Annotated in this window: 57 protein-coding genes (1 of these 57 only partly in view); 19 read left to right on the plus strand and 38 right to left on the minus strand. The window is 61.1% G+C overall.

The window, feature by feature from the left end:
* The 6 genes from NKI18_RS18630 to NKI18_RS18655 all read left to right on the plus strand — a co-directional run.
* On the plus strand, positions 1–367 hold the 3' portion of the coding sequence (locus NKI18_RS18630; RefSeq protein WP_352618614.1) for an ROK family transcriptional regulator. 863 nt of this gene lie to the left of the window's left edge; 367 of the gene's 1,230 nt are visible here — the last part of the coding sequence; its start codon lies off the left edge, out of view; it ends in the stop codon at positions 365–367.
* Positions 368–369: 2 nt separating this feature from the next.
* Positions 370–816, plus strand: a complete 447-nt coding sequence (locus NKI18_RS18635) for an RbsD/FucU family protein (RefSeq protein ID WP_352618617.1) — start codon at positions 370–372, stop codon at positions 814–816.
* Positions 813–1,736, plus strand: a complete 924-nt coding sequence (locus NKI18_RS18640) for a carbohydrate kinase family protein (protein WP_353020229.1) — start codon at positions 813–815, stop codon at positions 1,734–1,736. Before NKI18_RS18635 ends, NKI18_RS18640 begins: the two co-directional genes overlap by 4 nt.
* 253 nt (positions 1,737–1,989) lie before the next feature.
* Positions 1,990–3,132 (plus strand): DegT/DnrJ/EryC1/StrS family aminotransferase, encoded by a 1,143-nt coding sequence (locus NKI18_RS18645; RefSeq protein WP_352618623.1) that lies wholly within the window; start codon positions 1,990–1,992, stop codon positions 3,130–3,132.
* Between the two features lie 18 nt (positions 3,133–3,150).
* A complete protein-coding gene (locus NKI18_RS18650) occupies positions 3,151–3,357 on the plus strand; it encodes a hypothetical protein (RefSeq protein ID WP_352618626.1) in 207 nt (68 codons plus the stop codon).
* 161 nt (positions 3,358–3,518) lie between these two features.
* The gene (locus NKI18_RS18655) at positions 3,519–4,538 is read left to right on the plus strand and encodes an LLM class flavin-dependent oxidoreductase (protein WP_352618628.1); all 1,020 of its coding nucleotides are present in this window, start codon (positions 3,519–3,521) and stop codon (positions 4,536–4,538) included.
* Positions 4,539–4,589: 51 nt separating this feature from the next.
* Here the strand turns inward: NKI18_RS18655 and NKI18_RS18660 are convergent, their stop codons facing one another.
* The 3 genes from NKI18_RS18660 to NKI18_RS18670 all read right to left on the minus strand — a co-directional run bounded on the left by NKI18_RS18660 (position 4,590) and on the right by NKI18_RS18670 (position 6,199).
* Positions 4,590–5,072, minus strand: a complete 483-nt coding sequence (locus NKI18_RS18660; protein WP_352618631.1) for an RES family NAD+ phosphorylase — start codon at positions 5,070–5,072, stop codon at positions 4,590–4,592.
* Positions 5,069–5,503: an antitoxin Xre-like helix-turn-helix domain-containing protein gene (locus NKI18_RS18665; protein WP_352570002.1), complete on the minus strand. Its 435-nt coding sequence runs from the start codon at positions 5,501–5,503 to the stop codon at positions 5,069–5,071. Before NKI18_RS18665 ends, NKI18_RS18660 begins: the two co-directional genes overlap by 4 nt.
* A 69-nt stretch (positions 5,504–5,572) precedes the next feature.
* A complete protein-coding gene (locus NKI18_RS18670) occupies positions 5,573–6,199 on the minus strand; it encodes a CDP-alcohol phosphatidyltransferase family protein (RefSeq protein WP_352618634.1) in 627 nt (208 codons plus the stop codon).
* A 274-nt stretch (positions 6,200–6,473) separates the two neighbouring features.
* On the opposite strand from NKI18_RS18670, the gene NKI18_RS18675 reads away from it, so the two are divergent.
* Complete coding sequence (locus NKI18_RS18675; RefSeq protein ID WP_353020231.1) at positions 6,474–6,947, plus strand: phosphatidylglycerophosphatase A family protein; 474 nt, start codon at positions 6,474–6,476, stop codon at positions 6,945–6,947.
* Between the two features lie 202 nt (positions 6,948–7,149).
* Here NKI18_RS18675 and NKI18_RS18680 read toward each other — a convergent pair whose 3' ends face one another.
* The 14 genes from NKI18_RS18680 to NKI18_RS18745 form a co-directional block, all read right to left on the minus strand.
* Entirely contained in the window at positions 7,150–7,290 is a 141-nt protein-coding gene (locus tag NKI18_RS18680; protein ID WP_352618783.1) for an aromatic-ring hydroxylase C-terminal domain-containing protein, read from the minus strand.
* A complete protein-coding gene (locus NKI18_RS18685) occupies positions 7,223–7,798 on the minus strand; it encodes an FAD-dependent monooxygenase (RefSeq protein ID WP_352618786.1) in 576 nt (191 codons plus the stop codon). Before NKI18_RS18685 ends, NKI18_RS18680 begins: the two co-directional genes overlap by 68 nt.
* Positions 7,799–8,191: 393 nt before the next feature.
* Positions 8,192–9,481 (minus strand): ABC transporter substrate-binding protein, encoded by a 1,290-nt coding sequence (locus tag NKI18_RS18690; protein WP_352618640.1) that lies wholly within the window; start codon positions 9,479–9,481, stop codon positions 8,192–8,194.
* Positions 9,482–9,509: 28 nt separating this feature from the next.
* Complete coding sequence (locus NKI18_RS18695; protein WP_352618643.1) at positions 9,510–10,346, minus strand: carbohydrate ABC transporter permease; 837 nt, start codon at positions 10,344–10,346, stop codon at positions 9,510–9,512.
* Positions 10,336–11,283, minus strand: a complete 948-nt coding sequence (locus NKI18_RS18700; protein ID WP_084641568.1) for a carbohydrate ABC transporter permease — start codon at positions 11,281–11,283, stop codon at positions 10,336–10,338. Before NKI18_RS18700 ends, NKI18_RS18695 begins: the two co-directional genes overlap by 11 nt.
* Before the next feature lie 24 nt (positions 11,284–11,307).
* Positions 11,308–12,171 (minus strand): TauD/TfdA dioxygenase family protein, encoded by an 864-nt coding sequence (locus tag NKI18_RS18705; protein ID WP_352490782.1) that lies wholly within the window; start codon positions 12,169–12,171, stop codon positions 11,308–11,310.
* A 116-nt stretch (positions 12,172–12,287) separates the two neighbouring features.
* Positions 12,288–12,968, minus strand: a complete 681-nt coding sequence (locus NKI18_RS18710; RefSeq protein WP_353020232.1) for a TetR/AcrR family transcriptional regulator — start codon at positions 12,966–12,968, stop codon at positions 12,288–12,290.
* Positions 12,969–13,049: 81 nt separating this feature from the next.
* Complete coding sequence (locus NKI18_RS18715) at positions 13,050–13,385, minus strand: DUF982 domain-containing protein (RefSeq protein WP_352618649.1); 336 nt, start codon at positions 13,383–13,385, stop codon at positions 13,050–13,052.
* Between the two features lie 8 nt (positions 13,386–13,393).
* Positions 13,394–13,636: a DUF982 domain-containing protein gene (locus tag NKI18_RS18720; protein WP_352618652.1), complete on the minus strand. Its 243-nt coding sequence runs from the start codon at positions 13,634–13,636 to the stop codon at positions 13,394–13,396.
* A gap of 8 nt (positions 13,637–13,644) precedes the next feature.
* Complete coding sequence (locus NKI18_RS18725) at positions 13,645–13,857, minus strand: DUF982 domain-containing protein (protein WP_353020234.1); 213 nt, start codon at positions 13,855–13,857, stop codon at positions 13,645–13,647.
* Between the two features lie 259 nt (positions 13,858–14,116).
* Positions 14,117–14,362: a DUF982 domain-containing protein gene (locus tag NKI18_RS18730; RefSeq protein WP_352618658.1), complete on the minus strand. Its 246-nt coding sequence runs from the start codon at positions 14,360–14,362 to the stop codon at positions 14,117–14,119.
* Between the two features lie 4 nt (positions 14,363–14,366).
* Positions 14,367–14,543 carry a hypothetical protein gene (locus NKI18_RS18735; protein WP_023679277.1) on the minus strand — a complete coding sequence of 59 codons (177 nt, stop codon included), beginning with the start codon at positions 14,541–14,543 and terminating at the stop codon, positions 14,367–14,369.
* Between the two features lie 700 nt (positions 14,544–15,243).
* Positions 15,244–15,972, minus strand: a complete 729-nt coding sequence (locus NKI18_RS18740; RefSeq protein ID WP_352618661.1) for a hypothetical protein — start codon at positions 15,970–15,972, stop codon at positions 15,244–15,246.
* Between the two features lie 40 nt (positions 15,973–16,012).
* Positions 16,013–17,143: a coiled-coil domain-containing protein gene (locus tag NKI18_RS18745; protein WP_353020237.1), complete on the minus strand. Its 1,131-nt coding sequence runs from the start codon at positions 17,141–17,143 to the stop codon at positions 16,013–16,015.
* 346 nt (positions 17,144–17,489) lie between these two features.
* Between NKI18_RS18745 and NKI18_RS18750 the strand changes: the two genes are divergently transcribed.
* Complete coding sequence (locus NKI18_RS18750; RefSeq protein WP_352618667.1) at positions 17,490–17,780, plus strand: glutathione S-transferase N-terminal domain-containing protein; 291 nt, start codon at positions 17,490–17,492, stop codon at positions 17,778–17,780.
* A 425-nt stretch (positions 17,781–18,205) separates the two neighbouring features.
* Here NKI18_RS18750 and NKI18_RS18755 read toward each other — a convergent pair whose 3' ends face one another.
* From NKI18_RS18755 to NKI18_RS18815, 13 genes are all read right to left on the minus strand, one after another.
* Positions 18,206–19,063, minus strand: a complete 858-nt coding sequence (locus NKI18_RS18755) for a protein-L-isoaspartate O-methyltransferase family protein (protein ID WP_352618670.1) — start codon at positions 19,061–19,063, stop codon at positions 18,206–18,208.
* A 143-nt stretch (positions 19,064–19,206) separates the two neighbouring features.
* Positions 19,207–20,145, minus strand: coding sequence for a D-glutamate cyclase family protein (locus NKI18_RS18760; protein WP_352618673.1), 939 nt, complete (start codon positions 20,143–20,145; stop codon positions 19,207–19,209).
* A gap of 66 nt (positions 20,146–20,211) precedes the next feature.
* Complete coding sequence (sctT, locus tag NKI18_RS18765; protein WP_352618675.1) at positions 20,212–21,027, minus strand: type III secretion system export apparatus subunit SctT; 816 nt, start codon at positions 21,025–21,027, stop codon at positions 20,212–20,214.
* Positions 21,028–21,036: 9 nt separating this feature from the next.
* Positions 21,037–21,306, minus strand: a complete 270-nt coding sequence (locus NKI18_RS18770) for an EscS/YscS/HrcS family type III secretion system export apparatus protein (RefSeq protein WP_352454247.1) — start codon at positions 21,304–21,306, stop codon at positions 21,037–21,039.
* 17 nt (positions 21,307–21,323) lie between these two features.
* Positions 21,324–21,977: a type III secretion system export apparatus subunit SctR gene (sctR, locus tag NKI18_RS18775; protein WP_352618678.1), complete on the minus strand. Its 654-nt coding sequence runs from the start codon at positions 21,975–21,977 to the stop codon at positions 21,324–21,326.
* Positions 21,970–23,091: a type III secretion system cytoplasmic ring protein SctQ gene (gene sctQ / locus NKI18_RS18780; RefSeq protein ID WP_352618681.1), complete on the minus strand. Its 1,122-nt coding sequence runs from the start codon at positions 23,089–23,091 to the stop codon at positions 21,970–21,972. The genes sctR and sctQ overlap by 8 nt, the downstream gene beginning before the upstream one ends.
* A 20-nt stretch (positions 23,092–23,111) precedes the next feature.
* Positions 23,112–23,594 (minus strand): hypothetical protein, encoded by a 483-nt coding sequence (locus tag NKI18_RS18785; protein ID WP_352618684.1) that lies wholly within the window; start codon positions 23,592–23,594, stop codon positions 23,112–23,114.
* Positions 23,581–24,939 carry a FliI/YscN family ATPase gene (locus NKI18_RS18790; protein ID WP_352618686.1) on the minus strand — a complete coding sequence of 453 codons (1,359 nt, stop codon included), beginning with the start codon at positions 24,937–24,939 and terminating at the stop codon, positions 23,581–23,583. Before NKI18_RS18790 ends, NKI18_RS18785 begins: the two co-directional genes overlap by 14 nt.
* The gene (gene sctL / locus NKI18_RS18795; protein WP_352618689.1) at positions 24,936–25,550 is read right to left on the minus strand and encodes a type III secretion system stator protein SctL; all 615 of its coding nucleotides are present in this window, start codon (positions 25,548–25,550) and stop codon (positions 24,936–24,938) included. Before sctL ends, NKI18_RS18790 begins: the two co-directional genes overlap by 4 nt.
* A 5-nt stretch (positions 25,551–25,555) precedes the next feature.
* Positions 25,556–26,176, minus strand: coding sequence for a SctK family type III secretion system sorting platform protein (locus tag NKI18_RS18800; RefSeq protein WP_352618691.1), 621 nt, complete (start codon positions 26,174–26,176; stop codon positions 25,556–25,558).
* A complete protein-coding gene (gene sctJ / locus NKI18_RS18805; protein WP_353020254.1) occupies positions 26,173–27,000 on the minus strand; it encodes a type III secretion system inner membrane ring lipoprotein SctJ in 828 nt (275 codons plus the stop codon). The genes NKI18_RS18800 and sctJ overlap by 4 nt, the downstream gene beginning before the upstream one ends.
* Positions 27,001–27,022: 22 nt before the next feature.
* Positions 27,023–27,652, minus strand: a complete 630-nt coding sequence (locus NKI18_RS18810; protein ID WP_352618693.1) for a hypothetical protein — start codon at positions 27,650–27,652, stop codon at positions 27,023–27,025.
* An 18-nt stretch (positions 27,653–27,670) separates the two neighbouring features.
* The gene (locus tag NKI18_RS18815; RefSeq protein ID WP_352618695.1) at positions 27,671–28,366 is read right to left on the minus strand and encodes a type III secretion protein; all 696 of its coding nucleotides are present in this window, start codon (positions 28,364–28,366) and stop codon (positions 27,671–27,673) included.
* A gap of 184 nt (positions 28,367–28,550) precedes the next feature.
* Here NKI18_RS18815 and NKI18_RS18820 point away from each other — a divergent pair, with 184 nt between their 5' ends.
* Together NKI18_RS18820 and NKI18_RS18825 are read left to right on the plus strand one after the other, a co-directional pair.
* On the plus strand, positions 28,551–29,273 hold the full coding sequence (locus NKI18_RS18820; protein ID WP_352618698.1) for a L,D-transpeptidase: 723 nt from the start codon (positions 28,551–28,553) through the stop codon (positions 29,271–29,273).
* Positions 29,260–30,309, plus strand: a complete 1,050-nt coding sequence (locus NKI18_RS18825; protein ID WP_352618701.1) for a LysR family transcriptional regulator — start codon at positions 29,260–29,262, stop codon at positions 30,307–30,309. The genes NKI18_RS18820 and NKI18_RS18825 overlap by 14 nt, the downstream gene beginning before the upstream one ends.
* On the opposite strand, the gene NKI18_RS18830 is transcribed toward NKI18_RS18825, so the two are convergent.
* Together NKI18_RS18830 and NKI18_RS18835 are read right to left on the minus strand one after the other, a co-directional pair.
* On the minus strand, positions 30,282–40,121 hold the full coding sequence (locus NKI18_RS18830) for a LysM peptidoglycan-binding domain-containing protein (RefSeq protein ID WP_353020241.1): 9,840 nt from the start codon (positions 40,119–40,121) through the stop codon (positions 30,282–30,284). The two genes, NKI18_RS18825 and NKI18_RS18830, sit on opposite strands and share 28 nt — an antisense overlap.
* 75 nt (positions 40,122–40,196) lie before the next feature.
* On the minus strand, positions 40,197–41,072 hold the full coding sequence (locus NKI18_RS18835) for a MurR/RpiR family transcriptional regulator (protein WP_352618707.1): 876 nt from the start codon (positions 41,070–41,072) through the stop codon (positions 40,197–40,199).
* Positions 41,073–41,271: 199 nt separating this feature from the next.
* On the opposite strand from NKI18_RS18835, the gene NKI18_RS18840 reads away from it, so the two are divergent.
* Positions 41,272–41,454, plus strand: a complete 183-nt coding sequence (locus NKI18_RS18840; protein WP_126092905.1) for a hypothetical protein — start codon at positions 41,272–41,274, stop codon at positions 41,452–41,454.
* A gap of 121 nt (positions 41,455–41,575) precedes the next feature.
* A complete protein-coding gene (locus NKI18_RS18845) occupies positions 41,576–42,595 on the plus strand; it encodes a SctD/MshK family protein (RefSeq protein ID WP_352618710.1) in 1,020 nt (339 codons plus the stop codon).
* A gap of 152 nt (positions 42,596–42,747) precedes the next feature.
* Here the strand turns inward: NKI18_RS18845 and NKI18_RS18850 are convergent, their stop codons facing one another.
* Positions 42,748–42,990: a hypothetical protein gene (locus tag NKI18_RS18850; protein ID WP_353020244.1), complete on the minus strand. Its 243-nt coding sequence runs from the start codon at positions 42,988–42,990 to the stop codon at positions 42,748–42,750.
* On the opposite strand from NKI18_RS18850, the gene NKI18_RS18855 reads away from it, so the two are divergent.
* Genes NKI18_RS18855 through NKI18_RS18870 form a run of 4 tightly spaced genes read left to right on the plus strand, consistent with a single transcriptional unit; the run spans position 42,974 to position 47,390 of the window.
* Positions 42,974–43,360, plus strand: a complete 387-nt coding sequence (locus NKI18_RS18855) for a tetratricopeptide repeat protein (protein WP_352618715.1) — start codon at positions 42,974–42,976, stop codon at positions 43,358–43,360. The two genes, NKI18_RS18850 and NKI18_RS18855, sit on opposite strands and share 17 nt — an antisense overlap.
* Positions 43,357–45,525, plus strand: coding sequence for a type III secretion system export apparatus subunit SctV (gene sctV / locus NKI18_RS18860; RefSeq protein ID WP_352618718.1), 2,169 nt, complete (start codon positions 43,357–43,359; stop codon positions 45,523–45,525). Before NKI18_RS18855 ends, sctV begins: the two co-directional genes overlap by 4 nt.
* Positions 45,526–45,569: 44 nt before the next feature.
* Positions 45,570–46,928, plus strand: a complete 1,359-nt coding sequence (locus NKI18_RS18865) for a type II and III secretion system protein family protein (protein WP_352618721.1) — start codon at positions 45,570–45,572, stop codon at positions 46,926–46,928.
* A gap of 12 nt (positions 46,929–46,940) precedes the next feature.
* Positions 46,941–47,390 (plus strand): hypothetical protein, encoded by a 450-nt coding sequence (locus NKI18_RS18870; RefSeq protein ID WP_352618724.1) that lies wholly within the window; start codon positions 46,941–46,943, stop codon positions 47,388–47,390.
* 83 nt (positions 47,391–47,473) lie between these two features.
* On the opposite strand, the gene NKI18_RS18875 is transcribed toward NKI18_RS18870, so the two are convergent.
* Positions 47,474–48,271: a tetratricopeptide repeat protein gene (locus NKI18_RS18875; RefSeq protein WP_352449146.1), complete on the minus strand. Its 798-nt coding sequence runs from the start codon at positions 48,269–48,271 to the stop codon at positions 47,474–47,476.
* Positions 48,272–48,361: 90 nt separating this feature from the next.
* Here NKI18_RS18875 and NKI18_RS18880 point away from each other — a divergent pair, with 90 nt between their 5' ends.
* Entirely contained in the window at positions 48,362–49,402 is a 1,041-nt protein-coding gene (locus tag NKI18_RS18880; protein WP_352618727.1) for an EscU/YscU/HrcU family type III secretion system export apparatus switch protein, read from the plus strand.
* Between the two features lie 345 nt (positions 49,403–49,747).
* On the opposite strand, the gene NKI18_RS18885 is transcribed toward NKI18_RS18880, so the two are convergent.
* The 4 genes from NKI18_RS18885 to NKI18_RS18900 all read right to left on the minus strand — a co-directional run bounded on the left by NKI18_RS18885 (position 49,748) and on the right by NKI18_RS18900 (position 54,450).
* On the minus strand, positions 49,748–50,872 hold the full coding sequence (locus NKI18_RS18885; protein WP_352618730.1) for a LacI family DNA-binding transcriptional regulator: 1,125 nt from the start codon (positions 50,870–50,872) through the stop codon (positions 49,748–49,750).
* Positions 50,873–50,980: 108 nt separating this feature from the next.
* Positions 50,981–52,510, minus strand: coding sequence for an amino acid ABC transporter permease/ATP-binding protein (locus NKI18_RS18890; RefSeq protein WP_352618733.1), 1,530 nt, complete (start codon positions 52,508–52,510; stop codon positions 50,981–50,983).
* A 76-nt stretch (positions 52,511–52,586) separates the two neighbouring features.
* The gene (locus NKI18_RS18895; RefSeq protein WP_352618736.1) at positions 52,587–53,423 is read right to left on the minus strand and encodes an ABC transporter substrate-binding protein; all 837 of its coding nucleotides are present in this window, start codon (positions 53,421–53,423) and stop codon (positions 52,587–52,589) included.
* Between the two features lie 160 nt (positions 53,424–53,583).
* Positions 53,584–54,450 carry a PfkB family carbohydrate kinase gene (locus NKI18_RS18900; RefSeq protein WP_352618739.1) on the minus strand — a complete coding sequence of 289 codons (867 nt, stop codon included), beginning with the start codon at positions 54,448–54,450 and terminating at the stop codon, positions 53,584–53,586.
* A gap of 101 nt (positions 54,451–54,551) precedes the next feature.
* Between NKI18_RS18900 and NKI18_RS18905 the strand changes: the two genes are divergently transcribed.
* Both NKI18_RS18905 and NKI18_RS18910 read left to right on the plus strand, forming a co-directional pair.
* Complete coding sequence (locus NKI18_RS18905) at positions 54,552–55,553, plus strand: SIS domain-containing protein (protein WP_352618742.1); 1,002 nt, start codon at positions 54,552–54,554, stop codon at positions 55,551–55,553.
* Between the two features lie 64 nt (positions 55,554–55,617).
* Positions 55,618–56,745, plus strand: coding sequence for an NAD(P)/FAD-dependent oxidoreductase (locus NKI18_RS18910; RefSeq protein ID WP_352618745.1), 1,128 nt, complete (start codon positions 55,618–55,620; stop codon positions 56,743–56,745).
* Positions 56,746–56,828: the final 83 nt, after the last annotated feature.

Consider the following 56,828-nt stretch of genomic DNA (forward strand, 5'->3'; position numbering starts at 1 on the left):
GCTCAACGCGCGCGGCATCGAGGCCTCGCATCTGTGGACATCACCGGGGGACTGGGGCGAGATCGGCGCCGAGCTTGACGACTGGATCGCCAGCGCCTCGCAGGCGCTTGCCTATGCCATCGTTTCGGCCTCCTCCGTCATTGATTTCGAAGCCGCGGTGATCGACGGATGGATGCCGCTTGCCGTGCGCAGGCGGCTTGTCGATGCCGTTATCCAAGCCATCGGCCGGATCGACGGCGAAGGCCTGAGGCTGCCGGCCGTTCGCGAGGGAACCGTCGGCATCCATGCGCGGGCGCTGGGTGGCGCCAGCCTGCCGCTGTCGGAGCGCTTCCTCATCGGCTCGACCACGATTTCCCGGAGCTTCTGAGCATGCTGATCGGCATCCCGGCGCTGCTCGGCCCCGAGCTTCTGGCGATATTGCGCGCCATGGGCCATGGCGACGAGATCGCCTTGGTCGACGGCAACTACCCGGCCGAGCAGCAGGCACAGCGGCTGATCCGCGCCGACGGTCATCATCTCGTCCCCGTGCTCGATGCGGTATTGAGCGTATTGCCGGTCGACGATGCCGTGCCGCACGCGCTGTTTCGCGCCTCGGCCAAAGGCGATCCCCTGCTCGCCGATCCGGTTCACCATGAGATGGAAGCGATCTGCGCCAGGCGTGCGCCGGGCCGCAAGGTGGTTGCGCTTGCCGGTGCCGACTTCTATGCACGGGTCAAGGCCGCGCACGCGATCGTCGCGACGAGCGAGCCGCGGCTTTATGCCAACATCATCATTCGCAAGGGCGTGATCTATCCGCCGGAAAGCAAGACTTCATGATCCTCTGCTGTGGCGAAGCCCTGATCGACATGCTGCCGCGCACCACAACCGAGGGCGAGCCGGCCTTTGCCCCCTATGTCGGCGGTGCCGTCTTCAACACGGCAATTGCGCTCGGCCGGCTCGGCGCGCCGGCCGGCTTCTTCTCCGGCCTGTCGTCGGATCTGTTCGGCGGGCAGTTCAGGGAGGCGCTGGGGGCCAGCAAGGTCAGTTCCACCTATGCGCACACCTCGCCGCGGCCGACCACGCTCGCCTTCGTGCGGCTCACCAACGGCCAGGCGACCTATACATTCTATGACGAGAACACCGCCGGACGCATGCTGACCATCGAGGACCTGCCGGAACTCGGCAGCGAGATCGAGGCCATGCTGTTCGGCGCCATCAGCCTGATCTCGGAGCCGGCCGGATCGGCCTATGAGGAGTTCATGCGGCGCGAGCATGAGCGCCGCGTGATGATGCTCGACCCCAACATCCGGCCGAACTTCATTCCGGACAAGGCCAAGCACCTCAGGCGCATCCGCAACATGATGGCGATGGCCGACATCGTGAAACTGTCGGACGAGGATCTGAACTGGTTCGGCGAAGCCCGCTCGCATGAGGACGTAGTCCGGAACTGGCTGGACCGCGGTCCGAAGCTGATCGTCGTCACCCATGGTAGCGAGGGCGCGGTCGGTTACAGCAGCCAGCACCGGGTCACCGTCGTGCCGGACAAGGTCGAGGTGGTCGATACGGTCGGCGCCGGCGACACATTCAATGCCGGCATTCTTGCCTCCTTGCACGAACAGGGTCTGCTCTCGAAGACGGCAATCGCCAGTTTGCCGGAAGACGCCATCCAAAAGGCGCTGACGCTCGGCGCCAAGGCCGCGGCGGTGACGGTATCGCGGGCCGGCGCCAACCCGCCATGGCGGCATGAACTCGCTTGACCGGCTGGCAACAGCCTCGCGGACCGCTTGCCGGCGATCACTTTATGTTTCGCCCAGCCAGTGGGGCGGGATACAAAGGCCACATCAAGCATGCCGAAGCCCGGATTTCCTCGCGTTTAAGAGGGCAGATCGGAAACCAGAGGTAACAGGCTGCGACACTTGAGCAATTCAGGGTTTTGCCCTGCGGCTTTCTCGGCCGTGCCAAGTCTGCTACCAGCGGCCGGTTATCTGGCTAAAACCGTTTGAGGCCGACATGCAGTTCATCGATCTTGGCGCGCAGCGCGAACGCATCCGCGACAGGCTGAAAGCGGCAATCGACCGCGTCGTCGACGAAGGCCGCTATATTCTCGGACCTCAGGTCACCGAATTCGAAAACAAGCTCGCCGCCTATATCGGCACCAAGCATGTGGTCGCTTGCGCCAACGGCACCGATGCGCTGCTGCTGCCGCTGTTTGCCGCCGGCATCGGCCCGGGCGACGCGGTGTTCGTGCCGAGCTTCACCTTCGCCGCCACGGCCGAAGTGGTGGCGCTGACCAAGGCCGAACCGGTGTTCGTCGACGTCGATGCCGACAGCTACAATATCGACATCGCCAGCCTCGAGGCGGCGATCGCCATGATCAAGGCGGAGGGCCGGCTGAGGCCGAAGGCAATCATTCCCGTCGACCTGTTCGGCCTCGCCGCCGATTACGAGGCGATCATGGCCATCGCCGATCGCGAAGGCCTAATGGTCATCGAGGATGCGGCGCAGGCGACCGGCGGCTCGGCTGACGGCAAGATGTGCGGCTCGTTCGGCAGCGTCGGCTCAACCAGCTTCTATCCGGCAAAACCGCTCGGCTGCTACGGCGATGGCGGTGCGATGTTCACCAATGACGATGCGCTGGCCGAACAGCTGCGCTCGTTCGCCTTTCACGGAAAGGGCGAAACGCAATACGACAATGTCCGCGTCGGCATCAATTCACGGCTCGACACCCTTCAGGCGGCGATCCTGATAGAGAAGCTGGCCATCTTCGAGGACGAGATGGTGGCGCGGCAAGCGGTCGCCAATCGCTATGCCGAAGGTCTCGGCGATATCGTCAAGGCGGCGCGCAATCTGGGCGGCGGCCGCTCGGCCTGGGCGCAATACGCCATCGAAACGCCGAAACGCGACGGGCTCAAGGCACATCTCGGTGAAAAGGGCATTCCGTCGGTCATCTACTATGTGAAACCGCTGCACAGCCAGATTGCCTATCGCGATTATCCGCGCACGCCGACCGGCCTTGCCGTTTCGGAAGAGCTGCCGAAGCGCATCCTGTGCCTGCCGATGCATCCCTATCTGAGCGAGGCTGACCAGGACCGGATCATCGAAACGATCCGTAACTATATCGGCTCGAATTCGGCGCATGTAGCGGCGGCATAAATTCGAAAGTTTCGAAGCGTGGTCGCGGAATACATCGACGAGTTCATCATGTTCTGCGCCGGGTTGTGGATGGCTGGCGTCGGCTTCGGATTTCTCGCAGACCCGTTCCAAGCTCGCCCCGGCCAGCAGCAAGCATGGTGGACTAACTTTGGGGTTCACTTCAAATGGATGGGACCGCTGTTGATCATCATCGCGATAGTGCTCGCGTTCGCGGCACCTTCCTAGACTCGCGTCCGACGGCAGCTCGGCACGGTCGGCATCGTTGATCAACAACCGCCGATTCAAGCTTTGCGCGTCAAGGCAGGCGGTCATCGGCACCGATTTTGCGATGCTTTGCTGCGCGCCGCAGCATAGTCTGCACCTGGCTCCCCTTTAGGCTGGTTCTCATGAAGAAGATTGGTTTCCTCTCGTTCGGGCATTGGACGCCCTCGCTGCAATCGCAGACGCGGACGGCATCCGACGCGCTTTTGCAGTTCATCGAGCTGGCCGTCGCGGCCGAGGAGCTGGGTGCGGACGGCGCGTATTTCCGCGTGCATCACTTCGCGCGCCAGCTCGCCTCGCCCTTCCCGCTGCTGGCAGCGGTTGGGGCGAAGACCAGCCGAATCGAGATCGGCACGGCGGTGATCGACATGCGCTATGAGAACCCGCTCTACATGGCCGAGGACGCCGGCGCCGCCGACCTAATCGCCGGAGGGCGTCTGCAGCTGGGCATCAGCCGCGGCTCGCCGGAGCAGGTGATCGAGGGATGGCGCTACTTCGGCTACGCCCCGCAAGAGGGCGAGAGCGATGCCGACATGGCCCGCAGACACACCGGAGTGCTGCTCGAAGTGTTGCTGGGCAAAGGCTTTGCGCAGCCCAATCCGCGGCCGATGTTTCCCAACCCGCCCGGCCTGCTTCGCGTTGAACCACACTCGGAGGGCCTGCGCGACCGCATCTGGTGGGGCGCCGCCACCAACGCCACGGCGGAATGGGCGGCGAAGCTGGGGATGAACCTGCAAAGCTCCACGCTCAAATTCGATGAAGGCGGAAAGCCGTTTCACATCCAGCAGGCCGAACAGATCCGGGCTTTTCGTGAGGCCTGGAAGACGGCCGGACACACGCGCGAGCCGCGGGTGTCGGTCAGCCGGAGCATTTTTGCCTTGGTCGACGATCGCGACCGCGCCTATTTCGGCGGCAATGAGAGCGGAGATCAGTTCGGTTACATCGAGGCAGACAGGCGCGCCGTCTTCGGCCGCTCCTATGCCGCCGAGCCGGACATCCTCATCGAGCAGCTAAAGGGCGACGAAGCCATCGCGGAGGCCGATACGCTGCTGCTTACCGTCCCCAACCAGCTCGGGGTCGACTACAACGCCCATGTCATCGAGGCGATTCTGACCCATGTCGCCCCAGGCTTGGGCTGGCGCTGACGAGTTTGAACAATCGACGCCGCAGGCAGGAACCTGCCCCTCCTGACCTGCTCAGGAGCCGAACAGGCGACTGTCCCAATATACGGGTTGATGCAGGCTGGCTGTGATCAAGGCAAACTCCGGATGGGTCGGATTGATCAACACGTTGTTGTCGAGGCGAGCCACGACGCTTGGCACGATCAAGACCGCGCTGCGGCGCTCGACATACCACGTCTCGCCGAATTCCTTGCTCACCTTTGCCGGCATCATATCCCACCCCGGCAGCGACGGCTGCGAAAATATCTCGTAGCTTAGCCCGCGCGGAACCATGATCTGGACGTAGTGCTGGTTGGGCGGCAGTCTGCCGCTGCCGTGCACCAGCTTTTCCAGCAACGCTGTCGAATAGTGCTCGCTGGTGTAAATCACTGGGCTGCCAGGCGTGTTCCAGCGGCCGGGCGCGATCGTCGAGCCCGTCGCGTCAAAGATCGGATAGATGCCGGCAGGATCGCCGATCCTGAAGCACGGCAGCGTCCGATCGAGTATCTGCGCCGTCAAGCGGCAGTGCCGTATTTCAGGCCTGCAAGGATATCGATCACCAGCTCGGCGCCGATCTCGTTTCGGATGACCATTTCGATCGGGCGTCGGTCTTCCAGCATGGGATGAGGTCGAAATAGAAAGTCACGAGCCTCATCTTCGATCTTCCAGACGTCGAGGGCCAAGTCCCATGCACGAGCCACCCGTGCCACCCGCATGCCCTCCTCCGAAGACAGTCGAAGAGCGCCCCTCTTGCGACGTTCATAGGTTGCCTTTGGAACGAGGCGGTATTTGAATTGGGCATCGGCCGGTGCCAGCAATTGTGAGACGCGTTCGAGCGCGCCGATGGGCAATCCGCCTTCAATTCGAGCCATCAGCCCGAATGGCGACCGTGCAGCCGTTTCCTTGGGCGACAGCCCCAGCACGTCGGCTATATTTCCAAATGCTAACATCTCTGCTTCCCATTCATATGAAGCAGTATACAGCCTCACATGAGGCTGAATGCAAACGTTCTTGCGGTCTCACGGCTGGTTGCCGTCGGCTGGTTTAAGCATCGCAAATGCACGACTGATCCGTTGTAGCGCTGTGGCGTTGGCCAGCACTGCATACAGCGCGAACCCACCCGCCAGAATCCAGGGCGAAGCCGCGCCCATGGCGGTCGCGACTCCGTCCGCGGCGAGCAGCACGCAAATGAACACCAGACGTTCCATCCGCTCGAAGAAATCCGGCCAACCATGGTTTTCTACGGGAATTTCCAGCGCCGTCCGTGCCTTGGCGTAACTTGTGAGTATCCCGCCGGCGAACGCGAACATTGCGATCGCCCACAGATCGGCGACCCAGCCGATTGCCGCAAAGACGGCCAATTCCTGATAACGGTCGACGACGGCATCGAAATAGCCACCGGCCTTGGTGCTCATATTTGTCCGGCGGGCTACCGCACCGTCCAGCGCATCGAAGGTGAAGGCAAACGCCAGGCAAAGGCCAAAGGCAAGACTTGAATGGTGATAGACATAGGCGGCCGACGACAAAGCGACGAGCACGAGCCCGCTAGCCGTAACCTGGTTCGGCGTCATGCCGATCCCGATCAGCGGAGAGGCGGCCTGCTCCCATAGCGGGTCGATGCGACTTTTCATGAGACCGGCGATCATGGCGGCTCCTCTGATGATGTCGTTTCACCGAGCTTTACCAGCAATTTGCGGGTTTGTTCCACCGTCGCTACCGTTCCAATTGGTCAAAGCGGGCCGAGACCGGGCTCAGCAACATTCTCAACTCGCCGCAACAGCGATTTCTTTTTGGCGAATGCGGCCGGCGGAATAAGGCGCTCGCCAAGCTGACGGAGCAAATCGGCCGGCGGTCTGGCGGCCGCACCCGAACGATGTGACTATGATTGCTTGCCATCCGTCGGAAGCCGGCCGAAACTCGATGCATAAATTTTCACCCAAGTTTGCCTACCTGCTCGCGACCTCTCTTGGCGCGGGATTATCTCCAATATGGCCGGGCACGGTCGGCGCAATGGTTGGAGTGGCTGTTGCCGCAGCTCTGATACCTGCATCGCCTTGGCTGACCGTGCTTGCCTATGCGGCCCTGTTCGCCGTTGGCGTATGGGCGTCATCGCATGTTATCTCCCGTACCGGGACGGAGGATCCGCAGATCGTCGTCATCGATGAGACCTTCGGCGCCGCCGCGACACTTTCCATGCTGCCCCTCGATCCGCTCTGGTGGGCAGCAGGCTTCCTTGCTTTCCGGTTTTTCGACGTCGTCAAGCCTTGGCCCATCCGTATCGCACATGACAAGGTAAGGGGTGGGGCCGGCATCATGCTGGACGACGCGGCTGCGGCTGTGGCCGCCGGGGTGCTGCTGCTCCTGCTGAACGGTTTGATTGACCATTTGCCGTAATGGCGGCATTCGGCCCCACTGCCAAAGGCCAGCACGATGGTCCATGCGAGTTTAGCGCCACAAGGGGAGGACCGGAGCAATGCGAAGCTATAGGATCGCAGCCATTCCAGGCGATGGGATCGGCAAGGGAGTCGTAGCGGCCGGGCTTCGTGCGCTGGCCGTCTGCGCCCTTGGCATCGGAACGCAGGAGGCATCCGCGCGCTCACTGATGGTGTTCGTGTGCCTGCGTACGGAAACCAAACCCGTCAAGTGTTTCGATCAGCACCTGTACGGGATCAGGCACACCGTGCGGTGACCGCCACGCGATAAAGCCGTCCGGCCTGACCAAGACCGCCGCTTTCAACCCCGAGCGCGGAAGGCCACCGATGGTCCAAGTCAATCAGATCCCCATTGGCACCCAAGGCGTGGCAGGTCAGCGGCATACGGAGGCGTTGGCTTACGGCGTCAGCAGCCTGACACCATGCTTCGTCGGCGCAGAGGAGAAGAAGATCGCGATCGCACAAATCGAGACTCGAAATCCGCTGGCCGGCGCGCCCGACCGCGAAATGCGGTAAACGCGTGCCAGGGCGACCCGACAGCTTGGCGGATTTTTGGAACGGGTGATCGTCCGGTGTGGATTCCCGAGCCACGATGCCTGCAGTGTAGCGCTGGCCAAATACCACGTCGTAATCCTCGACGATCGCAACAGGAGGAGGCAACCGCTTCGATGGATCGTCGAACCATTTCTGTAGGCGGGCGAGCGCTTGCGCCAACGTAGCCTCGATGACCGGCCTGCGCTCCATGTCATAGCTATCCAGCAACGATGGATCGGCATGCCCGCGTGCTACCATCGCAAGCTTCCAGGCAAACAGGCTGGCAAGTCCGAGGGTTGATTACGTCCCCCCGGAGGGGCGGCGCCCGTGCACTACATCGAGTAACAGCGATAAGCGTCCCGGCGCCGCTCGAAAGCATCTACAGAGTCAGTGCGCCATGCGTGCCGACAAGCGGCATCATGGCATCCACCTCGATCATCGGGAATCGCCGACGGTCAGCGGCCATTGCCTATGCCGCGTAGTGGATATCGGCGGCGGGTGCGATGAACCTGCTATCTGCGCCAGCGCACTGCCAGGCAGTCCTGAGCTCGCGCGATCGAATTCAGGTCCATGGAACATCGCCTCACCCGACGACCACTTTACGACCGTGCTGATCCTCGCCGGTTGGTCGCCTGGCAAGTACCAGGCGACTTGGCGACGTGGCCCGTACGATTACGCTGGCATCAGCGGCTTGACGCGATCGACAATGGCGGCGACCGCTTCCTTCGGGCTCTTGCGACCGAGGACAGCGAGCTGAACCTCCTCGAGAAACGTCGACTGAGCGCGAGCGGCTTCCGGAAAAGCCGGGAAGGCCGGTCGCGCTTTGGCGAGCGCGGCAGCCTCAACCTTCGCCTGCGGCAGCGACCCGGCGAACGACGGCTCGGCATAGGTCGAGGTGCGGACGGGGCCATTGCCGTTGCGCGCCATGTCGAGTGTGGCGGCCTTGCTCGCTACGAAGCGGATGTAGCTCCAGGAGAGCTTCTTGTCCGTCGAATTGGCGGGAATGGCCATCGCCCAGGATTCGACGACCGGATGCATTTCGTGACCGCTGCCGAGGGTTTTGGAGCTGGGGAACTCGATCGCCTTGATCTTTCCCGGTGCGGTCGACTGTTCCTTGTTGTTGAGCTGTGCGTAGCGGGCGAAAGGCAGCACCGCGAAGGCAGCGCGCCCCTGCTGCATCCACGTCACCATGTCGTCGTTGCGCGTTGTGGCATAGCTGCGGGGCAGCGCGCCGGCCTTGAAGAGGTCGGCGAGCACGGACAGGCCTTTTTCCATCGCCTCCGGATCGGGGACCACCTTGAACTGCTTGTCGATGAAATCGCCGCCGAAGGCGCGGGCGAACATGACCGGGAAGACGGCGAGGTCACTCGCAAGGATCATGCCGACGACGGGCGTGCCGGACCTGGAGGTGAAGGTCAGCTTCTTCGCCTGCTCGACCAGCTCCTCCAGCGTGTTCGGTGGCGCCGAAATGCCGGCCTCCTGAAGCAGCTCCTCGTTGTAGAAAAGCCCCTGCGTAGCATGGCGCACCGGAACGCCGACGAGCTTGCCGCCGACGGTCATCGACTGGCGCAGGCCCTCGGCGATATCGTCGAAATCCTCGATCGGCTCGGCTTTCCGGAGATCGTCTAGCGGCTCGAACAGCGAGGCGATCTGCGACGTCATGCGGTTGTCGATGACATAGCCGACGTTGAAATCGGTCTCGCTCAGGCTCGCCTCCCGGAATAGCCGGTCCTGGAGCGGATTGCTGTCGAGCGTGGTCCAGGATATCTGGGCATCGTTCTTGTCCTCCCAGGGCTTGATGACATTGCCGGCGGCGCCGGTCGTCAGGTTGGCTTGGTGGACGCGATGGCAAAGCACGTTCAGCGTCTTTACCTGGGCATGGGCCAACCGACCCAAGGCACCCGTCGCGCCGGCGGCCATCGCCGTCGTCAGCAGGGCTCTGCGTGTCATGTGCAAAGGCATTGTCTTCCTCCCTTTCTCGGTGACGTCGTCACCCCTTGGTCGCGCCGGCGGTCAATCCGGCGACGAGAAACCGGTTCATCAGGACCACGAAGACGAGAACCGGCAGCAATTGGACGGTAGAGGCAGCAAAGAGCACGCCCCAGTCGACGCCATCGATCGAACTGATCATCTCCGAAAGGACCAGAGGCGCGGTCTTGGCGTGGTTGGCGGTGAAGATATAGGCGAACAGAAACTCGTTCCACGCGAAGACGACGACGAAGACGGCGACGGCGAGCATGCCGGGCGCTACGAGCGGCAAGATGATCTTCACAAGGATCGTCAGCGGCCGCGCGCCATCGAGGACGGCCGCCTCGTCGAGTTCGCGCGGTACCTGGTCAATGAACGTGCGCATCAGGAGCGTGCCGAGCGAGACGAAGAAGGTCGCGTAGAGCAGGATCAGCACCAGATGGGTGTCGTTGAGCCCGAGCCGATTGACGACCGGGAACAGTGGCAGCGTCACGACGATCGGCGGGATCAGCCGCGATCCGATCAGAAACATCACCGATCCCTCCAGGAAACGGACGCCTCGATAGCGCGAGTAGGCAAAACCGGCGAGCAGACTTGCCATGACGGCAAGCGCCGTCGCCCCGGTGGTGATGACCAGGCTGTTGACGAGCCCGTCGAAAAACGCCGGCCAGCGGTGCCACAGCGAGGCGTAGTGCTCGAAGGTCGGTTCGAAGAAGAGCTCCGGTGGAACCGCGAAAATCTCGCGACCGGGTTTGAACGACGAGAGCACGATGAAGCCGATCGGAAACACTGACCAGACGACGATTGCCGCAACAGCGAGCGTCTTTCCGGCACCGATGGCGAGACGTCTAGAACGCATTGGCCATGGATTCCTTGCGCAGCCGCCACACATAGCCAGTCGCAAGCAGCAGCGAGATGACGACCATCATCCATGCCGTCGCGGCCGCCGTGCCGAACGAGTTGTAGCGGAAGCCTTCCTGATAAAGATAAACGGAAACGACCTCGGTCGTGCGTGCCGGGCCGCCCTGGGTCAGGAGCCAGACCTCGGAAAAGAGGCGGAAGGCGAAGATGTAGCGGAAGAGCAGCGCGATCAGCATCGCTGGCGCCAGAAGCGGCAGCGTGATGTTGCGGAAGAGCTGGAACGCATTGGCTCCGTCGGTGCGCCCAGCCTCGTAGAGCTCCTTCGGAACCGCGAGCCGTGCCGCATAGAGGATGATGAATGTGAATGGCAGGTGCAGCCAGATCGTGAGCAGGCCGACGAGGATGAGGCCGTGAGAAGGGATGAACGTCCAGTCGAGCGTCGGCAGACCGGTGTATCGCAGCATCAGCGTGATCGGGCCGACGTCTGGATCGAACAGGAAGCGCCACATTGCGACCGCCGTCACCTCGCTGATGGCGTAGGGAGCGAGCACCACGACGAGCATGACGCGCTGGAGGGGAAGCCCGGAGGCGAAAAGCAGGGCCAGGCCAAGGCCGAGCAGCAGTTCGATATGAACCGCAACGGCGACGACGAGGACCGTGTTCCAGACCGAACCCCAAAAATAGGGATCGGTGAGGACGCGGATATAGTTATCGAACCCAACGAAGGTTGCCGATTGGCCGAATGACGAGGCTTCGAAACTCAGCCACAGGACGAAGATCGCGGGGAGCACGATGATCCCAAGCACCAGGAGGTGCACGGGCGTCGCATAGAGGTAGGCAGGCGAAAACGCGAAGCGCCGCCTCTTGGTCTCGCCAGCCGCTTCCGCCGCCCCTTCCCCCCTATGGCCGACGGACGCCTCGGAACCAAATGCCATTGCTCCTCCCTGAGCGGTTGCGCGTCAGCCGTCCCTGGCGGCAAGTGGAACGGTGCCCTCCACCGTCGTTCGGTACATCACCCGGCGATATCCGGGATAATCGTTGATGGCGGTGTGCAGGACATGGGGATTGTTCCACATACCGAGCGTCTTCGGTTCCCAACGCAGCCTGCAGTTGAACTCGGGCCGGACAGCCCGCGCCATCAGGAAGTCGATCATCGGCTTGCTTTCTTCTTCCGTCATCCCCTTGAAATTGGTCATCACGCTGCTGACGAAGACATAGCGCCGGCCAGTCTCGGGGTGGCGACAGATCACAGGATGCTCGACGACGGCATTCTCGATCGCCTCGACATCGGCCTTGACGCCGAGCCGGCTGTGGGCCGCGTTGATGGCGAAGACCCCGCGGCCGCTATGAACGCCCGTCAGCCCTTGCAGGATCTCGACCAGCCGCGGCGAAAGCGAGTCATATGCCTTCTCGAGACTTGAGAAGCATGTGTCGCCGCCGACCGGCGGCACCTCTTCACCGTAGAGGATCGTAATGCCTGGCGGCTTTGGTAGCCAGGCGAGGTCCATGTGCCAGTCCTCGCCGATCACCTTGCCCGTGTCGTCCGGCTCGCGCACGAAGCGCACGATATCGTCGAAGCCGTCGATCGGCGTGTGCACCGGATTGCCGCTAAATGGTCCGAACCGGCGGGCGACCTTGTGGACGCCGGCGGCGTCAAGCTCCTGATCGCGCACGGCGAGCGCATGATATTTGTAGAGCGCGCGGCGAACGTCCTGGAAGGCATCCTCGCTCGCGCTCGCCAGATCGATCCCACGAATTTCTGCACCGAGCGCTCCAGTGAAGGGGCTGACCTCGAAACGGGTGAATGCATCATCGCGCAGCACGTGACCCTCCCTAATACGCGCCTCGTCGCCATCATGGGCTGGGCTGACTTACCTGTAAGTAAGTAACTTGAAAGCCAAAGGCTGTCAACTCACCCTCGCTTTGATCCACCGGATGTCTAGCCTCGACCCGAGCCCTTCCCCGCATGCTGCCAAGCGGCGCGGATGATCGCGGCGAGCGCTGCGAAAGTCCTGGCGACCTCGTCGAAGCTTCCGGTGTCCTGCGTCATCGGTGGACAGGACAGAAGGGTAATGCGCAGCATGTGCACGAGCTCGTCGCTGAGTGTGTCGGAGGAAAGCTCTCCGTCCTTCACCGCCTGGTCCACCGCATGACGCAGGCTCTGATCATAGACCCGGTTGACGCGCTCCAGGGCACGTTCCGCTGGTTCGCCGAGAACCGGGAGGTCGTGGCGAAGGCGCGAAAGCGGGCTCCACATATTGCGGGCTCCCTTCTCAGCGTTGAAACGTTCGTAGAAGCGGCGCAGATCCTCGAGCTGCATATCGAGACGGTCGAAGAACCGGATATCGGGGGTCGTCCAGAAGCGCTTGATGCGGGCCTCGGCGTTGGCGGCGAAGTCCGCGATCAATTCCTCCATCAGCTGACGCTTGTTGCCGAAGTGATGATGGATGTTGGCGCGCGTCGTGCCGATTGCCGTCGCTATATCGCCGAAGCTGAAACCATCGTGGCCGCGCAGGACATAGAACTCGGCCGCGACCTCTTTGATTCTGCTGCGGGTAGAGTGCGCCTCATCGCCGGGAGATCCTGAAGTGTTGGCTCTCATATCCCTTCCGAAATTCATGCCGCTCGCCATCGCGACAATCAGCATACGAAACGTGCTGCAACCGTCCGCCGCCGGTCGGCACAGACGCGATCAGCGTTGCTACCATACAATGTCATGGGATGTACCCGTCGTACATGGATCTTCTTCTACGCTCAGGTGGGAACTAATTTGCGCCAGTTCGCGACATTCAACGTTTCGCACGAACATCCCCTCCTCCTCCTTAGCACCAGCCCCGAAGGCCTTACGAGCCTCCTCGGGGGTCGCCCGATCCTCGCCGGCTTCGATGCATAGTTGCACAGCCTTCCGCCACTTGGGCCCCATCTTGGTCCACTTCAGGAGTTCCTCGGCGGCACCCTCGACATTGTTGCACCGGCAGGTGACCCCAGGTCGGTCAGTCTTGACGTACACCGGAGGGGAGAACCAATGGCTTGCCACAACACCTCCTACCGGGAGAGATACATCTTGGCTTCCTTGGCGGCAGCCTCAAAGGCCTTTCGCACCACCTGAGGGTCAATCGAATCGCCCTCCAGATCTGACAGGCACAGCGTCACCGCCTTATGCCAGCAGGGTCCTCTCCGGGTCCACGTTTTGAGCTGCTCAAGGGCTGCCCTCGCATTGTTGCAGCCATGCCTGACACCGGTTTCAGTCTTCACGAACAGCGGAGGGACGAACCAATGGGTTGCCATGATACCTCCTACTCAGGGGAGAGATACACGTTGGCCTCCTTGGCAGCCGCCTCGAAGGCTTCACGGACCTCTTGGGGGGAGGATTTGCCCTCGAATGCATCGACGCAGGATTGGACAGCCTTGGTCCACTTCGGGCCCTTTGTGTCCCACGCCATGAGTTCCTCGGCGGCTCCCTCGACATGGCTGACCCCATTGCGAATGCCCGGACGTTTCGTCTTCACGTAGACCGGGGGAGCGAACCAGAGGGGACCCATAAGGGGAACTTAGAGCGGCAAGAGCCCGCTGACCAACCCCGCTTTAGCCGCAGCTAAGGGAACGATGTAGGCCCTCGCGGGTTTAGAGGTTGCAGTGGTCCTTCTCGGATGTGCAGCCGCTGTGGCAGGGTCCGTCGCCTTTCTCACGGGCGGCGGGCTCCTTTCGCGAAGGCGGTTTTGGTCAGAGACACCTAGAACCTTATACCGCATCCAATTTAGCTAGTTGTCACATTGGGGGGAGCAATGTCCCCTCCTCTTTTGCAGCAGCCAGGAATGCCTTGCGGGCCTCCTCAGACTCCATCTCGTCGAAAATCACGGCCATGCAAACGCGCACCGCGAGGTCCCAGCAGGGGCCACGCTTGGTCCACTTCATCAGCTCCTCGCCGGCTGCCTCGGCGTTGTTGACGTTGTGGATGATCCCGGGACGCTCGGTCTTGACGGGGACCGGAGGGTTGAACCAGTGGAGGGTCATGCGGTCACTCTTTGTCGACCTTATCAAGTTCCTCCAGCAAATACCTTTGCTCAGCCCGCAGTTCCCGTTCTACACGCAGATTTAGCAGGTTGCGAAGGTAATTGCGGATTACCTCTGAGGTGATCCACCGCCGCACAATTTCGGCAATAACCTTCTGTTTGGCTTTATCGATTTCAACCACATTCGGGCCTACATCTTAAAAGGACCGAACTGCACCTCGAGCGGATTTGTTCCTTAAGGGGGCCAGAATGTTTGATACAAAAATCTGGGCGGGTGATCGGATAACTGGCTCGCGCGAGGCCCCCCGCGCGCCCTTCGTTTCCCACTGGCGAGGCCCTAACAATCCCCGTCAGAGAAGTTGGAACCCAACATCGTGAGCCTGAGCCAGAAGTTACGCAGCCAGCAGCCGTTCTGCATCTATTGTGCCGGATCGGCTCGCGGCGTCGACATCGACCACGTGCCGCCAAGGGTCTGTTCGATGGCAAGTGGCGACCGAAGGGCGGGGAAGTGACTCCCTGCAAGGCATGCCATGAAGGGACGCTCGAGATGGACGATGTCGCGGCGTTCGCAAGCCGTTCCTGCCCAACCCGACGACTGGGGGACAGCATGGTTGTCATTGGTCATGACGATCACCTGGGCGGTGCGCCAAGAGGGCTTGGGCACGGCAGGCGCACCGTCTAGGGACAAAGGCTGCCGATGCTTCGTCAGGATTGTTCCGATATCAGCGAGTCCGCTTCTTGATAGGTCTTGCGACCAGTACGCACGCGCGCGCGGCCACAGGTCGAGGCTAGGAAACTCACACTCGCGGGCGCTGGTTGATCACCGAGCCAACACGAGCGACCTCGGCTAAGCGCCGTGTGTCCCTCTTACAGGCTTGGCTGCTATATTATTGCAGTGACCCTGCCCGACGCATCGAGGCGACAACTGACTTGCGCCTGCCGGACTTCGATGCCACCTTGTCTAGCGTAGTCTATTCGCACCTCGATCGGCGCCGTGAGTGCGCCTCGACGTTGACGCAAGGCACCTGCGCTTACCGCGTGGACACGGACGGCGCCAAGCGGCGTCGCAGCGGACACGATCGCCGCGCGGCAGGCGCGCACCACTGCGGCTGGCGTACCGGTTTTCGCTTTCAGCGGTGCCAGAAACTCAGCGGGATAGCCCTTGGTGACCCGCTCGGACCCACCGTCACCAGGTTTAGAGGGCAGGAGGACGGGTGGCAGGACGATCGATTGCCTGGCGGGCTTGGGAGAGGCAGTGGCTGTGGTGGCTGCGGCCGGACTACCGGGAGCGGTAACCGATTCGTTTTCGGCGGCTGGATCGTCGCCCACACCGACATCCGTCGAAATCCCTCCGCCTGTGTCACCTACGGTGCCGCTGGCACTAACGCTTGCGTCGACTGAGCCGTCATCTGCGCCGACCGAAGCTCCAACGCTTGCTCCGCCTACACCGTCGACGCTCGTGCCCACCCCCACAGATACGCCTTGCGAACCGGCACTCACTCCAGCACCGACCCCGGCACCGCCAACATTGCCGCCTACACCTGCATCAAGAGCCGAGGCAGGCCCGATTGCGATCCCGATCGTCAACGCGGCTGCGACGTATTTTTTCATTATCATACTCCCCTGCGGCATACATTTCGCTCACTATTCTTCACTGGCCTAGGTCGAGCTTTTTCGGTGGTCGCGTTGGGAGCAATGCGGCGGGAAGAGCGATGGTTGACAGCAGAACAGGTTGCGGTGACTTTTGGACCTTCACTTTCTGTTTTTCCGGCAAGCCCGGTGTACGGACTGGTTGGAAGCCCGAACGCGATAGCCTACTTGCATGTGCACTCGCGGGGGTACGTGCTTTCGGCGCGCGCTCCGCAGCCGCAGTGCGACGCTTACCCTTGACAATATCAATTGCCTCACGCGCGGCACTGAGGCTGCGGGCTAGACCGATAGCCCTTTCACGCTCTTGGTCGAGCGCCGCACTCAATTCTATCGAGTTCTGCTTTAAAGCATCGCGTTCCTGGCGAACAATATCGAGGGCACGTACAGCTGAATCTGCTCGTTCGCATCCCAGCTCGAGTGTTTCTCGAGCCTGCTTTAGAGCGGCCTCGGCCACCTGTCGCTCCCTTATGGCGTTGGCCTGCTCGACGGCTGCCAGATTTGCGCCTGCCTTAAGAGCATCGATCGTTTGGCGAGCCGTGGCAAGTTCTTGTTCCAAGAGCTCGACCTTGTGCCGCTCGTCATCAAGCGCTCGCTTCGCAGCAAGCTGGGAGGCGTCCTTAGAGGGGGGTGCTCCAGGCGCGGCAGCCTCCTCGCTGTTCCAGAGACTGGCTTCGGCCCTGTAGCTTTCGATAACGCGCTGCGCCGTCTCCAGATCGAGCCCGAGCGCTTCCTCTGTTCGTTGCTGCTCTTTTAGGGCTTGTGCTTGCTCAGCCACCGTGTCTGCCAGCACGTGTGCTTGGGCGCTTAGATCACGTACGCCGCGCTGCATAACGTCTAGCTCCGCTCGTGCTGCGGCCAACTCGCGGCGTAAAGCCACTTCATGCTCGCCGAGCGGCGTTAGCGCGCCCTCCTTGAGTGCCTGTGTTTCGCTGAGCACCAGCTCTCTAGATATATAGGATCCGAGCGTGCTCGGTTGTGGCTTGCCGGATTCTTTGCCGACCTCGGTGTGTTCGGAAACCACGACCGACGAGCTGTCGTTAGCTGCGGCAACAGCTGACGCTTCGGGCGCCAACTGACTATTTGCCGGAGATGCCAACAGCAGAACGAGGCATAACGGAACGAGGGATAGCATGGCGCTACACCCCCTGCCGCGTATCTGCAGATGATTCATCACTGAACCTCACCGACCGCGGCCTCACCGCTATTGTATTCTCCACTTATGCGCGCGGCGCTGGATCAATGCTAGTGAAGCACCCTCGGCAACGCCAAGGCACCGAATAAGGCGTAAAGCCTGTCTCCTATTTCCTTACTTATCATCATTCGAACGAACGGAACTTTCGTTCATTTACTCTGGGGGTTGTCTGAAACCCCGAAAGGCTGCCCTGCTCAAAACGGCTCTGTCTGGTCACTCCAGAGCCTCCAAGATACTGGAGGTCACGCTCTGGAGGAGGACGAGCCCCATCAATCGCAACGAGGATGTGTTTGCGATCAATCCGCTTGGCAAAGTGCCCGTTCTCGTTCTCAATGACGGTTATACGATCTTCGATTCGAGCGTAATCTGCGGCTATCTCGACGATCTCGAAAGCAGTCGTCGGCTCATCCCCGAAAGAGGGCGAGCAAAATGGTCCGCCTTGCGCCTCCAGGCGCTCGCCGGCGGCATGTACGACGCAGGCATTTCCATCCGCTGGGAAAACGAGCGCCGCCCTGAACATCTGCGTTACCCTGCCTTGGGCGCAGGCATGACGATGAAGCTCATCGAAATTCTATAACTTTGTGGAACGCGAGGTCGAATTCGACGCGCCGCTGAATGTCGGCCACATCGCGCTCGCCTGTTGTCTAAGCTGGCTGGAATTCCGGAGATTGCCCGACTTCTTGCAGGGGAGGCCACGACTGACGGTATAGATCCTTCGTGCAACGCCCTTCAATGCGTGCCACACCCTACGACGGTGACACGCGAGATTGATATCGATCGCCAGGCTTTCGAATCCAGCATGTGTCGGTCATCAGCCAAGCATTCTCGAAGCCAAGAGAAAGCCTGCGCTGCAGCCGGCCAGGACCGCGGCCGCGATCCGCGCGCGCGGATCGGGGAAATTTCGGACGCAATGATGTTTCGGACTGCTCCCGACGGCATAAATCGCTCGTGGAACGCCGTGCCGCACGCTACGACGGTGACACGCAAGATCGACATCGATCTCTAGGCTTTCGAAATCCAGTATGTGTCGGTCACCAACCAAGCGTTCTCGATGCCATTTTTTGGTCGCCCTCGGTGATATTGCGCGAGACGGGTGACCTTGCCTCGCGCAGCCTTGAGGGCGACCATCAAGGCCTTTTCTTCGTCACTGCGCCTGGCTCCGCTGCAGGGGTAAAACCCGCATGGCACAAGTGATCGTACGGGAAACGTATCGCCAGCCCTTTGCAGAAGCATCATGAAACCTCGTCGGTCTTCACCCGTGAACGGCAATGCCATCCGGCCAGCGTCGGACAAATTTGAAAGCCACCGTTCCGGCACGTGCGTCACTCCGGCAAAGGCGACAATCACATCGAGGTCTGGCAGATCAACCGCCTGCGTTGCATCACCGGACGTCACTTCGACGTGCGCATAATGAGCGAGATTGCCTTGCGCGCGCCGGGCTAGTTCTTCGTCGATCTCATAGGCAATCACGCGTCCTTGAGAACCCGTCAGTTCAGCGAGGATGGCGGTGAAATAGCCGACACCGGCGCCCACCTGAAGGACGGTCTGGCCGGGAGTGATGTTCAGATGGTCGAAAACCAATGCCCAAAGCGACGGCAAGCCGCTGTTCAGTCCGCGTTTTTCGTCAAGCAAGACCAGAACGTCGTGGTAAATCTCATGAAGTGCGGCTGAAGGGCTGGTATGGACCGCCCCGATTTGCAATCTCGAATGGATACGCCATGGCCCGTCGCCAAGATACTGTTCGCGCGGAACCTTTGCGAAGGCCTCGATGACCGCAGGGTTGTGCAAGACCGGTGACGCGACACGCAGGTCTTCGGCAAACCATCGGCGCGCTTCACTGGCATCGGTTCTTGTCGGCATGGAATATCGGCTCCCGGATTGCGCGTACCCGAGTCATGCTCTCAGAAAACCGAACGGCGGCAAAGGGTGCCTATCCTCGCGTCCGCCCTGCAGTCGAAGTGATTCGGAGCCGTTGGATCACGCAAGCTCCGACTTGAGCACGATCATTGCAAGCTCGCGCCAAGTTCTAAATTAGGCCAAGACAGCGCTCGTGCATCCACGTCGGTGATCAGCATATGGCCCGGCGAGACTGTGATGGAGATCGCGAGTTCGGCACGAGCAAGAGCGTCTTGGGCGGTCAGGCTGCTCGCCCAGAATACAGGGATCTCCCCGTCCAAGACTTCGACGGCATCACCCCAGTCGGGAGCCATCAAATTTCGGATGCCGACCGTCGTGGGCTCTCCGACATGGATGGGAGACCCGTGCGCATGCGGAAAGCGCGCGGTGAGCACGCGAACCTTGTCGACTTCGCTATGCCGTATCGGACGCATGGAGACGACCATTTCGCCACCGAACGGTCCGACTTGGGACGTCTCGATCTTGGTGCGGAACTTGGGGGCGGTTTTTCCATGGCCGATACGCCGGAGTTTCACGCCTCGTTCGACAAGTGCGGCCTCGACGGTGAGCGAACTGCCGAGCGCGAAGGCCGCAAAGTCATCTCGCCACAGGTCGATGATGTCTGTGGTCTGGCGGATCATCTCGCCGAAGTGATAGATGGTGTACTGTGGTGCATCGGTCCGGATATCGATATCGCCCAGCGCAGGCAGAAATGGGCTGCCCGCACGGCTCACACCGACCAAAGGGCAGGGTTTCGGATTGCGGACACAAAACTGATAGAAATCGGCGGCAAAGCTGCGCGACACAATCACGACGTTGGCCTGGAGCTTGCCGCGCGCAAGCCCTCCTGTATGCCCTTCATAGGCACCCATCCTGACGAGTCTGCGCAATCTGCCCGCATCGACCATTCGCAAATCCTCGTAGATCGGTAAAGTGATCGGGCGAGCCATGGCTTCCAACGGAATGCGCGTTTCAACGACACGTCGAGAGCGCGTAAGATCATCGGCGGGTCTGCCGCTTGTCAAATCATCAGAATCTTTCCTCATTGATAAATCGTATTTATTGGCCGGCGAAGGATGGCGCTTTTTATTAGCTTTTGCTCATATTTATTCTCATTGACACTCGCGGCAGCCGATCGCTTCTATCTGTCGGCTTGCCTCATGCAGGAAACCAAGATCGCGGTTCATGTAGAAGAGCAGGAAAGCCGCGTAGAGTACAAAGACGAGACTGAACACCAGCGTCTTCACGATCAGCGACAGTGCAAAAACATTCAGGTGCGGAGAGGCCCGCGCCAGGAAAGCCAGCACAATGTCGGACAGGAGCATGCTGATGATGAGCGGGAAAACGAGGGTCAGCGCCATCGCCATGATGCGATTCAGCAGACGCAGGAATATTCCTGCAGCATCCTTGCTGAATACAGGCAGAAGACTGTCGATCGGCCACAGGCCGTAGCTCTCGTAGAGACTGGTCAGGGAAAGCTGCAGGCCGCCGGCAGCCAGGTAGATTGTGACCATGATGACCGCGAGCAAGGTGCCGGTAGCACTCGTCTCGTGCGTCATCATAGGGTCGATCAGCGTCCCCATCGTAGAGCCCCGCTGCAGGTCGAGGACGTCACCGGCAGCCTCTGCTGCCCAGAACGGTATCCCCATACACAGCCCGAGCGTTACGCCGACCACAACCTCCTTGAGAATGTAGGCTGCAATCATCGTGGTCGTGATGTCGCTGTTCGTCAGCTTGCTCACGACCATTGGAAAGATTGGAACTGCCAGCGCCAATGCCACGCCATTGCGCAGAAGCCCTGATAGCGGCACACGCGAAAACAGCGGCATCAGAAGCATGAAACCACCCACGCGTGCGAGCGCGAAAGCGCCTGCCAGGAGATAGACCTGAAGGTCTTTGACAGACGCGAAGAGTGGTTCGACCGGCACCCGCGTGCCTCAACGTGTGACGACGGGGAATTCGTCCAGAGCCGTCGATGCCTGCTGCGCGATCTGCTGGCCAAGCACAGGACCTAAGACGATGATGACTAGCAGGATCACGACAAGCTTGATCGTCTGCGGCAGCGACTGGTCCTGAATCTGTGTCAGCGCCTGGGCAAGGCCGACGAGGATGCCGACCGCCAGTGCCGCAATGATCGCTGGGCTGGACGCGAACAGCACCGTCAAAAGCGCGCTTTGGACCTTCGCCAGGATGAAGTCATTGTTCATGCGTACCCGCCATGTCGTCAGCCGTAACTCAGGATCAGGCCATGCATCAGCCGCGACCAGCCATCTATGGCGACGAAAAGGAACAGTTTCAGGGGAATCGAAATAAGGACCGGCGAGACCATGATCATGCCGAGCGTCATCAGGATATTGGCGACAACGATGTCGATGATGAGGAAAGGAAGGTAAAGCAGGAAACCGATCTCGAAGGCTCGGGTAAGCTCGGACGCAACAAAGGCCGGAACAAGGATCGAGAGATCGTCGTCCTTCAGGTTCTGCCGCGCCTGTTCCGGCCAAAGGCGGCTCGTTCCATCGAGAAAAAACTGCCGCTCCTGCGGCTGAGTGAATTTCATAAGGTGTCGCTGCAGTGGTTCCTTGACCAGTTGCGCTGCCCTGGCGAGGTCGTCGGTCGTCTGGAACTGAACTTGCCCTTCCTGAAGTCGGCCAGACATCTCGCTCAGCAACGGTGTCGTGACATAGACGGTGAGCACAAGCGCTATGCCGTACAGCACCAGATTGGGTGGCATCTGCTGGACGCCGAGTGCATTGCGGATGAGAAACAGCACGACCGAAATCTTCAAGAACCCCGTCATCGTGACCACCGCCAGAGGCAGCAACCCGACGAAGCCGACGGCGATCAGAATACCAAGGAGATTGGGCGAATTCTCAAGCATTATCGAACATACGAACGATTCGCACGCCCAGGCTTTCCCCAATCCGCACGATCTCGCCACTGCCAACACGTTTACCGTTGGCGATGATGTCGACAATCGCCTCCGTTACATCGGGGAGCGGAACGATGGCGCCGGGCGCAAGCAGCCTCACCTCTCCGAGAGGCATTGCCGTGCGGCCGATTTCGAAAGCGAGTACAACCGGCAACTCGTCCAGAGTTGACTCTTCCAAGGTCTGGCCAACTGACGGCGGCGAGTTCTGATTCATGGTCCACTCCCAATTGGATCCGGCGATGGGGGTCGGCGCGGCAAGCAATTGCGGCCCGGCGGCAGTCAGGGCCACCGATGCATAAAGGTGCTCGGCAATGATGAGTGCCGCGTTGCGTTCTTCCGCCTCATTCCTGAAAAGCACCACGTCGCCAGCCTGGAGGCTTTTCAGCTCGCCAAGGGTTACTTTGAGTGCGCCACGCCGAAGGCAGATCGGCAAAGGAAATTCGGCCGGGATCGGCGGTCTGGCCTTGGCGATCTCGTCAAAAAGACGGCCGATCCGAACCGCCAGGCTGGCGTCACTCGTGTTCAAGACGCAGTCAATCGTCTCCTGGTTGTCGGTCAGGACAAAAGCCAACGGGGTCTCGCCCGAAACCGAAACTGCTTCTGTTTGTGTGACCGAGGTGAGCGCGATACTGTCGCCCAGCTTGGCCTCAATCCATCCGAGATCCTCTTCAAACGCGGATTCCAGCAGCAGTGCGGCGTGGGAGGGGGCCAGCCGCTTCATGTCGACCAGTTCGCCTGCCCTGGCGAAGCCTCTTTCGACCGCGGAAAGCGGCAGGCGCAATTTGCCCATCGTGTCTCCGACGGAGAACGCAATGGTGTACCACCGCTGGTCCGCAGGGTTCGGCGCCGGCCAGACGGCGGCAATCGCCACCGCCCTGCCCGCGATCGTGATTTCCGCGTGCGCGCGCCGGCGGTAGAAGGCGTTCAATGCCTCAACGTCGATAGACGCAACAGAGTTCAGCACCAGCCGCTCGCCAACGCTCGACCGTGAGGCCTTGCGTTTTGCCGACTTTACCTGCGCTCTCGTTTTTCCCGACGCAAAGGCTTGGGGCATCACATCCATATTCACGATCACAAAATGGGCTATGTGGGCAGGCGCGTTGGACCGCGCTCTTCTTCCTCGGAAAGCTCGGCAAGCGCCAGGCAACGTCGTGCGGTGCGGTTGATCAGATGCTCCAATACCCCGTCCAGCTTCGTCAGAGCTTTCATGGCCTCACGATGATCATTGCGAGCTGCCGACAGTTCCGCTTGCCGTTGCTGCTCGGCGACGCCGGCCATCTTCTCGTTTTCACGCAATTGCTCGGTTTTTCTGGCGGCGATTTCAAACCGGCCCTGTAGCTGGTGAAGGCTGGCAGCTTTTATCCGATGCCCAATAAGCGAGCCGAACGCTGCATCTTCGGCATCGACCGTGTGCTGCAGGTGCTCCGTGACCGCACTGGCCGCCTGCCGACCCTCCCTCGCGGCCCGGTCCAAAGCGGCGTGCCGTTTGATCACCTCTTCCCTCGCACGGTCCTCACGGCGGCGTCTGAGCTCGCGTAATCGAGTGATCATCTCACGATCTTTCACCGACGATCTCCCGCATGAGTTGGCGTGTCCTCTCCAGGCTCTCATGAGTGGCGGACGCCTGACGCAGAAAGGCGTTGATGACATCGATCTTCGCCACTGCCTCGTCCGCCACGGGATCGCTGCCTTTTTCGTATTCACCGACGCGCAGGAGAAGCTCGATGTCAGCGTAGCGGGCAAGCAGTTCACGCAGGTGGCCGGCGTCGGACCGATGTTCCGGCGCCACAACCGCATCCATGAGGCGGCTTCGGCTGCGCAGGACATCAATGGCCGGGAAATGGTTGCGCTGCGCAAGCTCGCTCGACAAGAAGACGTGGCCATCAAGGAGGGCCTGAACTTCCTCGGCGACAGGGTCCAGCGTACCGTCGCCTTCAAGAAGAACGCTGTAGAGGCTGGTGATGGATCCGACGCGACCCGTGCCTGACCGCTCGAGCAGACGGGGCAAGACCGCAAACAGCGAAGACGGAAAGCCGCGACGCGTCGGCGGCTCGCCCGCGGCCAGGCCAATCTCTCGGTGCGCACGGGCAAACCGGGTTAGGTTGTCCATTGCAAGCAACACATGTTTGCCCTGGTCGCGAAAATATTCGGCAATGCTGGTCGCCACATAGGCAGCCTTGACACGCTCAATGGCGGGACGGTCGGAGGTCGCAACAACGACAATGGCCCTCGCCCTGCCCTCGGGCCCGAGCTGTTGTTCGAGGAATTCGCGTACCTCACGTCCGCGCTCTCCAACAAGGGCGACCACCGCGACATCGGCATCGGTGCCGCTGACGATATCGGAAAGCAGGATCGACTTTCCCACGCCCGGTTCGCCAAAGATTCCGACGCGCTGGCCGCGCGCGCAGGTGAGCAGCGCATCGAGCGCGCGTATTCCGAGTTGGATCGGCTGGGAAATCAAGCCGCGCTCCAGCGGAGATGGCGGATAGGCATTGACCGGATAGCTGCCGGTGATGCCGTCCGGCGAAAGCGGCTTGCCGTCCAATGGCTCGCCAAGCGCGCTGATCACGCGACCAAGAAGGCTGGGGCCGACGGGCACCTGCTGGTCTTTTCCGGTCGCCACGACCTCAGTCAGGTTTGAAAGACCGGTCAAATCGCCCAGCGGAACAAGGATCGCCATTTCGTCCATGAGGCCGACGACTTCCGCCTTGGTCACCCTTCCGGTCCTAGGGTCGACGAGTTCGCATATCTCGCCGATACGGGCCTCCTCCACAGTCGCATGAATGACGGTGCCGGCGACACGCCGTACACGCCCCTTCCTGGGCCGGCCGGTATCGTCGCGCAGACCCGAACGCAAATTCGGAATGATGGAGGCCAGACGGCTTTCGATATCAGCGGCGGGCGCGGTCATCGGACCTCCGTCTTCGGCGCAATCGCGGCAGCTATGGCTTTGAGCTGCGCGTCGATGCTCGCGTCGACGACGGCAAAGTCGGTCGAAACGATGCAGGCGTCCGGAGCCAGCGCGTCATCCGCGTCGATCTCAACCGTCATCGCCAGATCACTCTCGCGCAAGACTGCGTCCAGCTCATCACGAACCCTTTCGATGGACGCGGAATGAACTCGGAGTTTCAGGTACTTGGCGCGGCGGATTTCAGTCACCGCCTGTCTTGCGGCTTTGGCGACAAGCGCGCCGACGTCGAATTCTCCCAGAATTCGCCTGACGATATCGACGGCAAGGCCAATGACTTCGGATTCCAGCCCACCAAAATAGCGATCCACCTTGACCGCCGTCTCGCTGACTAGCCGCGTGGCCTCGGCATCGCCTTGCGTCTTGCCGTCGTCATAGCCCTGCGCATATTCGGCCGCATAGGCTCGCCGAGCGGCGTCGCGCAACTGCTGCGCATCACGCCTTGCTTCATCGAGAAACGCATGCCCATCCTGGAGAGCGCGCACCTCGGCGGCCCGCAGTATCCGAGCGTAGGGACGCCTCAGAGCTTCCGACGCTTTGCCCGATTCGATCATCTCGTCTAGCTCATCGCTCGTCGAACAATCGCGGGACCGACCTCGGCAAATTGTTCGGCTGACGGCTGGTGGATGAGCTCTTGCGGCACCAGCTTGAGACGCACCCGCATGCTCGTATCGCCCGGCATGAACTGACACCAGGCGCCAAGGCAGCTCAGGCCGTCGCCGTAGACGCGACCGGAAATGTCTTCCAGCGGCCCCAATCGCTCAATCGGGCCGGCCAGATCGCGGTTGGCGAGGGCGAAAGCGCACAGATCAGCCCCAAGCGCCGCCTGCAATGCGGCCGCTTCGCGCCCAACAATGACAGCGGCCAGACTCCCAGCCCAGTAGATCGCGCCCGAGCGAAGTGCAAGTTCCTCCAGCTCTTCGCCAGACGACAAGGCGATCGCTCGATCCACCTCATCGGCCGGCTCTTCGACCACTGGAGAGAGCCTATGCCGATCGAGCAGAAGCTTCGACAGTCGCTCCTGCAAGCGTTGCGAGCGCAGCATGCGCTCGCAGGCAGCCTCGCCGACCGCGCCGTCAAAGCACTCCGCGAGCCAAGCCGCATCCACATAGGACGCGGGTTTGGAGATGAATGCCTGCCATTCCGGGCTGGCAGTTTGCTCCGAGCCGGGCTGGGTCATGTTTTCTTCACCGGCATTGCGGGAGCATCGAGCGCGTAGACGCCGGGCCGTCGATACCACTGCATGTAGGCCAACCGACCAGCCAGCACGAATATGGCCGCCGCCATGCCATAAAACAGTGACATCGCGGCGGCGACGCTGTCTGGATGCAGCCACAGGCCGAGGAAGGTGGTGAGACCGGCCTCGCCGGTTTCCTGGTTGGGAGCCGTCGCTGCAACCGGAATGAGGGTGACCGAAACATTGTCATAGGTCAGTCCGGCGATGCCCTTGGCCACCAGCATCTTGACCTGCGGGATGAGCTCATTCATCGGAACGGATGCGCGATACCGGATGAACACGGAGGCGGACGACGGTAGCAGTTGCTGCCTCAGTGGATCGTTTTCGGGCAGGACGAGATGAACGCGCGCCGAAAGTACGCCGTCGATGTCCGAAATCGTCTGCGACAGCTCCTGGCTCAGGCCATAGATCATCGTTGCCCGCTCTTCCACCGGCGAGGACACAAGCCCATCCCTCTTGAACACCTCGCCGAGCGTCTGGAATTCCTGTTTGGGCAAGCCGCTCTCGTCGAGAATGGCCATAGCTTCGGCGAAGCGGCCCTTCTGTACGGAAACCGTCATCTTGCCGTCCTTGCCGACCTCGCGTTGGGCCGGGATCCCGTGACGCATGAGCGTGGCCACGATCTCGTTGGCCTGCCGCTGGTTGAGGTTGGAATATAACTCCACCGAACACGCCTGGAGCACAAGCATACCCATGACAACGAGCGCAACGCGACACCGGACGCCGCATTGATTCAATCGCGTTGAACGCCGCAGCGAGGTTGGCATGGGCACGAACACTCCGCGGCGCTTACTGTTGTTTGATCAGCGTGCTGGTGGACGACGTGACGGCCGTCACGCTGCTCGTAACCACCTCGAGATTGGCGGCTGCCCACATCACCGAAATTGATCGTTCCAGGAGTTGCTCTGCGTTCTTGGCTGGGGAGTCTTCGCCTTCCTTGCCGGACAGAGCCATCTTGTCGGCGCGATCCTGCGCGGCGGCCGTTTCAGCACTTTCGGGGGCGTTAGCCTGGCCAAGAGCCTTCTGTACCTGCTGCATGGTTCCTTCCAGCGACTTGACGGCAGAACCGAAAAGGGCCGATGGATCCGTGAACACCCCACCTGCGGCTTTTTCCGTCTCGGCCATGTAGTCGAAGAGTTTGTGTTCGACGATCGGCTCGGTCTTCTCCGGTTTGGAAGTCTGTCCGCCTATTGCCGGATTGGCGCCGGGCGTCTGCGCCACCTGCTGACCAGCCCGCGTGGCGACATCACTGCGCTCAGGCATATTGACCTTCGCGGCATCGTGCTTTTCTTGCTTGGCGCCCACCATTCGGTTGCCGGGCTGCTCTGCCGCGCCGGCGGTGATTTGCTGTTGCGAACTTATGCTGGTGGTCAAGTTTGCAAGCGTAGCCTCTAGGGCTCCAATCGGCGCGATTTGCATGAATGTGCCCTCCAGTTCTTAGTTCGGTTTGGCGGAGGGGACAGTCTGCGCCTCCGCCTGCTTTCCGCGGAAAACGCGGACCGACACAGCTTTGCCGGCTTCCTGCTTCGTGCTCGGCGTGGCAGGAACCCCGAGCGTTTTCCTGACGAGTTCGATGTAGGATGGCGGCCCCGATACCGAGATGACATCGTCTTGCTTGGAAACCTTTATTGGAAACTTCGGGTCGCTGACGCCCAGCCGTGAAAGCCTGTCTTCGGCGCCAGCAGCCATGTTGGCATCAAGCGGGATCATTTCCGTCTGGACTTCCGCTTCGGTCGCGACGTTCATGACGATACCGTCGAAATGCCAGACCAGCCCGTATCGATTGCATATCTCTTCGAAGAACTCGCGGGCTGTTCCAACCGGCATGCCGGCGCTCAGGCGCCCCTTTACCAGCTTGCTGACACGCATGGGCACCCGCATGTTGCGGCCGAGCTCAACCAGCGCGTCTGTCACGGACTGATCGATCGTGATGTATTTGTAAGGGCCAGGGGGCCAGCGCGGTTCGGCAGCGGACGCACGCTGCCAATCAAAGCCGAGCGCCAGGATGACGGCAAGGCCGCAGGCGACAACGGTAGCCCTGCCTCCCGACAACCGATCCAAATGGTAGATACCGCGTCCCGTCACATTGGTCCTATCGCAAGCGACCCACGAGTGATGACCCGCCTCGCTCATTTCATAGCTTGTCCGCCGATGTCATCCTATCGCGCACACTCGAAAATGGGAAGTCCAATTGGATTATATATCAACGACCTGTGCCAAATGTTGCGAACGATCCGCAAGGCGATATGGTGCCGCGTTGGAATCGGTTACCACCGGGTTCGCAATCGTCGGTCCAATGTGGAAGGGAGTGGTCTCGGTGACGGCAAACAACAGGCTGCTCGCGAACTTGGACCTGCCCGCAGGCGTTGCTCGAAGCAAGAGGTTTGTGGCAACGCGTCTTGTCGAGGGATTGAGTGCATCGGTTCTGGTCGCCGTGGCGTCGCTTGCCGCCATCGCGTCGGCGCAGGCCCAATCGAACAGCGGTTATGACCCTAGAAGCTGGACATACGATCGGGCGAGAAATGTACTGGTCTCCCCTAGCGCTTCCGGCCTGACGTCGGACGGAGAAATCGTGCCCGGGCTGTCAGTGATTCCTAGGCATGTCGTGACATTCAGCGAGGCTCAGCCGAAGGGATCGATCGTGATCAACACCACGGAGCGGCGCCTCTACTACATCCTGGGAGACGGCAAAGCGCTGCGATACGCGGTGGGGGTTGGCAAGGAGGGGCTGGAGTGGTCCGGTCGCGACACGATTTCGAAAAAGAAGGACTGGCCAGATTGGCGGCCGCCGGCCGAAATGCGATCCAGAGAAGCCTCAAAAGGCCGCTTCCTGCCCGCGCATGTCGAGGGAGGACCGAACAATCCATTGGGCGCGCGCGCATTGTATATCGGCAACACGCTCTATCGCGTCCACGGCACCAACCAGCCATGGACCGTCGGACAGGCCAACTCCTCCGGTTGCATTCGCATGACCAACGAAGATGTCATCGATCTTTACGACCGAGTGAAGATCGGTACCCAGATCATTGTACGGCATTGATGGTTCGACGCCCCCTCCCCGGAAAGCCGCAGATGAGCGATCGACCGTAATGATACCTTTCAACATCAAGCAGCTCGAAACCTTTCTCCTGGTGGCGACTTTCGGAAGCTTTCGAAAGGCGGCGGAACGCCTGAATACCACGCAGCCGGCGGTATCCACACGAATTGCCGGGCTGGAGGAAGCGCTGGGTGCCAAGCTGTTCGAGCGGCAGAGCAGCACAGTCAGGCTGACCGCCGAAGGACAACGGCTGCTACCACCTGCCCAACGGGTTCTGCGCGTAGCGGAGCGGCTGCAACTGATGGCCAGCTCTCTTTCAGAGACTTCAGAGACGACGAGGGTGCTGAGGCTTGGGGTTGCCGAAACGATCGTGCACACTTGGCTCCCGGATTTCCTCAAGGCACTGAAGGCAAACTATCCGCTTGTCGAGACGGATATCGTCGTCGATGCGACGACGACCCTTCGCAATGAACTCATGTCACACCGGCTCGATCTTGCGGTGCTGATGGGCCCTGTCCTGGAGTACAGCATCGAGAATATCGGGATGCCGTCCTTTCCGCTTGTTTGGGTCTGCTCGCCGCAATTGGAATTGCCCAATCGACGCAAGGTGACGCTGAACGACTTGATGCAGTTCCCGATCATCAGCTACGCGCGAACCACGCGCCCCTATAGCGAACTCTACCGCAAGCTCACCGGTGAATTCGAAGAGACGCCGCGCATATTTCCGGCCAATTCGCTGGCCGCTTCCATCAAGATGACACTCAACGGAATCGGAATAGCCTCCCTGCCCGCGGGAGTCGTCCAAGACTATATCGCAAACGGTAAACTGCGCATCGTCGAATGCGAATGGCACCCGTCCGACTTGCAGTTTACCGCCTCCTATTCTTCCGAACCATCCAATCCGATAGCGGAGCGGGCGGCAAAGCTGGCCGCCTCCGTTGCAAACGCATATGCCGCGAGAACCGCCAAGGCGCAGGAGCCAATGGACGACAGGCTTGGCCCCGCGGTTTCTCAGCCGGTCGAGGTGACCGGCAGATAGATACGGTCGCCTGAGAAGATCAGGTCCGGGCTCAGGATATGATCCATGTTGAGCACAACCGTGTCCGCCACATCCGCAGAATGGGTCTTGGCGATCAGGCGAATGCTGTCGCCGTCCTTGACCTCGACCCACTGATAGCCGTCTTTCTCCAGCGTTGGGTTCGTGCGGCCCTCAGGGTTGCTGCTGCCCTCGGCATGAGCCTCGACATAGTCGCCGGAAACCCAGCCGCTATGCATTTCGCCATCCGGTCCGAAACCTTCGACAGGTATCCAGGCCTCCCCTGACGGATCGGCCGACGGCTTCGCGGTCTGTTGGACGAATGTGCCGGATTGCAGAACGGTTCCCACGGTCGAATCCCCGTCAGGCCGGGTCCGCAAATTCAGGCCATCATCGGTGACCACGACCAGTTGCGGGAAATCTTCCACCGGGGTCTGCGGCCCACCTGGATCATCCGAAGGATCATCGGGTTGCTGGGACGAGGCATCGCCATCCGGTTTTTTCGGATCGGGTGGAGGGGGCGTCTTCGCGCCCTCCCAAGGTTCCGCGAGCAGGGCGTCTAGCGAGAACAGAAGCATTCCAACGCCGAAGGTGATGCCCAGAGTCCACCGATCCCTTGCAGCCCATCTTTTGTCGGACTTTTCCGCCGCCGCGATATCAGCATCGGTTCGCGGCACTGAACGGCGATTCATCCGGTCCGTCCTAATGGCCGACGCCCAGAATTCCGCGCAACCGAAGGTGAACATGGTGCCGGCGACTGTGGCGATCGGCGCCGGCCAGGAGTGCACCGTATAGACAGCGCAGCCAAGCACATAGCCGGGTCCAGCCAGATATTCGGCCAGGTTTCGGATCACCGGTCTGCCGGTGAACGACTGCAGCATCGACTTCGTGCCATAGACGATGTTGCCGAGCGTGAACGTGCTGTTCACGACAAGATCCTTACCCTGGATCATCCCGGTCGCGGCACCTGGCGCTGCGGCAATGAATGTGGCTCCGCCGAGCGCGTTGAGGAATCGCCCGAACGGCTTGTGACTTGCGGTTGCGTTGGGGAAGAGCGCCTGGGCGCCGAAAACCATCCCTCGCACGCCAAATGCCACCGATCCGGCGGTTGCGGTCCAGGTTGGCGGCAATGAACTCCACAACATGTAGGAGGTGGTCGACATGCCGCCGAAGGTGGCGAGTGCCTGAGCGTTTTCCCGCATCCTGGCATGGCTGAGGGCCAGATCGACGCTGGTGGCCTGATCCGGCGTCATCGCCTTTTTATGCGTTGCGCGATAGGTCGTCAGTTGCAGCACGGAGAGGGCGTTTGTTTGCTCCGTCGACATCCAGGCAAACTGATTGGGCGTGAACTTGCGCAGCTGGCCGGGGCTCAACTCGGCAAGCTGCTTCGGCGTCAGCGCCGCTATCTGTTGCTTCGTCAGCGCCTCGATCTGATGAATGGTCAGAGCGCCAAGCTGCTCCCGCGTAAGCGCCGAGATGTGGTCCGGCGACAGCTTTGCCGTTGTCGCGGGATCGCGTGCTGCGATGACATCAGGGTCCAACGCCGCGAACTGGGTCGCATCGAGATGGCCGAATTGGGCAGGTCTCATGGCGGCGACTTGTTCCGACGTAAGCGCATTGCGCTGCTCATCACTGAGCTTGGCGATCTGGTCGGGTGTCAGCTTGCGCACTTGCTCAATGGTCAAGGCAGCAAGCTGCTCGGGTGAAAAGGCAGCGACCTGATCCGGTCGCAAACCGCTGATACGGCCAGGGGCAACGGCCTGCAATCTGCTTGGCCTGATCGCCTGGAGCTGTTCGGCACTCAGCGCCCGCAACTGCTTCGGTCGAAGCGCCGCAAGTTGATCAAACGTCAGCTGCCCGATCTGCTCGGGGCTCAGTACAGCAACCTGCTCAGGCGCCAGCTTGGCGATGTGCTCCGGCTTGATGGCGTGCAATTGCGTGCCGGTCAGTTCGGAAATCTGATCGGCTGAAAGCGCCCTGACCTCCGGCCCGGTCGGCGCCCGCACCGGTTCCGCATATCCTGGTTCCGCGGCGGAGTTCACCGGAAGCTCAAGGCTGACGATCTTTCCGCTGGCAGGGTCAAAAACCGCCCTGCCCCGGTCGGACGCCGGCGGCCATGTGGCGGCTGTCGGCGTTTCGGCAGCAATGTTCACCGCCTGCCGCGTTTCGCCAGTCACAGCTGGGGCTTCGTTGCTGACCACCTCGGCCACCGGGGGCGGCGGCGCTTCGGTCTGCGCTGGCGTATTGACATCCCAGAACTCGTCGGCCGGCCGCAAGATGACCTGCGGGCGTTTTTGTGTCGAAGTGCCGGGCGCGACGGCATCCTCATTGCGCGTGAACTCACCGACGAAATTCCCGTCCGGATCCATCATCCGCCAGCCATAGACCTCGCTCCATGGTATGCTGCCGTCGATTGCGGTCTCGTCGACGCGGGCCATCCTGTCGCCGACGGGTCGGCCCATTGCCTCGAATTCAGTCGGGACGTGGAGGCGCGGTCTGCTCGGATTCAGCGTGTAGAGATAAGTGTAACCTTGCTGCCGCGCGGCTCGTGACTCTTCCGAAACGAAAGCCTTGGCTCCCGAGATCGACTGGCTCGTGCCGACGAAACGGCCATGGGTATTGCCCATGACATAGCTGCTCAGGGCGATGCCTTGCGGATTGTCCACCCAGATTCCTGTCGGGGGCGGTGGCGAGAAGCCTCCCGCGTCCCTAATCTCGGTTGGCGAGCGGGTATCGGCCCGGAACACAAACGGGCCGACATTGCCGCGCAAGGGTCTTGTAGGGTCGCCCGCACCTTCGACAGGCTGATTGCCCTCATCGGGATGCCCAAGGCTCCCCGGCACATGGTCGTCGGAAGCACCACGTATCCATGGCAGAACATAGGGCTCTCCGGTTTCCGGATCCCGGAACAGGATATGCGATTTATGCATCAACTCCGGTTCGTCGCCACGCGCCCTGGACCCGTCGGCCGGCGGCACATAGATGTTCTCCACACTCTTCGGCAGCGGCCCGTAGCGGGTTGCCGTCACGGACTGCCCGTTCTCGTCCCTTATGTGGATAGGTCCGCTCCTACGGCTACCCACTTGCGAGGAGAGGAACGTCAGCACGCCATCGGCAACGTTCTGGCGCATGAAGCCGCCATCGACGATCGACGGGCCGAATTCCGTCCGGAATTGCTCTATCGCGCGCTGGTCGGGTCTCGCCTTCTTTTCCAGTTCGCCGAGGAACTGCTCCAGGGAGGCCTTGCCACCCTTCGGAATGGCTGTCGCCGCGCCGTCACGCGATGTTTCTAAGGCATGAGCAAGCCAGGCCGGGACCGTCAGCGTTTCATTCTGTCCATCGGCTCGATCGAAGGTCAGCGTCGCTGTTTCATCCTTGGCGATTGAAGGAGCGATCTTGGCAGCCTTGGACTTGTACTGGATTCTCACTTCAGCACTGAAAGCCACGGCCCCGGCAGGCAGAGGAGGTGTCGACAGTGAAAGCGTGTAGCGCGTCGCCGGCGTGCCGTGCGAACCGTACAGGTTCTGATAGACGTTGCCGGCGCTCGGCATATAACGGGGCTGCGGCGTCCCGTCGGGACTGAAGCGCGCCGGCAGCCACGACTGTACCGTCGATTTCACCTTATAGGCCGCGGAAGTTATCGTCCGGTCGGGATTGAAACCCAGCACACCGGGAAGCCTGTTGCGGTCGTTGAAGATGATGTCGACCAGCATCGCCTCGGGATTGACGACGCTTGCCTTCTCACCGGTCAGCAAAACGATGTCTGCCGTGGGCGCCTTGCCCGGTACGGCCGAAAGCCGCAACCCGCTTAGCGTCGGTTCATCAACAAACGAAACTGTGTTCGACGGATCGATCTGACCAGATTTGACGAGGTCGCGGATCGACCGGATGCCATCACCCTGTCCGATCGCTGCGATGAGTTCGGACGCCTTCGCCGGATCCTCGACCGCGAACTGGATCTTCAGGCTTGTCGAGCCGAGAGCGGACTGGATCTGGTCGTAGGTCTGCTTCGACACGATGTCACCCGGCTGGAGCGTGTCCTTGACGGGCACTTCCGGGCGCTTCTCGAAGCCGACGCGTGGCATCTGGTCGACTGCCCCGACATGATTGGCCACGATCGGCAGCCGCAGTCCGACCTTTGTTTCGGTCATGACACGGTCGAACGGAAGCGCACCTTCCAGCTTGACGTGGCCAGCGCTGTTTTCCGCCGGCACGCCAAGGAAATCGTGCTGGCCGGGGGCGAGCGTGACCTCCTCGCCCTTGAGCGAAGGCGTATAGGTCATCTCGATCACGGTGCCTTCGCCGTCTGGCGTCATGCCGACGATGGCAGCATCCAGCGGCTTGGCATTGTAGCCAGTCGCATCGCTGAATATCGCCTTGGTTGCCGCCGCCGAAAGATCGCTGCTGCGAACCGGGAAAGCCGTCTGATTGGACACCGGCCAGACACCGGCCTGAAGGCCGGTGATGTTCCTGTATTCCCGTGCCCGGTAGGATACGACGCCTTGAGTGCCGAGCGCATCCGTGAATGGTGTCAGGCTGCGCTGGCTGATGCTGTCGACGACCGACCACCCGATCATGCCGACATCGGTCTTTGTCCCAATACCGAAGCCCACGGCCGCGACCGTCGGCGAGCCGATGTCGAAGGCCTGGCCCGTATTCAAGCGCGTCCGGAATGTGACGCCGATGCGGAAGTCGGGCAGTATGTCGCGGAGCGGCGTGCGCGGTATCTGAACGCCATCCGGGCCGTAGCGCTCGGCCAACTCGCGGTTCGAATAATAGCTCTTTTCTGCCTCGTATCGTGCTACAAGCTGCTCGACGCTCAGCCCGTCAAGATAGGCTGAGGGAGTCTTGGTATCCTTGCCACTGGTGTAGATGTACCCGCTTGTGTCGGGTTCCGGCATGCCGGTGAAGCTGCGCGTCTCCGGATCCCAGACGAGGCGCATCGAGTCGTCTTTTCCTGCCGGCTTGTTCGGCACAATGATGGGATCGCTATCAGCAGGATGCCCTGAATTGCGCCCGGTCGATCCATGCGGATCGCGGCCCGGCAGCATCGTCGGACCGTCACCGCTGGCATCGCTGGTGTTGATCACTTCTCCGGGTATCACGGGATGGTTAGGATCTTGAAATACTTGCTCCCCGGTCGGCCTGTAGACACCGTCGGCGCCAATTTCATAGACATTCATCGGACGTCCGGAGGGGCCGGGTTCCAGCGCCGGAGGCAACTGCCGTGGTCCTTTGCCGTCGGACCATGGCGGCGGCTGGTGCGGTCCGCCGCTGCTCGGTGGCTGGTTGGCGCCGGGACCATTGGCGCTTGCCTGCGTGCCCGTTCCAGGTCGCAGTGTCCGCAGACCGTGAATGCCCAGGCCCGTGCCGGCAATGCCGGTGCCAAGGCCCGTAAGCGCGTTGGCAAGCTGAAGACCGTTCATCTGGTCTCCGTTGACGGCGAGATCGTAGGCCGATGTCGCCAGCAAAGGTGCACCGACAATCACGGAGCCGACATCCGCTCCCCAGGCCGCCTTGTTCAGGCCGGCGGTCGACTGCATGTAGGTTCGGGTTTCGAGCGCCAGGGGCGAGCCGGACCGTGTTGCGCCGATGCTGCCACGAAAGGCCTGCAGGGCGGTCATTTCCTTTCCCGCCAATCCGATGGTGCGCAGGCCGCTGGAGGCCATCGGCAGAACCGTGGTTGCCACGGTGGCGACATTCATCAGCGACTCGGTATCGTCCCACTCGCCGCCATGTTCCAGATGATTGACCTGGTTTATGACCGCTCGGGTTCCGAGATAGGCCGCGCCCGTATAGGCCAAGGGTGCTGCAATCGGCGCGGCCGGCGTGAACGATAGAATGGTGGCTATACCCGTCCCGATGCCAACCAGCGGATCGACGACCTTGTCCCAAGCAGAAACATTACGCGACTTGACGACTTCCAGTTCAATCCTGCCGTCGCCGCCGGCCTTCATCTCCAGACCCTTGGGGACGACGAGCTTGCCGTCCTCGCCGAACTGGTTGTTGTTGTCCTGGAAATCTTGGAGGTCGTCGAACTTTTTGCCGGTCACGTCGACATAGCGAGTGTTGCCGTCTCCGTTACGCACAGCAAACAGCGCGACCTGCTGTGTCCCGACCTCGTCGTCAACATAGAAAATCGGCACGCTGCGCACGTAAGGATTGTCGCCGCCGATATCGCGGATCTCTTCCGTCACATTCTCGATCGTCTCGCGACCTTCCTCGGTCGAACGATCTATGCCGAGCGTTCTGGCGACCGTCTCCTCAAGGGCCGTACCACGCTGTTCACGGAACTCGTTGTCGTAGCCGCTGTCGAGCAGTTGCTGGAACTTCGGCTGATAGATGCCGTCAAGCGTCTGCTGCTCATGCTCGTCTAGATAGGTCTTATCCACCGTGCTGTTGCGGTCAACCAGCAACGAGGGATCACTGGACCGAAGCTCATGATAGTCGCTGAAGCCTTGCACCAGCCCGCGCAGTTCCTCGGCCTGCGTTATCTGAAGCGTTGTCGCGTCCAGCTTGAGTTTGGCGACCGCTAGTTCGGGATCAACCCAGCGTCCACTGGCATCGTCATCTTTTGTATCCAGGTCGATCCAGACTGCCTTCCCGCTCTGGGTCAACGCATCGATCCCTATCTCGTTGTATGTCTGGGCAACCTCCGGCGCCACCTTGATTGTCTGTCCGCCGACGTTGATCTCGACAGGCTGCACGCCATTGGGCAGCGTGCCTTCAGGAGCATCGACTGTTCCTGGCCCGTGCTCCGTCAACGCATTGTTGAAGTTGGTCTGCAGCGTCGACAGCTCGGAGTTCAGGTCTTCAATGCTGTTGCCGAGCTGCCGATCCAGGATATCATTGAGATTCTGCGCCGCCTGCGCCTCGCTGGCCCTCACTGATTGCAGGCCATTTGCCGTGCACACCGGCCCGGTGGAACTGCTGCCGCCCAAAAGCTGCTGCCAGTCCTTGTTGAGTTGCCGATCGCGGTACTCATCCCTGACGTTCGTTTCGCTCAGATTGTAGGTGAGCTGCTGCTCGGTCGTGCCCTCTTCGAACTGGTTGACCACCCACAGCTGGCCGTCGCGGACCTCAAGTTTTTGCGATTGGAAGAGACCCAGATAATCGCCACTGACCCTTTGATGTTTCTTTCCCTGTTCGAACAGAAACTGGTGCTCGCTATTATATTCGGCGAGCAGTCTCTGCTCGAGGTCCGTCTGCTGCGCACCCACTTGCGTGGCGTCGGCATGGGCGTTGAAGTAGTTTTGATAGGCTTCCGCCAATTCGAGCTGATTGCCTGCTGTCGTCTGCAGCGCCTTGAGGTCCTGATATTCCTTCGAGTCGGTCGGAATGCCGTCAAGCTCGGCTTGCCCCACCAGGAAGTCGATGGTGAGCTTGTCGCCCTTGCTCAGATGCAGGCCGACTTCGGAGAACAGCTTATCGACAGCCGCATGATCCGCGAGGCCTTGCGCGTACTGCGTTTGCCGATTGGGACCTGGCTGCCCTTGCGCGGATGCAACGTCTGCATTGGGATCAATCAGCGGCGCAAGTTCGCTGTCCTGGGTGATGGCATCGGCGAGAACCCGCCCGGCAGTCTCATATTCGTCGCGCGCATCCTGCGCGTTCTGCTGCAAGGTGTTGGCCTTGGCAAGCCGCTCCTGCGCATCGGCAAGCGCGCCTTCCGGTTTCTGCGGGGTCCATTGCAGACCATGGGGCGCCAACGCCTCGTTTATAACTGTCTGCGCCCCATCAACAGCATCCTTGTAGGCGGGGTCGAGCATATAGACGTTGAACTGTTCCTGCCGCTGACCGGCCAGAGCTCGCGTCTCTGTAATTTGGGACAGCGCGATGTTCTCAGCAATGATGGCCTGGGCGACCTCGGGATCGATCCAGGTCCAGACGCCATCGATCTTCATCGGCGTCCACTTTCCGCCGGAGGGTGCATTACCATGCGGCGGATCGCCGAATGGATCGACAACCCTGTTCTCACCGTCCAGCTCGGGCGTGGCGACGGTACCTAGACCATATCTCTCGATCAGGTCCTGTTTGTTTTGTCCGGCTTCTTCTGCCGCGTCGATGAGACTGGGCAAGGCTTCACCCGCCAGCAGCCCTTCGACGAAAGTCTTTACGACCTCGCCCTCTTTTGCCTCCGTGGCATCACTGCTGTTGGGGTTCACTGCCAACAGCGTCCTGGCCAACGCCTCCTGCATACTTCCTGCTTCGATCTTCAGGTCGGTCCCGGTGGTGTTGTTGTGCAGCGTCATGCTGCCATCAGGGCTCGTGGTCAGCGTATAACCGTTGAAGGTGACTTCCACGGTCGTGCGGGTACCGTCTTCGATGGTAACCTTTTCGCCCGGGTGAATGATGTCGGGGTCACGAGGCGAATTAAGGAGCTCGGGGTTCGTTCTCCTCAGATCGTCCAGTGATACGCCATATTGCTGCGCAATCAGGGTCAGATTGTCGCCTGGCTTGACCTCGTACTCGACGGGCTCGCCGCCATTGATCTCCTCGGTGGTCGTTGTCGTCACCCGACCGTCCTTGTCGGTGACGATCGTGGTTTCCGTTCCGGCCTTCGGATCGACGATTGTGGTTGTGGTCTCGCCCGTTTCGGTGTTGCGAACGCTGCTGCGCGTCCTGCCGTTCCCGTCCTCCGACACCGTCGTTTCCTTGCCGTCAGACGTCGTCACGACGGTGCGCTCATCATGCTGGTAGTCGTGATAGTAGACGGTCTTGTCGCCGGTGTGCGGATCGACGACTTCAACGGACTGCACGTCACCATTGTCGCTCGTCGGTTCGCGCGTCGTGACCTGATAGCCGGCGGCCTGCAGCTCGGCGATCACCTGCTCGTTGGTCAGACCCCTTTCCTGCGCGATTTGCTCGATGCTCTTGCCGTCCGCGAGATCATCCTTGATGCCCTGGGTGGTTGCCCCGCCCGGATCCTGAGATGCAGCGAGGACGGTCTTGCGACCATCTTGACCGTTGACGGTGGTGACCGGCAAGGCCGGCCCGTTCCCGGGTGTAACGGTTTCCACCGAAGCGCCGTTGGGCAAGGTGGTCCGCTCGGTGACGGTTCCGGTGCCCAGATCGTCTTCATAACGCGTCGTGATCGCATCGGTATCGGGATTATAGCTGCTGGTTTCCTCGCGCCCGAGCCCATCCCGGATCGGGGTGGTGGTTGCCGTGCCGTTGGGTTGTTCCACGCTCGTGTAGTAGCTGTCGTGCTGGTAGTCGTAATATTGCGTGACGGTGCGGCCGCTGGCATCCGTGATTTTCGTCGTCAGCACGTCGCCATTGCCGCTCGGGTCAGCGGTCGAAACGGTCATCCCGCCGGACCTAAGCGCGGCGATAACCTGTTCGCGCGTCATGCCCCGGGCAGATGCAATCTGGTCGATGCTTTTGCCGCCGGTGACGTCGCTGACAATGTTGCGCGCAGTCGTCGCTTCCGCGGCATTGTCTTCGGGCGTACTGCCATCCAGTTTCACCGGCGTCGCGGCCAGTGCCGCGAGATCGGTCTGCGTGTAGAGAGCCGGCGTCACCGTCCTGCCATTGACGGACGTGCCGTTGCTGGCGTTGGCGACGTTGACACTCGGCGCTGCCGAAGCCCCAACCGGCGGCGGCCGAAGCGAATCCAGTTGCGTGTCAACATGGGCCAGTTCCTGGCGGGCCTGTGCCGCCCAATCACGCTCGCCCATCCTGTTGGCAAGCCTGATCTGCTCCCGCAGTTTGGCAGCCTGGGCCTCCAGCCGCGCTATCTGCGCGGCGTTTGCCTTGGCATTGACCTTTTGCGGCTGGACCGGCGGCTTGGTGGGCGTTATCGGGCGAACCATGAGGACGACCTCCGGAAATTAACGTTGCCGGCAGCCTGGCTGCCTCACGCCCGCCCGATCGCAACCTTTCGGATGTTATCGAGGGGGCTTCCAATATATGCCGAAAGCAGCAAGCTGCTCTTCCGACTGTTTTACCCGTTCTGCGGCGTTCGTTTCAGACTGCGCTGCCGCCAGTGCCGCCAGAATCTCGACGGCGGCGAACGCCGGCGCCATGCTTCGGAAGAACGACTGCGAATTTGACGTAACGATAATTGTTTCCCGCGCGATCTGTGTCAGCGGCGACACGCTGCTGTCGGTGATCGCCACCACGCCGATGCCCTGCCGAGCCGACTGGCGCGCAACGTCGATCGTTGTGCGCTCATAGGGCGATATGCCCACCGCAAGAAGCACCGCACCACGTCCCGCGTGCTGGAGGGCATCCAGGCCCGGTCCGGCCATCTCGCCGACAAGCGTCACCTTGCAGTCACCGCCAGCCAGCAACGACATGATGTGAACGAAGTGGCTCGCGACCGGATAGGCGGCGCGCGAGCCGACAGCGAACAGATCGCGTGACCGGGCGAGCAGACCGGCTGCCGCGATGAACTGCATGGCGTTGCCGTATTCGCCGAGGCTTGATATCTGGGCGGCGAGCGTGTCGGCAACGACGCCGGCAGTCGAATACCCCGGATCGCCATGCTGTCCGATACCCTGTCGCGCCGGCTCGCCCGCGATGGTCTCGCGCAGCGCGCGCGCATAAAGGCTGCGCATATCTTCGTAGCCTTCAAGGCCAATCCATCGCGCCAGCCGCATCATCGTGCTGTGCGAAACGCCGGCCTGGTGCGCCTGCTCGCGCATCGACATCAGTGCGACATCCTTGGGATGATCCAGCACGAAACGTGCGGCGACCCGCAACTGCGGTGGCATAGTCTCGAACCGTTCGACCAAAAGCTCGGCCAAAGGACCTTTTTCCATTCTGAAATACCCCATTCACCCACCTGCCAAGGTACTCCTTGAATGCAGGTGACGCAACAGTTGGAACCAGAGTGTCTCAAATATTCCAACTGGACTTTCATTTTCGCCCGTGCTGCCTTAAGCTGCCTTCGCAACCCTACGGACTGCAGCGATGTGAGTCCGGAGTTTGCAACTTGGATAGTCCCTCAAGGAGACAATGATGGCTGCTACCCCTCCCATTACGTCCGGCTCTGCAGGGTCGCCGGAACAGAACCTGGACAAGATGATCAAGCACCAGGAGCGCATGTTTGGCCTGGAGATCACGAAAGAGATCGCGAAATCCCAGCATGACATGTTGATGAGCACCGCTAGGACGCTCGGCCAGTCGGCTGAAAAGGCCTAAGGCGGCGGATTCCCGAACCGTGCGCCGCCGCAAGCACCCGGCGGCGTACTTGCACGGCGCAATTTTTTCAGCGCCGTCATCAGGCTGCATTGAAATTGTCATCGGCGGGAGATGAAGTGGCATGACCGCTCGTCCTATCACCAAACATCTGGAACCAGCAGCGCCGCCACGCCGACTCCGATCGATCATCGGCCCCTCCCCGGATACCGGACATTCCATTGCGCTGAGCGTTACCCACGGATTTCACGCCGGCGCCGAAGTCAGTCTGGTCGAGCCACAATATACGATCGGCTCCAGCACTGAGTCGGACATTGTCCTACGCGATGCCGGCATCGCACCGATTCACGCAAGGCTGCGGCGCAAGGGCAGCCAAGTTGAAATCGAAGCCGTCGGCGGCGATGTCATGTTGGCCACGGGCGAGACCATCCATGAGGGACATGGCAGCCGCTGCAGGCTGCCGCTCACCATAAGTGTAGGCGAGGCGCGGATCCGGGTGATCAGCCTGCGCAGCGCATCCAATCGCTGGTCTTTTGGGTCTTTTGCCAATCGCCCGCTGCTGGTCGCGAGCAGCGTTCTCTGTGCGGTCCTGGCAGTTTCCGTCGCCGCGAACGGGTTCTCTTTCGCCAAGCAAGAGATTGGCGCAAAGGCGTCCTCTTCCTCTCAAGACGAGCAACCAATCAGAGTGGCTTTCGCCGGTCAGGCAGGGGAAAAAGTCCTGGATGCTTCATCGCCAGCACAAATCCAGACTGCCGCAGAAGTGGAAAGGCAGCTCAAGCTGCGCCTCGAGCAATCCGGCATAAGCACATTAACGGTTCTGGAATCAAATGGACGCCTCGTGGTCTCGGGTATGATCCCGAATGACAAGAGTGATGTCTGGGCACAAACGCAATCCTGGTTCGATCAGTCGTTCGGCGCTCACCTTCCCCTCATCTCCAACGTCATGGTTGGCAATGCGCCGCAGCCGCCGCGGCTGAGGCTGCAGGCGATCTGGTACGGCGAGCGGCCCTACGTCATCGCAACCGACGGCGCGCGCTATCACGAAGGTGCATTCACCGACGACGGCTGGGCCGTCAAACACATCGGCGAAACCGAACTTCTCCTGACCAAGGGCGGCGCCACAGTCGCGCTGAAATATCCGTGAACCGCCGGCTTGAAGCGGCACGATTCGACACGGCACGGATTGACACGGCGGGCCGCGAGGCGCGGCAGGCGGAAAGCGTGCGTGGCCAGGCCATCAGCCGGCGACGGACAAACGGGGTCGGCAAAGCAGCCAACGGTGCTCAGGGGGCGAGATCAGCCGCTGGTGCAGACGGGCCGGAAACGGCGGAATTCCAGGCTTCTCAAGGTGCGGCCGGCGAGTCGCTCGACGAGATACTCGCCAATTTCGTCATGCCCAATATTCCCGAACCGGCTATCCTGCGGCGCTCCGTGCCCATTCTCCAGCACCTCGTAAGACACCTGGTCCCAACCCTTGAGGGTGGGGAGCAACTCAAGACGCTCGCCAGAACGCTGATGGAGGATGAAATCGAGCGTCATCGCGACCTGCTTGGTCGCATGCAGGAAGGATCGAACTCTGACCGACCCGCGTGACACCGTGCATCTTTTGCATGTCCTGGGCTATCTCTACGGGTGCCACGGGCAGGCAAAGCGGGGCGCGGCCTATCTGCTCATTGCTGTACAACTCTCGCCGGGAAATGCCGGCGTCCTTAGAACGTTGGCCCACCTTCTCATACTCGATGGCGAGGCGGAAAAGGCGCTTGCCACGATTGCCAAGCTGGAGACCTTGGAAGGAACGGATCATCCGGTGCTTACATTACTGAAGAGCCGCGCCTTGCTCGTGGCCGGGCGAAAGACCGAGGCGCGCAGTGCCTTGCTTAGCTTCCTGTCGCAACGAGGCATCCGATGACCGTCTCGGAACGCCTGATGCAATTCCTTGCCAGGCTGTCACGCCGCAGTGATCTGGTCATAGCCATTCTGATGCTCGTCGCGGTGGTAATGATGCTCATTCCATTGCCGACGTTTCTCGTCGACAGTCTCATCACTGCAAACATCGCCATCAGCGTGCTTATTCTGCTGGCCTCATTCTACGTCTCTCATCCGCTGCAGTTTTCGTCACTGCCGTCGGTCATCCTCATCGCCACTTTGTTCCGGCTGGCGATCACGATCACGACCACGCGACTGATCCTGCTCCAGGCCGACGCAGGCGAGATCATTACCGCCTTCGGCACCTTCGTCGTTGGCGGCAGCATTGCCGTGGGCCTCGTCATCTTCCTGATCATCACCGTTGCGCAGTTCATCGTTGTTGCGCGGGGTGCCGAACGCGTCGCCGAGGTGGCCGCGCGCTTCACGCTCGATGCGCTGCCGGGCAAGCAGATGAGCATCGATGCCGAGCTGCGCAACGGCGACATCGACCAGGCGGAGGCACGCCATCTGCGCCAGCAGCTGGAGCGCGAGAGCCAGCTGTTTGGCGCAATGGACGGCGCCATGAAATTCGTCAAGGGAGACGTGATTGCAGGCATTGTGATCATTTTGGTCAACTTGATAGGTGGTTTCGCAGTCGGCACGCTGCAGCACGACGTGTCGCTCGGCGACGCGGCTGCGACCTACACGTTGCTCACCGTGGGTGATGGCCTGGTGGCGCAGATACCCGCATTGCTCGTCGCTGTGGCCGCCGGCACAATGGTGACGCGCGTCGGCAGCGCGGACGGAACGGGCGATCTTGGCCAGCAAATAACCAGCCAACTGCTCCGCGACTCCCGCGCGCTCGCACTCGCAGCCGTGATCATGGTCGGCCTTGCCATGGTGCCAGGCTTCCCCTCCATCATGTTCCTGGTCCTTGGTGGCTGCTGCGGCGCCGGCGCCTATGCAATCAATCGCCGCTCCGCCCAGGAGTCCGAGCCTCAAGACATCGGCCATACCGCCTCGCCTGCACAGCGGGGGAATTCCGCGTCGCTTTCGGCAATCTCCACCGCAACACTGTCTCCATCCTACCGCGTCGTCGTGCGCTTCGGAACCGAGCTCGCACACTTAGTCCCGGAGCCCGAATTTGCCGCGCTCGCCGACGGCGTGCGCCGTGAACTCTTCGGTGATCTCGGTGTCGACGTTCCGGCCATCGGCATGCAGGTCGACGAGATGCTTTCGCAACGAAGCGTCCGCGTCGATCTGGAAGGTGCGCCCATCCTGGATGCTGAAATTCCTGCCAACCGTGTTCTTGTCGAAGCGGACACGACGCATCTCGATCTGCTCGAAATACCTTACGAAAAAGCTTCTCCGATTGCCGGTCTGCGTAAATTCGTATGGGTCGATGACAGCTACCTGTCAGCACTGAAGGGAGCCGGGTTCGTCTTCTCAACGCCGGTGCAAATAGCGGCCAAATGGACCGGCCATGCACTTCGTCATTATGCCGGCCATTTCGTCGGGATTCAGGAGACACGCAGGCTGCTCTCGGACATGGAACCGGATTATGCGGATCTGGTCAGGGAGGCGCAGGAGACCGTGCCGCTCCAGAAGATCGCGGAAGTGCTCCGCCGGCTCGTCGGGGAAAACGTCCCGATCCGCAATCTGCGCCTTATCCTCGAGGCACTCATCGAATGGGGCCAACGCGAACAGGACGTCCTCTTGCTGACGGAACATGTCCGCACATCCTTGAAGCGCCAGATCAGCTTCCGCTTCGCCGGCCGCAACAACATCATCGCGGCCTATGTGCTGCAGCGGTCGGCCGAAGACATCCTGCGAAACGCGGTGCAAAGCACATCGACCGGCACCTTCCTGAATCTGTCGGACGATGATGCGCAGGCTTTGGTCACCGAAATCGAGCGAGCCCGGTCGCAGAACGCCACCGATGTTTCACCGGTCGTCCTCGCCGCGATGGATGTGCGCCGTCACATGCGCAGCCTGCTCGCACACAATGCCATCGAGCTTCCGGTCCTGTCCTTCCAGGAACTCGCACACGAATTCAACGTCCAGCCGCTGGCCACGATCGCCGGCCGCTCCGGCAAAGCCGGCGCGCGCGTCGTCTCCCATTCGCTCCCGTCGGCTCGGGCGAATGCCGCGCACGAGGCGCCCTCCTGACGCCAGCCGGACGGACGACATTGGGGATTCAGGAGAGAAATGGCATGACCATCCACAACACCGCGGCAGGCGTAGGATCAGCCGCCTTCGCCCGGCGGGCAGATTTAGGCCGGCTCGCTATCGCGACGATTGGCGTCCTGCTGGCGTTGTTGCTTACACTGGCCGATGCGACGGCACAGAACATATCAGCGTTGCCGAGCAAACCAACGGTCGGCTTGCCGGTCGGGCAAGGACGCTTATTGCGGTTCAATGAACCGGTCGAATCCGTGCTGATTGCCGACACCACGATCGCGGACCTTCAGGTCGTGTCGTCGAGCATGGTCTATGTGTTCGGCCTCAAACCCGGCCTCACCAACCTCATTGCGATCACGGCCGATGAACGGATCGAGGCAACGGCCCAGTTCCGCGTCACCCCCGATGTCACGCCTGCTACCGAGGCCAAGCAAGCAATGCAGCCGAGCTCGGCGACAAATCTCCACATTTTCGGGACCCGTATCGTTGCAACAGGCGAGGCGCGAGGCGTCGATGAGGCAACGGATCTGGACAATGTCGCCCGGACCTTCTCGCCACCGGAACAGCCGCCGCTGAACAACATGACCGTGCAGGGCTCACAGCAAGTCAACATTCGGGTTCGCTTCGCAGAGGTCTCGCGCACGGAACTGCAGTCCTACGGCGTCGACTGGTCCGTCGGCTACAGGAGCGGCGGCTTCGAATTCAACATGTTCCAGGACAACGGTGTGCCCTCGGGCAACGGGAATTTCGGTTTGAACATGGACCAGGCGCATGGCCTGAACTTCGACATTCTGATCGAAGCCCTGCAACGCAACGGCATCGTCAAGATACTGGCCGAACCGAACCTGACGGCCATGACCGGTCAGACGGCAAGCTTTCTCGCCGGTGGCGAAATTCCGGTTCCGATCCCGCAAGGAACCGACGTCGTCACCGTCCAATACAAGCCCTTCGGCGTGTCCCTCGGCTTCACCCCGACGCTGATCGGCCGCAATCGCATCGCGCTCCATGTCCAGCCGGAAGTCAGTTCTCTATCTGAGACCGGATCCGTAAGCGCCAACGGTTTCGCCATGCCGAGTTTCGTCGTGCGCAAGGCCGACACCACGGTCGAAGTGGCGAGCGGTCAGACATTTGCGATCGCCGGCCTTTTCCAGCAGCGGACTTCGCGCAATCTGGAAAAGTTTCCGGTGCTGGGCGATGTACCGGTGCTTGGCCCGCTTTTTCAATCACAGCGTTTCCAGCACGAAGAGACCGAACTGGTCATTTTGATTACGCCCTATCTGGTGGAACCGGTGCGCGACAGCCTCGCCACGCCGCTTGATCGTCCGGCAGCCAAGCACCGCAGCCGCAAGCACGCCAATGACGCGTCGGCGACGGGTCTGATCATCAAGTAACGAGGACCGGATATGACATCCCCCATCGCATTTTTCTGCGTTGTTCCAGCGCTGGTTCTGGCCGGCTGCGCGAGCAGCCCGCAACAGCGGCAGGATTATTCGCCTGGCTACAACTATGTTTCGACGGATGCAGGCGGCTCCGAGAAAGATGTCGGCGGCTCAGTTCTTGCTCCCGATGCCTGTCTGGCCGAGCCAGCCGACGACGACAACTCTGCTGCCAAGACGAATCTGACGATCGTCTCCGGCATCGGCTCCCATCTGCCGCCCGGTTGCGCCAATGCCTTCAATCTTCAGCGGATGTCCGAAAGCCAGCGTGACCTCGTACAAGGCCGCCGCATGGGCCCGGCGGCGGCGGCACCGACCGCGCGCGCGGCCCGTCGCTACCTCGATGGCGAGGAGGCTCCGATAGGCGGCGCCAACAGCGCGCCGTCGGTGCCGCAAACAACGCTCCCAGTCGAGTGAGCCGGCGCGGTATTCGCCCGCGTAGTGTCACCCTACGCGTCGCGCTTGGCGGAAGATCGCTTCAGGCCCTCCGGCCCGATTCGCTAGCCGAGGATGGAGCCGAGCGCCTTCGCTTTGGCCTGAGTGCTGCCCTTCAGCCGAATGGTTCTTGCGCGGGCAAGCAGGGTGGCCACCTCCTTGGTCGTCAGCCCGATTGGCGGCGAGGCCTTGACCTGGTCGGCCTGGCCAAGAAGCCCGTACACCACCACAATGTTGCGCTTGTGGTGCAATTGCGCATTGGGAGCGGCGGCAATTTTCTGCACCAGCGGCAGCGCCGCAGCGGAATTGTCCTCGAGGGCTGCCGCCAATGCCATGTTGGTCTCGACGTCAAGATCGCCCGGCGCAAGTCTCAACGCCTGGGCGAAAGTCTCCTGCGCCTGCCCTGTCTGCCCGGCGAAAGTCTGCGCAACGCCCAATCGGTTGTAGGCGCCGCTGGTGTTGACCAGCGGCGCTGCCTGCGCAAGCGCGCGCATGCCTGCATCGATATCGCCTACCTCCATCATCGCCGAGCCAAGCCCAAGCATTGCTCCCCCGTCATTGGGAGCTTTGGCGAGCGCGGCCCGATAAGCTTTGGCGGCATCGGCAGGATAGCCTGCCCGCATGTAAGCGTCGCCTGTCTTGACGAACGCGCTCGCCTTGGCGCCCGGCATTGCTGCGGCGCGCTGGTAGAGCGCGATGGCGGTATCACTTTCTCCGCGCGCATCAATATCGTCGGCAAGCTTGATCAGGCGCTCGGATTGAGACGATGGGCCCTGCGCCTTGGCCTGCACGGAGCCGGTTTGGGTCGTCTGGCAACCGCTCAGCGCCAGCGCGACGACGACTGGCATGAATACGACACGCAACCGCAAATCCACCTCTCCGTATTCAAGCCCGTCCCACCTTACACAGGGCATCGGCCGACTGGAACCACGATAGTGCGGTAAGATTGCAACATGGCCGAAGAAGCTGAGGAAAAGAAATTACCGGCGTCCGACAAGAAGCTTCGTGACGCCCGCCGCAAGGGCCAGGTTTCGCAAAGCCGCGACCTGGTATCCGGCTTCACTCTTTTCGCAGCGCTTAGCTATCTCTATTTTTGCTGGCCGCTGCTCTTCAAATATCTTTCGGAACTCGTGCAGACTGTGACGGTGCCCGGCGGCTCTTTCGAGGAGGTCAGCCTGCGGGCCATCCACCACTCGTTCTCATTGCTGATGCTTGCCACATTGCCGCTAGTCGGGATCGTTGTGGTTCTCACCGTAGCCTTCGGCATGCTGGCCACGTTCGGGCCGGTCTTCTCGTTCGAGCCGCTCAAGCCGCAGTTCGATCACATAAACCCGGCGAAGGGCCTTCAGAAGATCCTGTCGCTCCGCAATGTCATCGAGTTCGCCAAGGGCCTCGTCAAGGTGGTGTTCCTGGCAAGCCTTTTCGTATTCATCCTGATCGCCTGGCTACAGCCTCTCTTTGATGCGCCAGGCTGTGGTCAGACATGCCTGGAGCCGATCATCAAGGCGGTGATGACACCTCTCGGGACTGCCGCCGCCCTGGCCTTTATCGCCATCGGCTTGATCGATGTTCCTATTCAGCGCTGGCTGTTCCTACGGGACATGCGCATGACGACAACCGAATACAAGCGCGAACACAAGGATCTCGAAGGCGATCCATTGATCCGCCGTGAACAGCAGCGACAGCGGCGCGAAGCAGTGATGCAGCCTGCGAAGCTAGGTGTGAAAAACGCGGTCATCGTCTTGGTGTCAGGCGACCGCGCCGTGGCGTTGCGCTACGTCAAGGGCGAAACGCCTGTGCCGACAATTGTCGGCAAGGGTCAGGGCCGCGCGGCCGAAGATATGATGGCTCAGGCGCGCGAGGCAGGTATCCCCATAGTCGAGGATGCCGTTACCGCCCAAGCGATCTTCGAAAATGCGAACATCGGGTCTTATATCGGCCAGCAGATGTTTTCCCCGGTCGTTCGCCACCTCGTCGGGCACGGGCTCACCTGAAGCCAAAATCCTGCGATTGTCGTTCTATGCCAGACTAGCGCTGTCGGCTGGTGGAAGCGAAGCGGAAGTCCGCTGGTCGCGCATCCGTCAGCGTCAAGGCGGCGAGCAAACGCGCTGCTTCTGGCCCCCGATAGTTCGGCCGGCAGACGGTCAAGGTAAGTTTCGCTCATCTCGACCATGTGCATGAGTTCGCCGATCCGCCGATCCCGCTGCGCACCTTTCTGGCGCAGCTCACGCTGGCCATCGCAAGCGACAAAAGTCCTACCCAGCAGTACGCGTGAGCTGTCATTCAGCCGTTGCATGGGATCGACCTCGACATAAAGAGGCGCTGCAATTCGGCTCCAGCTACACCGTCTCGGCCGGATCAGCGGCCTTGCGGTTGAGATGAACCGCAATCGAATTACGGTTCACCAATCGGGCCGCGAGGACATGGTGTTCAAAAGGTGCAGTGTCTCCTGCCAGCCTCTTCAAGAGAAGCTCTGCCGCCGTCGCCCCGATCAGATGCGCCGGCTGCGCGATGGCTGTGATACCTTGGGCCACGAACTGCATCCAGTCGAGATCGTCGAAGCAAAGCAGCGAAACGTCTCCCGGAATCGCAAGCTTCAGTGCGGATGCCGCCTCCAGAACGCCTGTCGACATCACACCATCGGCGGTAAACAGGGCGGACGGCGCATTGCGCATTGTCAGCAGATCGAGTGCCTCCTTGCGGGCTGCCTCGCTGGAATAGACCGCCACGCGGCGGATCAACTGCGGATCCGGCGAAATGCCCGCGGCGCGATGGGCTTCGAGATAACCCAACAACCGTTGCCAGCTTGGATGATGGTAGCGAACGTCGGAGCTGGAGAGATCAGCGTTTGCCATAAAGGAGCCAACATCATCGCGTTGGTCCGGCCCGAGTTCCGCCAATATTCCGATGCGGCTGTGTCCGGCGGCGATGATCGCCGCGATGCTGTTACGCGTTACAGAAACGTTGTCGACCACGACCGAATCGGTTTCCATGCCCGCCACGATGCGGTCGAACTGCACGACGGGACAGCGGGCCGCGACTGCTTCACGAAGATGATCCGGCTCGTCCACGAAGGTCGACGAGACGACTAAACCATCGACCTGCTTTTCCAACAGCAGCTGCACCGCCTCTCGCTCGAGTTCGGCGTTTTCGTCACTATTCGTAACGATAACCCCGAAGCCGCCACGGCGCGCGACGTCCCCTATTCCGCGCAGCACGCTTGCATAGAATGGGCTTTCGATGTCGCCCACGACAACTCCGATAGTCTGCGTCTTACCGGTGATCAGACCTTTGGCCAGGCGATTGGGGCGATAACCCAGCGCAGCTGCTGCGGCGCGCACCTTCTCCTGGACCTCAAGGCTGCTGTAGCCGTAGTCACCAAGAACACGCCCAGCCGTGGCAGAGCTCACTCCAGCCCGGCGAGCGACTTCGATGATAGTTGCGTTTTTGGATCTTTGAGTCACTTGGCAAGTCCCGCCGACCATGCAACGTCGTGGCGAGGAACTAGCGGCAGTTAGGCACCCCCGCAAGGCCGAACACCGCAGCACCCGCCGTTGCGCACACCATTTGAATCACAGCACCTCCGACAGAAAGCGCCGAAGACGCGGGCTCTGCGGATTGTCGAAAAGGTCCTCCGGTCGCCCTGCCTCGACAATCCGCCCCTCGTCCATGAATACGACTTGGTTCGCGACCTTGCGGGCGAAATTCATCTCGTGTGTTACGACCACCATCGTCATCCCGCCCCGACCGAGATCGGCCATCAAATTCAGGACGCCTTTGACCAATTCCGGATCGAGCGCGCTGGTGACTTCGTCGAACAGCATAATTTCGGGTTCGAGGGCGAGCGCACGCGCGATGGCCACCCGCTGCTGTTGCCCGCCCGAGAGATTGGCCGGCCGATGGTCCTTACGCTCCAGCAGTCCGACTTCATTCAGCCTCCCCAAGGCCGCGCCCTCAGCCTCCTCGCGCGACATGCGTTTAACTTTGCGAAGCGCCAAGGTGATGTTGGCGAGCGCGCTGCGGTCGGGAAACAGATTGAACTGCTGGAAAACCATGCCGACGCGCCGCCGGAGTTGGTCAGGGGTCTGTTGGTAGATGCTTTCGCCATCGAGCAGAATGTCACCGGCTCGACACTCTACGAGGCGGTTGAGGCAACGCAGCAAGGTCGACTTGCCCGAGCCGGACGGACCGACGAGGCAGGTGACAGTCCCGGGCTGCACTTTCAGACTGACGTCATGAAGCACCTGGACGGCGCCGTAGGCCATGTCGATGTTCTTGACCTCGATGCCGCCGCCCTTGAAGCGGGTGGGCGCCGCTGCTGGCGATTTCGCAGCGCCCGGCACGACCGCCTCGGCAAGCTCGGCGACTTCCTTGAGGCCGCTTTGCACAGCGGTGATACGTTTGCCGACGCGCATGCGCGCGTCGATGTAATTGACGAGGTGGGTCAGCGGCACCGTGATCACGAGATAGAACACGCCGGCCAGTAATAGCGGCGACAGGTTGCCGGTCAGCACGGCCTGGTCCTGGCCGACGCGGAACAGTTCGCGTTCGGAGGCGAGCAGACCAAGGAAATAGACCAGGCTGGAGTCTTTGACGTTGCCGATGAACTGGTTGACCAGTGCAGGCAGGACGCGGCGGATGCCTTGCGGGATCACCACCAGGCGCATGCCTTGACCATACGTCATACCGAGAGTGCGGGTGGCATCGATCTGACCACGCTCGACGCTCTGGATGCCGGCGCGGAAAATCTCTCCGATATAGGCGCCGGCGATCAGGCTGAGCGCCAGAATGCCCAGCGGATAAGGCGATGGACCGAACAGGTCTCGGCCCAAGCGCGCGAAGCCTTGGCCAATGATCAGGATCGTGACAATAGCAGGAAGCCCGCGGAAGATATCGGTGTAGACCCGCGCAAGGAGTTTCAGCGGCCGGTTCTCTGAAATCCCCATGACTGCGAGGACGATACCGATCAGCGTCCCGAAAAACGTCGAGGCAAGGGCCAGGATCAAAGTGTTCTTGAGGCCGACCATCACCATGTTCGGCAGAACTTCTGCCATTGCCTGGAAATCAAGGAAGCTGCGGGCGAAGGTATCGAACCAGCTCATATCAAGTCCATCTATAACTCGGCCGGGCACCGTTGCTCACGGGCCCGGCCGGAAACGAAAATGAATACGCGCGAATTTACTTCTTGGGCAGATATTGATCCGGCATCGGAGTGCCCGGGAACCACTTCTCATGCAGCCGTTTCCAGGTGCCATCGTTCATGGCCTCGCGCAGCGCCTTGTTGAGCGCCTCGCGGAAGGCATCGTTGCCTTTCTTGACCACGAACCCGGCCGGCGCATCGAAGGACGGCACATTCATTGTTATCTTCAGGTTCTTATAGCGCTCCACATACTGCTTGGCCGACTCATAGTCAGTGAAATGGCCATCGATTGTCCCGTTATTCAGCGCCGCCACCGCAGTGTTGTTGTCGGGGAATTTGACGATGTCGCCCTTCAGGTTCTTCTCGGCATAGATTTCCTGCAGCGTTCCCTGGATCACGCCGATGCGCTTTCCGGCGGTGCTCTCATTGGTCGTCAGAGCCGGATCAGCCGAAATGATCGACAGGTAGCCAGCGAGATAGCCGTCGCCAAAATCCACGGTCTTCTTGCGCTCCGCGGTCGTGCCAATGGCGGCGACAGCGACGTCGAAGCGGCCGTTGGCGACAGACGGCAGCAGCGCCGAGAATTCTTGGCCGGTGAAAACGACCTGCTCCTCCTTGAACCCGAGCCGGCGCGCCACGTCGCGGAAGAGTTCAGCGTCGAAGCCGGTGAAGTTGCCGTTGGCGTCGGTGAAGACATAGGGTTTCGCATCGCCCATGGTTCCGACGCTGATCATCGTCGGGTCGATGAGGTTGTAGGGGTTGTCGGCCGCTCTTGCCTGCGTTGATGCGGCCAACGTGCCAAGTCCTGTCACCAGCGCGATCGTCAGCGCCAGACCGGATTTCACAAATTGGCGCCTGCTCGAATTCGTTTGCATGTCTTCTCCTCTTACGATTGGCCGAAGTCGGCCTGCGGTCCCACTCGACGACTCATCCATCAAAACGCTCTTTCATGGCGTTGGTTGGATGAATGAGAACGTTATCACTTTAACTAGCATTGTCCATTTTTCGCGTCAATTGCTCAGTTGAATTTCGCAGCTAGACGGTTCTCTCGTCTTGAATGCGCCGAGCTCCGCGGAGGACCTCCGGCGTGATCTTTCCTAGATCGATTGCTGCCGCATAGCCGATGGCCCCGTAGTACCGGCAGGTAGCAGCCGCCGCCTCCGCGGCTTGGCCAAGAATGTCCTGAGGCGTCTCTTCCTTAAGCAGGCCGAATAGCGTTCTCGCGATGAAGGTGTCGCCCGCGCCCAGGGTGTCGACGGGTTCGACCAACCGCGCCGGGGTTCGGTAAGAGACGGTGGCGCCGTGAAGCACCGCGCCGGCCCGACCGCGAGTTACAAGAACCCACTTTGAACCAAATGCAAGCAATTCGGCTGCGATTGCGGCCAATTCCTTGTCGTCGAGACCGTCACCCGAGACGCAAGCCAGATAGCAATAGGGCCCAATCTCGCGTCGGTGTCCCGGTTCCCGCCGGGTGGAAAAATCATAAGACAACAGTGACTTGCTTGATACAGCGGCAACCCAGGGGTCCAGACCGCTGGACTGGCCGATGTGGACGGCCTGAAAACCCGAGAGAAAATCCAGATCTTCTTGCATCGGCGTGAACGCCGAAACTCCGAGATCGAAGTCCAGGAAAATCCGATCGGCGTTGCGGTGACCTATGAGGCAGTAGGCGGTCGGCCCTTCAAGGCGCCGCAATCGGGTGACGTCCACGCGCTCGGACTTGAGTGCGGCGTGAATCAAGTCCCCTGCCCGGTCTTTGCCGATCGCCCCAACATAGGCCGACTGCCCGCCGAAGCGGCTGACATAGACTGAGACATTGAGGCAATTTCCGCCAGGATACATCTCGCCGCGAGCGAGATAACAATCGACCACGTTGTCGCCCATCGCGGCAATCTTGACCATCGCAGGACTTTCAGTTTAAAGGGTGTGATAACGTTCGCACAATGGCCCGCCATTGTCAATTGTGCGCCGGCCCAAGCTCTGTCAACGAGACGAGGAAGCTCATGATTTTCGCCCTCCCCGCCGACGTGGAACGGGCCCTAACCGCTACGGCGGGCAGGCAGTTTTCGCATCTATTCCTCGTGGCGTGCGGCGGCTCGCTCTCGATCATGATGGCAGGCAAATACTTCGTCGACCGTCACAGCGGCACATTCGCCTGCGACATCTACAACGCGGATGAGTTCGTCTGCCGAGACCCGCAACGGCTGGGACCCGACGCGCTCGTTGTCCTTTGCTCGCAGACCGGCACCACCCACGAAACTGTGCGAGCGGCTAATCATGCAAAGGATCAAGGCGCAACGACAATCGGCATGACGCTCGACCAGATATCGCCCCTCGCGCAGGCGGTCGACCACGCCGTCGCCTACCAGGCCTCCTACACGACGGGCAAAGCAATCGATTCAGCCTGCAGCAACTACGGCGTGCTCTACATGTTGCTCGCCGGCCTGATCGATGCTCGGGAGGATGCCGGGCTAACTGCCGATCTGCTGATGAGCCTGAGCCATCTTCAGCCGGCGATCGAACGTGCGCACCGGACCTATGCCGACCGGTTTAAGGCCTTCGCACCCCGTTTCGCGCCGTGCAATACGATCTACACACTGGCCAGCGGTGCAAGCTACGGTGCGGCGTATTCCTACGCCATCTGCGTGTTGATGGAGATGCAGTGGTACGACTCGCAAGCCATACACGCCAACGAGTTCTTTCACGGCCCATTTGAGGTGGTGAACCGGGACGCTTGCTTCGTGGTCTTGCTGGGTTTGGACGAGACGAGGCACCTTACGGAACGCGCTCGCGATTTCCTTTTCAAGCACGGCAGCCGGGAAAACATCCTGGTGCTCGATGGAACGGAACTCGACCTCAGTGGTATGTCAGAACACATCAAACCCTATCTCGTTCCCTTGGTCTTTTTTGACACACTATGGCGTTTTGCCTACGAGCTGGCCGTTCTGCGCGGCCGGCCAATGCTTGAGGGCCGGCGCTACATGAAGAAGCTCACCGACTACTAGTTCCGCCGCGCTCTGCAGCGATCCAACAACCCCCAGCCCGTCTTCTGCGAAGAAGGATATCTCTATGACTGCCTCCCCAAAGCTGCGCCATGTCGTTGTTATCGGCGCGGGCATCTTCGGCATCTCTTCCGCGTTGCACCTTGCTCGTCTTGGTGTTGATGTAACCATTGTCAACGACGGCGCGCCGGCTAACGGTGCATCCGGCCGTTCACTTTCCTGGCTGAACTCAGCGCGACGTGCTGACACTGCCTACCACCGCTTGAGGCTTGCAGGCATCGACCGTTATCGGACCCTGGCCGCCACAAGGCCGGAAACGGCGTCGTGGCTTCGCTTTGACGGCGGCCTCACCTGGGATCGGGATGATGAGGCGAACCAGATCGCGTCCATCTGCCAGCTGGAGCAGGATATTGGCTATGACGCGCTGCTGCTCGGCCCTGCCGAAGTCGGCGCAGTGACGCCCGGCGTCAACGCCAGCGCCATCACCCCGCAGGGTGCCATCTTCAATCCTGGCGAAGGATGGGTTGACCTGCCCTCCTTGATCGATCTGCTACTCAATGAATTCCGCTCCCGCGGCGGCAAGCTTATCCAGGACGCTGGACGCGTGCGGATAGATGCCACAGGTGGTTGCGCGCGTGGCGTCGTCACTGCCGATGGTGTGCCGGTAAAGGCGGATGCAGTGATCCTTTGCGTTGGGCCAGCGACGCCTGTTATGCTTGCTGAGATCGGAGTCCATATCCCCGACGCTACGCCGATTTCACTCCTCTTGAAAACCAAGCCGATCAGGACCGAGCTCCGTGCCGTGCTGAATACGCCGCGCGTGGCGGTGCGCCCGACGCCGGATGGCGAACTTGTTTTGGATTCGGCGTGGTCGGAGGAAGAAGTCGTGGTCAACTCTGACGGAACTTACATCGTGCATGACAAGACCGTCAAAGGACTGCTCGACGAGGCTAGTGCGGTGCTCCAGGGCAATCCGCGGCTCCAACTCGCTACCTATGCAGTTGGCCCGAAGCCCATCCCGGGCGACGGCGAGCCAGTGCTTGGCTCCGTCGAGGCCGTCGCCGGGCTTCACGTCGCCTTTAGCCACAGCGGCGCCACGCTTGGACTGATCGTCGGCGAATTGCTTGCCAAAGAAATCGCCTCCGGCAATCCGCACCCGATGCTTGCAACCTTCCGCGCCAACCGTTTCAGCTGACAGGGCATCGCGGCCGAGGTCGAACCGGCCAGATGGGCCGCGGGCCTGGGGAATCCTGGCAAGGTCGCTAAACAGCGAATTTC

It is taken from the genome of Mesorhizobium sp. M0800, from assembly GCF_040320095.1.
Classification (GTDB): Bacteria; Pseudomonadota; Alphaproteobacteria; order Rhizobiales; family Rhizobiaceae; genus Mesorhizobium.

Excerpts from the sequence above, each read along its gene's own strand:
- NKI18_RS18895 (WP_352618736.1), bottom strand. The coding sequence starts at position 53,423 with ATGCAAACGAATTCGAGCAGGCGCCAATTTGTGAAATCCGGTCTGGCG.
- NKI18_RS18790 (WP_352618686.1), bottom strand. The coding sequence starts at position 24,939 with ATGACCGCGCCCGCCGCTGATATCGAAAGCCGTCTGGCCTCCATCATT.
- NKI18_RS18910 (WP_352618745.1), top strand. The coding sequence starts at position 55,618 with ATGACTGCCTCCCCAAAGCTGCGCCATGTCGTTGTTATCGGCGCGGGC.
- NKI18_RS18675 (WP_353020231.1), top strand. The coding sequence starts at position 6,474 with ATGCATAAATTTTCACCCAAGTTTGCCTACCTGCTCGCGACCTCTCTT.
- sctR (WP_352618678.1), bottom strand. The coding sequence starts at position 21,977 with ATGCTTGAGAATTCGCCCAATCTCCTTGGTATTCTGATCGCCGTCGGC.
- NKI18_RS18730 (WP_352618658.1), bottom strand. The coding sequence starts at position 14,362 with ATGACCCTCCACTGGTTCAACCCTCCGGTCCCCGTCAAGACCGAGCGT.
- NKI18_RS18830 (WP_353020241.1), bottom strand. The coding sequence starts at position 40,121 with ATGGTTCGCCCGATAACGCCCACCAAGCCGCCGGTCCAGCCGCAAAAG.
- NKI18_RS18755 (WP_352618670.1), bottom strand. The coding sequence starts at position 19,063 with ATGCCGACAAGAACCGATGCCAGTGAAGCGCGCCGATGGTTTGCCGAA.
- NKI18_RS18865 (WP_352618721.1), top strand. The coding sequence starts at position 45,570 with ATGACCATCCACAACACCGCGGCAGGCGTAGGATCAGCCGCCTTCGCC.
- NKI18_RS18665 (WP_352570002.1), bottom strand. The coding sequence starts at position 5,503 with ATGTTAGCATTTGGAAATATAGCCGACGTGCTGGGGCTGTCGCCCAAG.
- NKI18_RS18710 (WP_353020232.1), bottom strand. The coding sequence starts at position 12,968 with ATGAATTTCGGAAGGGATATGAGAGCCAACACTTCAGGATCTCCCGGC.
- NKI18_RS18900 (WP_352618739.1), bottom strand. The coding sequence starts at position 54,450 with ATGGTCAAGATTGCCGCGATGGGCGACAACGTGGTCGATTGTTATCTC.
- NKI18_RS18840 (WP_126092905.1), top strand. The coding sequence starts at position 41,272 with ATGGCTGCTACCCCTCCCATTACGTCCGGCTCTGCAGGGTCGCCGGAA.
- NKI18_RS18850 (WP_353020244.1), bottom strand. The coding sequence starts at position 42,990 with ATGACGCTCGATTTCATCCTCCATCAGCGTTCTGGCGAGCGTCTTGAG.
- NKI18_RS18695 (WP_352618643.1), bottom strand. The coding sequence starts at position 10,346 with ATGCGTTCTAGACGTCTCGCCATCGGTGCCGGAAAGACGCTCGCTGTT.
- NKI18_RS18745 (WP_353020237.1), bottom strand. The coding sequence starts at position 17,143 with ATGCTATCCCTCGTTCCGTTATGCCTCGTTCTGCTGTTGGCATCTCCG.
- NKI18_RS18855 (WP_352618715.1), top strand. The coding sequence starts at position 42,974 with ATGAAATCGAGCGTCATCGCGACCTGCTTGGTCGCATGCAGGAAGGAT.
- NKI18_RS18760 (WP_352618673.1), bottom strand. The coding sequence starts at position 20,145 with ATGAGGAAAGATTCTGATGATTTGACAAGCGGCAGACCCGCCGATGAT.
- NKI18_RS18740 (WP_352618661.1), bottom strand. The coding sequence starts at position 15,972 with ATGAAAAAATACGTCGCAGCCGCGTTGACGATCGGGATCGCAATCGGG.
- NKI18_RS18645 (WP_352618623.1), top strand. The coding sequence starts at position 1,990 with ATGCAGTTCATCGATCTTGGCGCGCAGCGCGAACGCATCCGCGACAGG.
- sctV (WP_352618718.1), top strand. The coding sequence starts at position 43,357 with ATGACCGTCTCGGAACGCCTGATGCAATTCCTTGCCAGGCTGTCACGC.
- NKI18_RS18905 (WP_352618742.1), top strand. The coding sequence starts at position 54,552 with ATGATTTTCGCCCTCCCCGCCGACGTGGAACGGGCCCTAACCGCTACG.
- sctJ (WP_353020254.1), bottom strand. The coding sequence starts at position 27,000 with ATGCCAACCTCGCTGCGGCGTTCAACGCGATTGAATCAATGCGGCGTC.
- NKI18_RS18700 (WP_084641568.1), bottom strand. The coding sequence starts at position 11,283 with ATGGCATTTGGTTCCGAGGCGTCCGTCGGCCATAGGGGGGAAGGGGCG.
- NKI18_RS18870 (WP_352618724.1), top strand. The coding sequence starts at position 46,941 with ATGACATCCCCCATCGCATTTTTCTGCGTTGTTCCAGCGCTGGTTCTG.
- NKI18_RS18880 (WP_352618727.1), top strand. The coding sequence starts at position 48,362 with ATGGCCGAAGAAGCTGAGGAAAAGAAATTACCGGCGTCCGACAAGAAG.
- NKI18_RS18890 (WP_352618733.1), bottom strand. The coding sequence starts at position 52,510 with ATGAGCTGGTTCGATACCTTCGCCCGCAGCTTCCTTGATTTCCAGGCA.
- NKI18_RS18640 (WP_353020229.1), top strand. The coding sequence starts at position 813 with ATGATCCTCTGCTGTGGCGAAGCCCTGATCGACATGCTGCCGCGCACC.
- NKI18_RS18670 (WP_352618634.1), bottom strand. The coding sequence starts at position 6,199 with ATGATCGCCGGTCTCATGAAAAGTCGCATCGACCCGCTATGGGAGCAG.
- NKI18_RS18690 (WP_352618640.1), bottom strand. The coding sequence starts at position 9,481 with ATGCCTTTGCACATGACACGCAGAGCCCTGCTGACGACGGCGATGGCC.
- NKI18_RS18655 (WP_352618628.1), top strand. The coding sequence starts at position 3,519 with ATGAAGAAGATTGGTTTCCTCTCGTTCGGGCATTGGACGCCCTCGCTG.
- NKI18_RS18720 (WP_352618652.1), bottom strand. The coding sequence starts at position 13,636 with ATGGCAACCCATTGGTTCGTCCCTCCGCTGTTCGTGAAGACTGAAACC.
- NKI18_RS18815 (WP_352618695.1), bottom strand. The coding sequence starts at position 28,366 with ATGAGCGAGGCGGGTCATCACTCGTGGGTCGCTTGCGATAGGACCAAT.
- sctL (WP_352618689.1), bottom strand. The coding sequence starts at position 25,550 with ATGATCGAATCGGGCAAAGCGTCGGAAGCTCTGAGGCGTCCCTACGCT.
- NKI18_RS18770 (WP_352454247.1), bottom strand. The coding sequence starts at position 21,306 with ATGAACAATGACTTCATCCTGGCGAAGGTCCAAAGCGCGCTTTTGACG.
- NKI18_RS18800 (WP_352618691.1), bottom strand. The coding sequence starts at position 26,176 with ATGACCCAGCCCGGCTCGGAGCAAACTGCCAGCCCGGAATGGCAGGCA.
- NKI18_RS18635 (WP_352618617.1), top strand. The coding sequence starts at position 370 with ATGCTGATCGGCATCCCGGCGCTGCTCGGCCCCGAGCTTCTGGCGATA.
- sctQ (WP_352618681.1), bottom strand. The coding sequence starts at position 23,091 with ATGGATGTGATGCCCCAAGCCTTTGCGTCGGGAAAAACGAGAGCGCAG.
- NKI18_RS18810 (WP_352618693.1), bottom strand. The coding sequence starts at position 27,652 with ATGCAAATCGCGCCGATTGGAGCCCTAGAGGCTACGCTTGCAAACTTG.
- NKI18_RS18835 (WP_352618707.1), bottom strand. The coding sequence starts at position 41,072 with ATGGAAAAAGGTCCTTTGGCCGAGCTTTTGGTCGAACGGTTCGAGACT.
- NKI18_RS18845 (WP_352618710.1), top strand. The coding sequence starts at position 41,576 with ATGACCGCTCGTCCTATCACCAAACATCTGGAACCAGCAGCGCCGCCA.